This window comes from Olsenella phocaeensis, assembly GCF_048189965.1.
Classification (GTDB): Bacteria; Actinomycetota; Coriobacteriia; order Coriobacteriales; family Atopobiaceae; genus Olsenella_I; species Olsenella_I phocaeensis.
On sequence record NZ_DBEZHV010000012.1, the window covers coordinates 1 to 56,675 of the forward strand.

Below are 56,675 nucleotides of genomic sequence, written 5' to 3' on the forward strand. Positions count from 1 at the left end.
GTGGAATGGCCGTCGCTCAACGGATAAAAGGTACTCCGGGGATAACAGGCTGATCTTCCCCAAGAGTCCACATCGACGGGAAGGTTTGGCACCTCGATGTCGGCTCATCGCATCCTGGGGCTGGAGCAGGTCCCAAGGGTATGGCCGTTCGCCATTTAAAGCGGTACGCGAGCTGGGTTCAGAACGTCGTGAGACAGTTCGGTCCCTATCCTCCGTGGGCGTAGGAGAACTGAGGGAGGCTGCCCCTAGTACGAGAGGACCGGGGTGGACGGACCTCCGGTGAACGGGTTGTCAACCAATGGCACTGCCCGGTAGCTGAGTCCGGTCTGGATAACCGCTGAAAGCATCTAAGCGGGAAGCCAGTCCCGAGATGAGTTCTCCTTTCGGTAAGGCCCCTCGTAGACCACGAGGTTGATAGGCCGCAGCTGCAAGCGCCGCGAGGCGCTCAGGCGAGCGGTACTAATCGGCCGAGCTCTTCTTTTCCCACATGGGCCGGATCGGTGCGGACTTCATGGTGAGGGAGGCGTCTTGGCGCGCTGTGCGGCCCCCAGGGCACGGCTCGGCCGTCCCGGGGATCGAACGCCCGACGCTGGTCGGCGGCCATGGCAGGGGAGGCACACCCGGTCCCATTCCGAACCCGGAAGTTAAGCCCCCGAGCGCCGATGGTACTGCGGGGCAAGCCCGTGGGAGAGCAGGACGCCGCCGACCAGCGACGGGCATTCGACAGGAGGGGGAGGTCCCGGGGGGCCTCCCCCTCCTCGCGTTTCCGGGGCCCCGGCCCGCGCGGGGAGGCAGTGTTTTGCGACTCTGGCACCTTTATCAACCATTTTTTTGGCATATCTGCCGTTCGCCTAATTATGCTAAACGTCGCGTAGGTTTCATGCTTAATAGCTTGAATGTTTAAAATAATTTGAAATTGCATTATGCATCTTAAATAAATCAATCATAAACCTACCGTTTGCCATGCGACACGCACTCTGCCTTTTATTTTTCCTGCTAATAAGCCATATATAGAAGGTGTGCAAAATTCGCTGTACCGTGTTCCTAGGGAGTGAGTTCGTGGTGAATGACAAGATGCTGCCAGCCAGTTCTTCTCAGGATGCGATTTGGGATTCCTTTCTGCGTAAGGACTTACTGCGCTCATGCAGACGACGCAGTGACGACGAGGCTCGTTGCGTCGTGTTTTGTTCTGAGTGCGGAATGGGAAAGACGAGACTTCTCAAGTCAATTCTGTCCATTGAGACCCGCGCGGGCTCTTGCGTCAAATACTCGCTTTTCGTGCCAGAGGACGCCAGTTCGGCGCCGGGGAGAATCGTTCGCATTGCCCGCGAGGTCGTTGCCTCCCGCAGGGCCGGCAAACGAGTGGCCGTGCTCCTTGAGGGCGTGCCTCCCGGAGACGAGTCGGACGTGGGTCGCGAGCTCCGTGCCATACGCAAGATGCTAGGTGCCGGAGCGCTGGTGGCGATGACCATCAGTCCTGATTCGGCGGTCTTGTTCGAGAGCTTGGATGACGCCATCAGGTTCACTGGCCAGGATCTTTGCATCCGCGACTTTAGCGAATTCCCCGACGAGGACCAGGCGTTGCACCTGTCGCATGGCGTGCCCTCCCTTTGTGCCGCCCTTGTGTCTGGAGGTCTGCTGGAGGGGCGATTCTCATCCGTTAGATATCTTGACGCGCTCAAGCGCCTGATCATCTCGCACTTACGATCGAGCCTGTCCGACGAGGATCTTATGCTTCGTCTTGCGATGATCCTCCTTGGTAGAGGCAGCTTTGACGACCTTGGTGAACTGGGGCTGCGACCTGATGGCGAGACCCTCCTTTGGATGCATGAGTGCGCTCCTGCGCTGGGAATCGACTTTGTGGCCGACGGATTCTCTGTTGTTGGAGCGGATGACCAGGAGATTTTCCCTGGGCTTGCTTCCGTGCTAGGGGAGTATGGAGCCATTGCGTCCGAACTCTGTAAGAGCTGTGCGGAATTGCTTGCGCGCAGAGGTGAATACGTGCGCTCCGCCATGCTCGCTCGGCTCTGCGTGGACGAGGATGCCCTTGCCCTGGCGGCGTCGTATGGAGTGGGGTATATCCTGTCGGGCCGCTTGGCCGAATGCGAGGGCCTTCAAAATGCCGGCACTCCCATAGGGCAGGACCTTTGCATGCCCGCAGTGGTGACTCGTCAGGCAATGCTGGAGCTATCGGGCACCACGTCGGAGTATGCGCGGGGAAGACTCGCGATGGGCTACGCGCGTACCGAGCTGGCGCAGGGGTATGGTCCCGCGACAAGGTACGTGAGCTTGCTGGGAAACGTTAGGGACGTGCTCTCTGGCAGGGTGTCACGCCCTCTCTGTGCGAAAAGCGCGGACGATGACGAGTGGTCACGTCTCCTGCGCCTCCATGCGACGGTGCTCGGACTTTGCGCAGGAGGAGAGCTGACCTCTGCATTCGCGCTGCTGCTCGACGAGCCAAGGAGAAGAAGCCCGAAGGATTTGCCGTCCGCCCTGGCGTGCCTCGACTTCTCATTTCTAAGATGTCTCATGGGCGAGGCTGCCACCGCAGAGGAGGAAGGGGAGCTCGTTGGGGCCCGGGAAGTCATCGAGCGCTGCTCGCCTAAGAGGCTGTCGATCTATCGCAAGGCGCTGGAGTCCTCCGCCAGCATCCTCATGGGCAGAAGGGAGTCCATAGAGGGGCTCGAGCTCGCCATCGCCCGGGCTGGAGAGTACGGGGACCTGCTCGTTGAGGCAGCGTTGCTCGTCTCTGGCGCCGTGGGAGACCTGGGGGCCGACTCTTGCTCGAGGGCGCACGTGCGTGCCACGCGCGCAATCGAGCTTGCTGATGCCGCGAATTCGAAATACCTCGCCTCGGCAGCCCGGTTGGTTCTGCTCGCCGCGCGCATAGCGATGGGCGAAAAGCCGCCAGTCCAGCGAAAGATCGTGGACCTGACGCCGCTTGACCAGCTTGGGGTGATGCTGGTGAAGGCGAGTCATGGCGAGCGCGTGCGCGTCGGGAGCATGCGCGGCCTCTCGTCAAAGAGCTTCCCGCGCGAGCTGTTGTGGGCGTTAGGCTTGGTCGCGACGCGCTGTGGCCCTGCTTCCGCGGCCCTGCGCCTGAGCCTTCCCGACAGCTGGAGTCGCGCACTCGAGGCCATTCCAACCCCTCCCGTTTGCATGGACGAGCGATGCGGGGGCGATAATCTAGAAGGGGAGATTGCCCTCGACGCCGCGGGGTTCTATCGACCTCCCGCGCGCAGGGCGAGCGTGAGGCTGCTGGGCGGGCTCAACGTGAGCGTGGACGGGATTGCCGTGCCCATCTCCCGGCTGGGCAGGAGGCATGCGGGTGAGCTCCTCTGTCTCCTCGCCATGGCAAGGGGCCATAGGCTTCGAAAGCACGAGGCCCTCGAGGCGATTTGGGGAGACCGGGATTACGTTCGTGGCATGCAAAAGCTCTACGAGTGCGTGTCTACGCTCAGGTCGATCCTGGGCGGTCGGCACGATGGGATGGACCCTCTCGTCAGCAATAGGACGAACGGGAGCCTGGAGCTCAACGAGGAGCTCGTCTCGGTTGACATAGACGAGTTGAGGGCGGAGCTCGACGGCGTATTCGAACAGGAGGGCAGCGATCGCTTCCTCCTGGCCCACGCGGCGCGGGCGCGCAGGCTCTACGGGGGCGGGGCGGTCATCGGGGCGGTGCCTGACGTCACCGGGGCATACGGGCGGCAGGCCAGAAAGCTGCGGAGGACGTATAGCGACGCCATGGTGAGCGCCGCCTCCGCGGCGCTCAGGGAGGGGAGGCCCTACATGTCCTCCCTCTTTGCCAGGTCGGCAATCCAGGAGGGCGGGCGCAGCGAGGACGCCACGGAGGCCCTTGTCAAGGCGCTGGCGATGATGGGTCGCTTCGAGGAGATTCGGGAGATGTGGGACGAGTACGCCCGCTCTGGCCGCAGGGGAGGGGCAGCGGCCGAAGCCGCATCGACGTTTGACAGGATCTTCCGCGAGGCGCTCGAATCGCGGGGCGACGACGAGATGGAAGGGGACCGCCAGCCTGACAAATGAGAGTTGCGACGCCTTGCGGTTGTACTGTCAGTGCGGTGCCGTTTTGGTGAGAGGACGCAACGGGCACGGGCGTGACGGATGCTATTGATAAAGTTAAAGAGCTGAAGACTCTTCCTTGGAACTAAGGTTCCACGCACGAAAAGGAGCGCCATGCCCAACCTTTTCTCGCGCCTCCTTTCCCGAGGCGCCGACAAGCAGCTCAGGGAATTCGAGAAGATCGCCCGAGAGGTCAATGACAGGGAGGCAGAAGTCTCCGCGTTGTCAGACGAGGAGCTTGCAGGTCAGACCGTGCTCTTCAGGGAGCGTTACGCCAACGGCGAGAGCTTGGACGACCTGCTACCCGAGGCCTTTGCCACGGTGAGAGAGGCCTCCGGGCGAACCCTGGGGCTTCGCCACTTCGATGTCCAGGTCATCGGCGGCATCGCCCTGCATCGCGGGATGATCGCCGAGATGAAGACAGGCGAGGGCAAGACGCTCGTTTCAACATTGGCGGGCTATCTCAACGCAATCTCGGGCGAGGGCGTCCACGTTGTCACGGTCAACGACTACCTTGCCAAGCGCGACAGCGAGTGGATGGGGCAGATCTATCGCTTCCTGGGCATGAAGGTCGGCCTGCTACAGAACGGCATGAAGCTCGACCTGAAGAAGCCTGCCTACGAGGCGGACGTGACTTATGGCACCAACTCGGAGTTTGGCTTCGACTACCTGCGCGACAACATGGTCACCCGCCCCGGCATGCGCGTGCAGCGGGGACACCACTTCGCCATCGTCGACGAGGTCGACTCCATCCTGATTGACGAGGCGCGCACGCCGCTCATCATCTCTGGTGCCGGAACGAAGTCGGCCAGCACCTACAAGGACTTCGCGCGCGCCGTGCGAGGGCTCGTCCAGGACGTCGACTTCGAGATGGACGAGGCGAAGCACACCATCGCGACCACCGAAGGCGGACTCAGGAAGGTCGAGGCCGCCCTGGGCGTGGACGACATCTATGGCGACATGAGCGGCCAGCTGGTAAACCACCTGCAGCAGGCGCTCAAGGCGCAGTACATGTTCCATCGCGACCAGCAGTACGTCGTGGTCGATGGCGAGGTCAAGATCGTCGACGAGTTCACCGGCCGCATCATGGAGGGCAGGCGCTACTCGGAGGGCCTGCACCAGGCGATTGAGGCGAAGGAGGGGGTGCTGATCCGCGAGGAGAACCAGACCCTCGCGACCATCACCCTGCAGAACTACTTCCGTCTCTATGACAAGCTCTCGGGCATGACGGGCACCGCCATGACGGAGGATGCGGAGTTCCGCGAGATCTACAAGCTGCCGGTCCAGGCCATACCGCCCAACAAGCCCGTCATTCGCGTGGATGGCAACGACCTTGTCTACCAGACCATCGACGCCAAGTTCAGGGCGGTTGCCGAGGACGTGGCACAACGCCATGCAAAGGGCCAGCCCTGCCTGGTCGGCACGGTTTCCATCGAGAGCTCCGAGCGTCTATCCCGCATCTTGGACAAGCGCGGCATCAGACACGAGGTGCTCAACGCCAAGTATCACGAGCGCGAGGCGCAGATCGTGGCCCAGGCTGGCCGAGAGGGAGCCGTGACCATCGCCACGAACATGGCCGGACGAGGAACGGACATCCTCCTGGGAGGCAATCCCACCGCACTCGCCGAGGACCTCCTCGCCCAAGAGGGCGTGCCCGATGAGGAGGTCACCGAGGAGCGGCGTGCCGACGCCCTCGAGCGCGCGAGGAAGATCTGCGCCACCGAGCGCGAGCATGTCGTCGCGGCCGGCGGACTCTGCGTCATCGGCACCGAGCGGCACGAGAGCCGGCGCATCGACAACCAGCTGCGAGGACGTTCGGGCCGTCAGGGAGATCCCGGCGAGACCGTGTTCTACCTCTCGCTTGACGATGACCTCATGCGCCTCTTCGGCGGTGACCGCATGGACCACGTCGCGGCTCTGATGGCCAAGTATGACATGCCTGCCGACATGCCCATCGAGTCGAAGATGGTCACCAAGGCGGTCGAGAGCGCGCAGCGCAAGGTCGAGGAGATCAACTTCTCGATGCGTAAGAACGTCCTCGACTACGACGACGTCATGAACAAGCAGCGCCAGGTCATCTATGAGGAGAGGAACAAGATCCTCGACGGCAAGGACCTCGTGGGCCATATCGCCGAGGTACTGCGGGACACCGTGGAGCACAACGTCGACCTGTACTGCTCGGAGGACATCAACGCCAGCGACTGGGACTTCGAGGGGCTTCTCAAGTGGGTTGCGGGGCTTACGGGGAGGAGTGACCTTCCCGAGCTCGACGAGGACATGGAGCGGGCGGACGTCCTCGAGGCCGTGTGCGACTACGTCTCGGGATGCTATGCCCAGAAGTCCGAGCGCCTGTCGGACGCCATCATGCAGGAGCTCTCCGCCCAGGTGATGCTGCGCGTCATCGACACGCGCTGGATGGCCTACCTGCAGGAGATGGACTACCTCAAGACCGGTATCGGCCTGCGTGGCTTTGGCCAGCGAGACCCTCTGGTGGAGTACAAGACCGAGGCCTACGCTGCCTTCACCGAGCTCGTGAACACCATGTACGAGGACTTCCTGCGCACCATCCTGCGCATCGAGCTCGCGCATGCGCCCGAGCCCCGCGAGGACGACGGCCTTCGTGGGGCAAGCTTCTCGGGTCCCGCCGAGGTCGACGGCGACCGCAGCGGCAGCGTCGTCGCCCGTGCCTCCGACGGCAGGCATGGTGCGACTCCGGCGGCTACAAAGCCCGGCACCTACCGCAAGGAGGATGACCCCGACCCTTACGTGGGCGTGGGCCGTAACGACCCCTGCCCCTGCGGCAGCGGCAAGAAGTTCAAGAACTGCCATGGTAGGAACCGCTAGATGGCGGACCTTACGCGTGCCGACATAGAAGGGCTCTCCGCCAGGCTTGACGAGGTGGAAGGCTACCTCCACCTCGATCAGAAGCGGGCCGAGGCCGACGAGCTCCAGAAGAGGAGCGCGGAGCCCGGGTTCTGGGACGACGCGGATGGGGCGGGCGGCACCATGACGCGCCTCACGCGGCTGCGTGACGACATCGACCGCATGGCAGGCGCCCGCGAGCGCCTCGACGACGTGCTCGCCGCCTTCGAGCTGGGCGAGGAGACCGGCGAGGACGAGCTGTTCGAGGAGGCCGCGAGCCTCAGGGACTCCCTCGAGGCCGACCTGTCCGAGCTCGAGCTCTCGAGCTGGTTCACTGACGAGCTCGACCATGGCGACGCCATCGTCACGGTGACACCTGGCCAGGGCGGACTCGAGGCCCAGGACTGGTGCGGGATGCTCTTCCGCATGTACCTCGCGTACTGCGGTCGCAGGGGATGGAAGGTCACGCTCAACGACGTCAGCGACGCGGAGGTCATCGGCCTCGACCGCGCGACCTTCACGGTCTCCGGAACCAATGCCTATGGGATGCTTCGCGCCGAGCAGGGCGTCCATCGCCTCGTGCGCATCTCTCCCACTGACGTCAAGAAGCGCCGTCAGACCACCTTTGCCGGCGTCGAGGTGCTCCCCGTCCTGCCCGAGGACGTCCAGGTTGACATAGACCCCAACGACCTGCGCATTGACGTCTACCACGCTTCTGGGCACGGCGGCCAGGGCGTGAACACGACCGACTCCGCGGTGCGCATCACGCACCTTCCCACCGGTACCGTGGTGACCTGCCAGAACGAGCGCAGCCAGCTCCAGAACAAGGCCTTCGCCATGAACATCCTGCGCAGCCGTCTCTACGAGCTGGAGAAGGCGAAGCGGGATGCGGAGCTGGAGGAGCTGAGGGGCCCCAAGCGAGAGATCGGCTTCGGCAACCAGATCAGGAGCTACGTCCTGTATCCCTATCAGCTGGTCAAGGACCTGCGTACGGGGGTCGAGACGGGCAACGTGGACTCCGTCCTCTCGGACGGGGACCTGGACAAGTTCGTCGTGGGCTACCACCGCTGGTCCGTCGGCGGGGGAGAGGGGCGATGAGCGCGCTGCCGCCCTGGAGGTCCGTCTTCCGGAAGTCCTGGCTGATAGTGCTGGGCTCCCTCGTCTATGCCGTCGGCATCGACTGCTTCGAGGTCCCCAACGGCCTCGCCGCAGGTGGGCTCACGGGCCTCGCCACCATCACCTCGGCCCTCGCCGCCAAGGCCGGCTTCCATCTGCCCGTGGGCATCCAGACCATCGTGATGAACGCGCTGCTCCTTGGATATGTCTACCTCACCACGAAGGACAAGGGCTACGTGGCACAGAGCGTCGCCGGAATGCTGGTCTCGGGCTTCTTCACCGACCTCCTGGCGCCGCTGCTGCCCGTGCTCGCGGAGGGGGAGCTCCTGCTTTCGGCAATCTGGGGCGGAGTTCTCGTGGGCGTCGGCGTGGGGATCGTGTTCCTCTCGGGGGGCAACACGGGTGGAACGGACATCATCGCCCAGCTCATCGCCAGGAGGACGGGCATGCCCCTGGGCACGCTCATAGTGATCGTGGACGGTGCCATCGTGCTCGCGTCGGCCCCCGTATTCTCCATCAGGAACGCGCTCTATGCGGGCGTGGCCATGTACATTGGCGGCAGGTTGGTAGACGTGGTGGTGGACGGCCCCAACATGGCCCGCGTCGCGTACATCATCTCTGACCTGCACGGGAAGATTGCGAACGAGATCCTCTACTCCATGGGTCGCGGCTGCACCGAGCTGCAGGCACGTGGCGTGTGGAGCGGCAACGACCGCCCCGTCCTCATGTGCGTGCTTGGCCGTACCGAGACCATGCGGCTGAAGGAGATCGTCGCCTCCATCGATCCCGAGGCGATCGTCTTCGTCTCCGAGGTGCACGAGGCCTTTGGCGAGGGGTTTGGGAGCCTCAGGGAGTAGCTGGGCCCTTCACCTCTCGGGCGAGGGGTTGCATGAGGTGTTGGTGATCTGTCACGGCGCGTGATGCGTGCTCCCGCATTCGGTATCATGAATAAGATTGCTTCGGATTCGATGAGGCGGGTGTTCCCATGCTGCTCGACCTGCTCAAGGAGAAGTACGTGAGGTTGGGCGTCAAGGCGTCCGACTGGCGAGAGGCGACGCGTCTCTCACTTGCCCCCCTCCTGGAGTCCGGCGCGGTCACGCAGGAGTATGTGGACGACGTAATCACGGGCGCCGAGCAACATGGTCCCTACTTCGTCGTCACGCCACGGGTCGCGCTGCCGCACGCTCGCCCCGAGTGTGGTGCGCTGGAAGACGCCCTGGGGGTAACGGTCCTGGACGAACCGGTCGAGTTTGGCAGTGCCGACAACGACCCGGTCCGCTACCTGTTCCCCCTGAGCGCCACCAGCGCGAGCGGGCATCTGGACGCGCTGGCGTCGCTCGTGGAGCTGTTGTCAGACGAGGACTTCTTCGCCGTGCTCGACGAGGCGTCTTCTCCAAAGGAAGTTGTGGACGCCGTCCGCAACGCGGAAAGGAGCAACTAATGTCTTCTGCCAAGTATCGTGCCCTGGTCTGCTGCCGTGCCGGCATGGGGTCCTCCGCCATGCTCAAGATCAAGTGCGACCAGGTCATTAACGAGGAGGGCTATTCCATCGCGACCGAGGCCGGCAACCTCGATGCCATCCAGGACTTCGACGGGGATCTGGTCATCACCATGAGCGACCTCGCGGAGGAGCTCTTGGCCGACGCCAAGATCGCGCATGTCGCCGGTATTCGCAACATCGTGGACAAGAAGGAGATCAAGGAGCAGCTCGAGGCCTTCCTCGAGGCCGTCGAGGCGTAACTTCACCGTTGGCCAACCTTGTTGTGGACGCAGGGTCCCGGTCGCATTGCTTGCGATCGGGACCCTGCCCTATGTTGAGGGGTCAAGAGGAGTGCGACGAGGAGTGGCGCCTAGTCGTTCTGCACCTCGACGCGCATCATGGTGCCAACGCCGGCATCCAGGAGGGACTCCAACAGCGAAGGATTGGCGGACGCGTCCGTCACAAGAGTGTCGACCTGCGAGGGGCTGCCGTAGCAGAAGCTCGAGTTGGCCCCTAGCTTGCCGCTGTCCGCCACGATGATGTGTCGCTCCGACCTCTCGAGCATGAGGGCGTTGATGCTGGTCTCATGGGAAACCAAGGTCGTCAGGCCCTCCTCGGCGGAGAGGCCCGAACAGCCAAGAATCGCCTTTGCCGCGCTCACCTTCGAGATGCTGTCGAGGGCAAACTCACCCGCCATCGACCATTTGGGGAGGCGAATCTCCCCGCCGGTGAGGATGACGGAGATGGACGAGGACGGCCGTGCCTGCAGGGCTTTGCCATTGTTCGTGACGATGGTGACGTTCTCGGCCCTGATGTGCTCGAGCACTGCCAGCGCGGTGGAGCTGGTGTTCACAAAGACCGTGTCGCCATCCTCCACAAGCTGGGCTGCCGCCCGAGCAATGCTGCGCTTCGCCATGACCATGCGCGAGCTGATGGGGCTTCCCAAGGGGTCTGCGATCTCTGCGATGCCATAGCTACGGTGCACGACACCCTGGCCTTCGAGTTCGTCGAGATCGCGCCTGATGGTGAGAGGCGAGACGCCAAAGCGCACGGCGAGGTCAGCGATGCGGCACCTGCCGGTGACCGTCAGATAGTCGATGATTGCCTTGCGGCGGTGGTCTACCAGGGAGCCACTCCTGCTCATCTTCTCATCTCCTCAGACTGCTTAAAGCGTTCAAATCAATCAAAGTATCCTACAAGCCGAGAAAAAGTGCAGGCTGGACGAGGAAGTCTGCCTGTGATTGGATGCCGTGCAAGGGAAGAGCTTGGTCAATCATCGCGAAATACCAGTTAAACAAGGGTAATTCGAAAGATTTCAAGTTGCCGCTCACACCCAAAAAACAAGCCGCTCGCCATTGCCTTACCCCCGCCCCCAAAGGATGTGTCCCAGCTTCTCAAATAGGTAAATCGCAGCTACATGCTTTGGAGTCCTTATATATGAACGATTAGAACATTTAAACGATAAAAAAGAAAGATAAAATCGTTCAAAACATAAATTCAGGTACGGCAAAATTCAGAAAAGGCATATAATTCTCCTGACAGCAGAGGGGCATGCCATGTCCACCCCTCGTTTGCGCAGCTACGAGTGCTCTGAAGGGGGGTGCAAGAAATGCTACTTCGCCAGCTTTACGAGCTCAAGCGCTACACCCTCGTCGACGGCCCCCTCGAGTGGAGGGACGCCCTTCGTGAGGGCGTGAAGCCCCTGATCGCGGATGGCAGCGTCGAGCCCGAGTACGCGGACTGCCTGATCAAGAACGTCGAGGACCATGGTCCCTACATCGTCCTCCTTCCCGGTCTCGCGATGCCGCACGCCATGGAGGGCGCCGTCGGAACCAACCGCTCCGCCATTGGCTTCATGCGCGTCAAGGAGCCCGTGCACTTCGGCGCGGAGGACGACCCAGACACCACTGCCCAGGCGTTCTTTACGCTCAGCGACGTCGATGCCGAGTCCCACCTGCAGAACATGCAGCATCTCGCCGTGATCATGTCGAACGAAGAGGTGGTCGAGAGGCTCAAGAACATCCAGAGCCCCGAGGAGCTTCTAGAGATCGACGCGCTTGCCGGGGACGAGTAATTCTCCCCACGCCCCAAGGCAACACCGGTTTTTAGTTAGGAGAGGAAATGGACATATTGATGGCAGCGGTCAACTGGTTCGCCAGCACCATTCTGTCTCAGCCTGCCTGGATCATCGGTCTCATCGTCATCGTGGGCTATGCCCTGCTGGGCAAGAAGTGGTATGAGGTCCTCGCGGGCTTCATCAAGGCCTCCGTCGGCTACATGATCCTCCAGGTTGGCTCCGGCGGCCTCGTGTCGGCGTTCCGCCCCGTCACCGTCGGCCTTGGCCAGCGCTTTGGCCTGCAGGCCATGGTCATCGACCCCTACTTCGGCAACAATGCCGTCGACGCGGGCGTCAAGGCCGCTGCCGAGGGCAACGCCTCCGTCAGCTTCCTGATGGGTGCCAACATCTCACAGTACATGCTGCTCCTTCTCTTCGCGTACATCCTCAACATCACCCTCGTGGCCCTGAAGAAGTACACGAAGATGCGTGCCATCTTCACCACTGGCAACGTCCAGGTGCAGCAGGCGGCGACCGCCCTCTGGCTCATCATGTTCTGCTTCCCGCAGCTCATGAGTGGTCCCGCGCTGGTCGTCATGACGATCCTCCTCGGCCTCTACTGGGCCGTCGGCTCCAACATCACCATCGGCCCGACCCAGGAGCTTACCGAGGGCGCCGGCTTCTCCATCGGCCACCAGCAGATGTTCGGCATCTTCCTGGCCTCCAAGGCTGCCGGCTGGATGGCGAAGCGTGACGATGCTCGTCGTGCCAAGAACCCTGGCAAGGAGTCCGTCTTCGACAAGAAGCTCGAGGACATCGAGCTTCCCGGCTGGCTTTCCATGTTCAACGAGAACATGGTCTCGACCGCCATCCTCATGACGCTCTTCTTCGGCATCATCCTGTGCGTCATTGGGCCCGAGTTCCTGATCAAGCTCTCCGACCCCGCACAGACCGACAAGGCCTTCCTGCTCACCGGTAACGCCGCCCTCAAGCCCGGCAAGGACTTCTTCTTCTACGTCCTCTACAACTGCTTCCAGTTCGCGGTGTACCTGACCATCCTGCAGCTGGGCGTCCGCACCTTCGTTGCCGAGCTCACCGCCTCCTTCCAGGGCATCACCCAGAAGCTCATCAAGGGCTCCGTGCCCGGCGTCGATTGCGCCGTCACCTTTGGCTTCGGCTCCACCAACGCCGTGACCCTGGGCTTCATGGCCGGCGCCGTCGGTCAGTTCATCGCCATCGCGGTGCTGATCCTGGCCAAGAGCCCCGTGCTGGTCATCGCAGGCTTCGTGCCCCTGTTCTTCGACAACGCCACCTTGGGCGTCTATGCCAACAACAAGGGTGGCCTGAAGGCCTGCCTGATCATTCCGTTCATCTGCGGCCTCTGCCAGGTCTTCGGCTCCGCCGCCATCGCCTCCTGGGTCCAGATGTACCAGTTCGGCGGCTACCTGGGCATGTTCGACTGGGCGGTCGTGTGGCCTGCGTTCACGGTCATCATGCACTACCTCAGCTGGGCCGGCGTCGCGGTCGTGGCTCTCATCCTCATCGCCATCCCGCAGCTCCAGTACCACTTCGCCCCCAAGGACGAGAACGGCAAGAGCGCGTACTTCCTCGAGGTCGAGGACTACGACAAGTATGTCGAGCTCCGCGACAAGGCCAAGGGCGAGTCCGTCTCTGCATAAGGCTTCACTCCGGTCCGACGGGCCGAACCGCCGGACCGGAACCTTGCCCCGCGTGCCATCAGGCACGTGGGGCAACATCCAAAGAGTGGGACCAACAGAAAGGAACTTTACGATGGGTGCAAAGATTCTCTGCGCATGTGCGAACGGCTCCGGCACTTCCCTGATGATGCAGCTCACCGTCGAGCGCGTTGCCAACAAGCTCGGCATGGACGTGGCCCAGGTCCATCACTGCGCCCTCGCCGAGGGCACCTCGACCGCCAAGAACTTCGATGTCGTCTGCTTCCCCCGCAACTTCGAGAACATGTTCGATGCCGTGAAGGCCTCTGGCAAGGTCGTCTGCATCCCCCTGAAGAACGTCCTCTCTGACAAGGAGGTCGAGGAGAAGTTCGTCGAGAACGGCCTCGACAAGAAGTTCGCCAAGTAGGACGCCTCGCCCAATCCAAACAGCTGGGAGCTGCACAGTATGAACTACGAAAAGAAGATTCTGGCAACCGACATGCCCAAGTGCTACGCCATCGGCATGTTTGACGCCGACGACTTCGAGGGCTTCGTGGTCGCGACCGAGAAGGACGGTCCCATCCGTCGCTTCGACCTGGACGGCAATGCGCACGAGAACGTGTGCGACGGCCCCGGAGGGGTCATGACCGTCATGCAGACCCCCGGGCGCGGTGACCAGCTCATGGCGACCTACCAGTTCTTCTCGCCCAACTTCGGTGCCGATGACGCCAAGATCGTCAGCTACACCAAGCAGGTTGACGGCAGCTGGAAGCGCTCCGTAATCTGCGACCTGCCCTACGTCCACCGCTTTGGCGTGCTCACGGGTGCCGATGGCCAGAAGTGGCTCTTCGCCTGCACCATCAAGAGCGCCTGTCGTAACGGGGTGAAGGACGACTGGCTCGTTCCTGGCGCCGTGTATGTCGCGAAGCTGCCCGAGCGCCTGGAGGACTACGACGAGGAACACCAGCTTGAGCTGACTTGCCTCGCCGACTACCAGCTGCAGAACCACGGCTTCTACTCCGCCCCTGACGGCTCCTTCGCGCTCGTCGGCACTGCCGCCGGCGTGTTTCGCTACGTTCCGCCCGCGAGCGACGGCGAGGACTGGACGGTCAGGTGCCTCGTCGTTCAGCCCACGAGCGACATGACTCCCATCGACCTGGACGGTGATGGCAAGGACGAGATCGTGACGATCTCGAAGTTCCATGGAGATACGCTCTCCGTGTGGCACGAGACCGACGTCGAGGACAAGTACGAGCTCGTGTGGACTGACCCCCAGAAGCGCGGCTTCCTCCACGCCATCTGGTCGGGTGACCTCTGCGGTAGCAAGTGCGCCGTCATCGGCAACCGCAAGGACGAGCGCGACCTCCTCAGGCTCCACTTCGAGGACGGCGAGTACGAGGTCGAAGTCATCGACCACGACCGCGGGCCCGCGAACTGCTGGGTCTTCAGGGACTCCGAGGGCGTGGACCACATCATCTCCACCAACCGCGAGACGGACGAGGCCGCGCTATACACCGTGCGCGCCTAGCGTCACGCCCAACCATGCCACCCGGCCAATCGCCGGGTGGCATACACACAACAAGGAGGTAAGAATGTCCGCAATCGACGACGTCACTCGCGAGGGTTGGATCATGAGCACCTTCCCCGAGTGGGGGACCTGGCTCAACGAGGACATCGAGAACGCAGTTGTTCCCGAGGGCAACGTCAAGATGTGGTGGCTCGGCTGCACCGGCATGTGGGTCAAGACCCCCGGCAACGCCAACATCACCATTGACCTGTGGACGGGCAACGGCAAGCGCACCCACGGCGACGGCAAGATGAAGGTCGGCCACCAGATGGCCAACATGGCCGGCTGCCGTGCCATGCAGCCCAACCTGCGCAACATCCCCTATGTCTTCGACCCCTTCGGCTTCCACCACGTGGACGCCGTCTTGGCCACCCACTACCACCAGGACCACATGTCCAAGGAGTGGGCCGCGCATGTCATCCAGTCCGGCATGACCACCACGGACGAGAACGGCAACGAGATTCCCGTGCCGTTCATCGGGCCCGAGAAGTCCGCTGACTTCTGGCGCAAGTGGGGCGTCCCCGAGGACCGCATCACCGTCGTCAAGCCCGGCGACAAGATCAAGATCAAGGACCTCGAGATCGTCGTCATGGACTCCTTCGATCGCACCTGCATCACCACGACCGACTCCACTGGCCCCGACCGCGAGGACCTCTGGGGCAAGTGCCCGATGGACATGGACGAGAAGGCCGTCAACTACCTGCTCGTGACCCCCGGTGGCAACATCTACCACAGCGGCGACTCCCACTACTCCATCTACTTCGCCAAGCACGGCAAGGACATCATGAAGGAGTACGGTGGCGTCGACGTGGCCTTTGGGTCCTTTGGCTGCAACCCGCTTGGCATGCAGGACAAGATGGAGGCATCCGACATCCTGCGCATGGCCGAGGCCCTGCAGGCGAAGGTCGTCATTCCCATCCACTGGGACGTCTGGACCAACTTCATGGCCGACCAGCGCGAGATCGAGGTCCTGTACCAGATGCGCAAGGAGCGCCTCAACTACAGCTTCCATCCCTACTACTGGCGGGTCGGCGGTGACTACACGTACCCCCTCGACAAGGACAAGAAGGAGTACATGTACGATCGCGGCTTCCACGACTGCTTCGACCACGAGCCCAACGTGCCGTTCCGCTCGGTCCTGTAGGCATGGCAGCGTAGGCGACAAGCCATGACGTTGGGCCCCGGACGTGCGCGAGCCGCGTCCGGGGCCCTCGTCTTAGGAATGGTCCGGCTGACGTCCGCGGCCCATGGCGCGGCTCGGGAAGCTTCGCGGCTGCAGGTCTCCCCGCGCTAGAATTGAGTCATCCACGAGGGCCGTCGTCGCGACGGCCGGAAGCATGGAACACGACGAGAGGGGTCACTATGATGCTCAAGGAACTGCGCGAGAAGGTCTACGAGGCCAACATGGACCTTCCCAAGTTCGACCTGGTCGTCTTCACCTGGGGCAATGCCTCCGAGCTCGACCGCGAGAGCGGCCTGTTCGTGATCAAGCCCTCCGGCGTCGACTACGACGAGCTCACGCCCGACAAGCTCGTGATGTGCGACCTCGACGGCAAGGTGGTGGAGGGCGAGCTCAACCCCTCCTCCGACACGCCCACCCACGCCTACCTCTACAGGGTCTGGGGAGACAAGATCGGCGGCATCGTCCACACCCACTCCAACTGCGCCGTGGCCTGGGCCCAGGCCGGTCGTTCCATCCCCTGCTACGGCACCACGCAGGCCGACTACTTCTATGGCTCCATCCCCTGCATGAGGGGCCTCACCAAGGAAGAGATCGAGGAGGCCTACGAGCTCAACACCGGCAAGGTCATCGCCGAGGGCTTCGAGGCCCTGGACCCCATCGCCCAGCCTGGCTGCCTCGTGCGCAACCATGGACCCTTCAGCTGGGGCAAGGATGCGGCGCAGGCTGTCTACCACGCCAAGGTGATGGAAGAGACGGCGCTCATGGGCCTGCGCACCGAGACCCTCTGCGGCGTGATGGGCAAGCCGGTCAAGGAGGCAGAGGCCCCGCAGTATCTGCTCGACAAGCACTACATGCGCAAGCACGGCCCCAACGCCTACTACGGCCAGGGGAAGTAGGGCGTCGCGCAAGGGCATGTCATCCGGCCGCGGGGCTGGGCCTCCGTCCCGCGGCGCTACGAAGGGAGCCCCATGGGCAAGAGCTACGAGCTGGGACTGTACGAGAAGGCGACCCCCCAGGACCTGAGCTGGGAGGAGCGTCTCCAGGTGACTGCCGAGGCCGGGTTCGACTACATGGAGATCTCGGTCGACGAGTCCGACGCCCGCCAGGCACGCCTGGACTGGACTGCTGCGGAGAGGGGCGCGGTGGTCGAGGCCATGCGCAACACGGGCGTGCCCCTGGGCTCCATGTGCCTCTCGGGCCACCGCAAGTGGCCCCTCGGGGCAAAGGACCCCAAGAAGCGCGAGTACGCCCTGGTCATGATGGACAAGGCGCTCGACCTCGCCTGCGACCTCGGCCTGCGCATCATCCAGCTGGCCGGTTACGACGCCTACTACGAGGAGGACGCTCACGCCGACTCCGAGAGGTACTTCGCCGAGAACCTGGCCAAGGCAACCGAGATGGCGGCCAGCGCGGGCGTCGTGATGGGCTTCGAGACCATGGAGACTCCCTTCATGGACACGGTCGAGAAGGCCATGTGCTACGTCGACCTCGTGGGCAGCCCCTTCCTGGGCGTCTATCCCGACGCGGGCAACCTGACCAATGCCTCGCTGATCTATGGCAAGTCGGTCGCGGATGACATCGCGACTGGCGCCGGGCACATCTTCGCGGCTCACATGAAGGCGACCGAGGCGGGCAAGTATCGTGACATGCTCTTCGGGCAGGGTACGACCGACTACGAGGGCGCCCTCTCCCAGCTCGTCCCCCAGGGGGTTCGTCGCTACGTCTGCGAGATGTGGTACCTCGGCTCCGATGCCTGGAGGGACGACGTGGCCCATGCATCCGAGTTCGTCCGCGAAAAGATCGACGCCGCGATGGCAGAGCTGGGATAGGCTATCCCTTGTAATATGGTGCCATCTGGCCACTTCGCTCAAGTACGGTGGAAGTCGCCCGTTGGCGGGCGCGTCGAAAGGAGCTCTTCATGAAGTTCTTCGTCGATACCGCGGACCTCGATGAGATCAAGGAGGCGGAGTCCTGGGGTTGCCTCTCTGGCGTGACCACCAACCCGAGCCTCTATGCCAAGACCGGCGGAAAGCTCGCCGACTTCGAGGGCCACATGGTCAAGATCTGCCAGATCTGCGAGGGCCTGCCCGTCTCGGCAGAGTCCACCGCCGAGACCACCGAGGACATGATCGCCGAGGGTCGTCGCCTTGCCTCTCTCGCACCCAACATCGTGGTCAAGCTCCCCATCTGCGAGGCAAGCTTGCCCGCCATGCACACCCTGGCCAAGGAGGGGATTCGCGTCAACTGCACCCTGGTCTTCTCCGCTCCCCAGGCGCTGCTCGCGGCTCGTGCCGGCGCCCGCTACATCAGCCCCTTCGTCGGCCGTTTCGACGACATCGGTGACGAGGGCCTCGACCACTTGGAGGAGATGATCGACGCCGTCCACAACTACAGCTACGGCTACTGGGACGAGGAGGACGGCCCAGAGATCATCACCGCGTCCGTGCGCACGCCGCACCACGTGACCCAGGCGGCGCTCCTTGGCGCCGACATCGCCACGGTGCCCTTCGGCGCGCTCAAGAAGTGCGTGCACCACCCGCTCACCGACCGCGGCCTCGAGCTCTTTGCCGCAGACTGGGCCAAGGTCACCGCAGAGGCGTAGGAAAGCACCAGCAGGTCCCGGTCGGCGTCTCTGCCGGCCGGGACTTTTTTAGCCGAGAGGGGCGCACCCCCCTTGGCAAGACAAGACGACAGAAGGAGACGCCATGGGCAATGACGAGCTCAAGACCATAGCCAGGGAGGTCCGCAAGGGGATCCTGACCGGCACGCACGCCGCCAAGTCGGGCCACCCCGGTGGGTCGCTCTCCGCGACCGAGATCTTCACCTACCTCTACTTCGAGGAGATGGACGTCGACCCCGCCGACCCCCGCAAGGCCAGCCGCGACCGCTTCGTCCTCTCCAAGGGCCACTGCGCGCCGGGCCTCTATGCCACGCTCGCGCAGAGGGGCTTCTTCCCCACGGGGGACCTCGAGACCCTGCGCCACATCGGTTCCCACCTGCAGGGCCATCCCAACATGAACGACACCCCCGGCGTCGACATGACCACCGGCTCGCTGGGCCAGGGCGTTTCGGCCGCGGTGGGCATGGCGCTGGCGGCGAAGCACTGGGGCGACTCCTACCGCACCTACTGCCTGCTGGGTGACGGAGAGATCGAGGAGGGCCAGGTCTGGGAGGCCGCGATGTTCGCCGGCAACCACCAGCTCGACAACCTCTGCCTGGTCGTCGACAACAACGGGCTCCAGATCGACGGGACCATCGAGGAGGTCAACTCCGCCCAGCCCATCGCCGACAAGTTCCGCGCCTTCAACTTCCACGTGATCGAGGTCTCCGACGGCAACGACTTCGACCAGCTGCGCGCCGCCTTCGCCGAGGCACGCCAGACCAAGGGCTCTCCCAGCTGCATCGTCGCCCACACCGTGAAGGGCAAGGGCGTCTCGTTCATGGAGAACCAGGTGGGCTGGCACGGCAAGGCCCCCAACGACGAGCAGTACGCGCAGGCCATGGCAGAACTCGAGGAGGCATAGCAGATGGCAGACACCAAGATGATCGCCACGCGCCAGAGCTACGGCGAGGCCCTCGTCGAGCTGGGCGCGGAGCACGACGACTTCGTGGTCCTGGACGCGGACCTCGCGGCCGCCACCCAGACGGGCAAGTTCAAGGCGGCCTACCCCGACCGCTTCTTCGACGTGGGCATCGCCGAGGGCAACCTCATGGGCGTGTCGGCCGGCATCGCCACCACCGGGCGCGTCGCCTTCGCGAGCACCTTCGCGATGTTCGCCGCCGGCCGCGCCTTCGAGCAGGTGCGCAACTCCATCGGCTACCCCCACCTCAACGTCAAGATCGGCGCCACGCACGCCGGCATCTCGGTGGGCGAGGATGGTGCCACGCACCAGTGCAACGAGGACATCGCCCTCATGCGCACCATCCCCGGCATGACCGTGGTCGTCCCCTCCGACGACGTCGAGGCGCGCGCGGTCGTCCGCGCCGCCTACGAGCTGGACGGTCCCGTCTACATGCGCTTCGGGCGCCTCGCCGGCCCCGTCTTCCACGACCCCGCCAGCTACGAGTTCGAGCTGGGGAGGGGCATCGTCGAGCGAGAGGGGACGGACGTCACCATCGTCGCCTGCGGCCTCATGGTCGCCGCCTCGCTCGAGGCGGCCGAGGCGCTCGCGGAGAGGGGCGTCAGCGCCGAGGTCGTGAACATCCACACCATCAAGCCCCTCGACGAGAAGACCGTCATCGCCTCGGCCAGGAAGACCGGCAGGGTCGTCACCGTGGAGGAGCACTCCGTCATCGGCGGCCTGGGCAGCGCCGTCTGCGACGCGCTCAGTGCGAGTTGCCCCACGCCCGTCCGCAAGGTCGGCGTGCGTGACGTCTTCGGCGAGTCCGGACCCGCGTTGGACCTGCTGGCCAAGTATGGCCTGGACGCAAGGGGCATCCAGGCCGAGGTCGAGGAGTTCCTCCACTAGGAGCTGACTGCCATATGGGCATGGCTGTGGCCCCGCGCCCCTAGGGGTCGGGGCCACAGCGTGCTTTATATGTGCGGTGGCTGGCCCCTAAGCTGCGACTTTGGGGCCATTTGCTAAAATGCACCGGAATCTGTCAGTTTTCGCTACGTAGAAAAAGGAGCTCTTGTGGCCAACCACTTTCGCAGCAGCGAGCGACAGGGGGACGAGGAGCTGGAGCAGCAGGCTCCCGCCGACTCGCAGGTCCCTGAGGTGGGTGCGGACGTGACGGGCGAGGAGCCCGCGCAGGACGCCGCCCCCCAGCCGGAGCCGCGCCACGTGGCGCCGGCTCCCGAAGAGGACCAGAACACCATGCCCGAGCAGTCGGTAGCCGAGGCGCCCCGAGCACCCGAGCCTCAGCAGGCAGGGGCTTCCGCCGCCGGCCTGACCGTGCGCGAGGACGAGGCGCAGGCTCCCGCCCAGCCTGGCTTCACCAGCGTGTTCGCCCCCATTGATGGTTCCAACGCCCCCGTGGTCGCGCGTACGGGGACCCCCACCATCTCGCTCAGAAACGTCACACTGATCTACCCCGCCCAGCCCAACAAGCCCGCCCTCGATGACGTCAGCCTGGACATCTATCCTGGCGAGTTCGTCTTCGTCGTGGGTCACTCCGGCTCCGGCAAGTCTACCTTCCTCAAGCTCCTCACGCGCGAGCTTCGCGCCACCAAGGGCAAGGTCATGGTCGCCGGTCAGGAGCTCACGCGCATGCGCAACGGCAAGGTCCCGTACCTCCGCCGCCAGATTGGCACGGTGTACCAGGACTTCAAGCTCCTGCCCGACAAGACCGTGTACGAGAACGTCTCGTTCGCGCTGGAGTGCATCGGCAAGCCCCGGTCCGTCATCAAGGCACAGGTGCCCGAGGTGCTTCGCCTCGTCGGACTGGCCGAGAAGATGGACAACTACCCCGACCAGCTCTCGGGCGGAGAGCAGCAGCGCGTCTCCGTCGCCCGCGCCATGGTCAACAGGCCTCCCCTGCTCGTCTGCGACGAGCCCACGGGCAACCTGGACCCCGCCATCTCGCTGGGCATCATGAAGCTGCTCGACCGCATCAACCGCACCGGAACCACCGTCGTCATGGCGACCCATGACCGCGAGATGGTCGATTCCATGCGCAAGCGCGTCCTGGCCCTTGAGGCCGGCCACGTCGTGCGCGACCAGGAGAGGGGAGGCTACGGCTACTATGGCGCCATCTAACATCGGCTACTCCCTGCGCGAGGCGGTAAGGCACTTCCGTAGGAACTGGTCCACCGTGCTGGGGGCCATCGTCACCATCTTCCTCTCGCTCTTCGTCATCGGGCTGTTCGTGATGGGCTCAGCGCTCATCAACAACCTCGTGGGCAGCGTCGAGGACCAGGTCACCATCCAGGCCTTCCTCAACGACACCGCCGACAAGTCGGCGGTGGACGCTCTGCAGAGGAAGGTCCAGGGCTGGGACAACGTCGAGTCCGTCTCGTACAAGAGCAAGGACCAGGCGCTGGAGGAATACAAGCAGACCATGAGCAATCGCAACGCCAGCGATGCCGTTGCGGCCCTCGACGGCGAGAACCCCGTCCCCGCCTCGTTGGTCATCACCCTCACCAACCCCCAGGAGGTCGAGTCCGTGGCCACCCAGCTCTCGGGCGACGCTGACTTCAAGGGCGTGGCGGACGACGCCAACGACCCTTCGTCCTCCGTGCAGTACGGCCGCGAGACGGTCGAACGCCTCTTCAGCGTGACCTACTACCTGCGCGTCGGCGTGGCGGTCCTGGTCCTGCTGCTGGCGTTCATCGCCTTCGTGTTCATCAACAACACCATTCGTCTGGCCATCGCCGCCCGCAGGCGCGAGATTGCCATCATGCGTCTGGTTGGCGCCTCCAACGGCTTCATCCGCGGGCCCTTCCTGGCAGAGGGCATGCTCGAGGCGCTCATCGGTTCCCTCCTGGCCATCGCCGTCCTGCAGCTGGGGTCCCAGGTCGTGCTCCCCAAGCTCCAGAACAGCCTGCAGTTCCTCTCGTTCAACCTGCCCCTCAACGTGATGCTCACCACCTACGGGGCCTTGCTCGTCGCCGGGCTGGTGCTGGGCCTCTTTGGCTCGGCCATCGCCATGAGGCGCTTCCTCAGGGTCTAGCCGGCAATCGAACCGCGGGCGCTGTCCGCGCATGAGCTCGTCTGGGCGGCGTGGCCTTCGGGTTGCGCCGCCCGTCTCATAGGGAGGTTCCATGTCCGTCAGGCATTCGCATGGTTCCGGGCGGCGGGGGAGAGGCACCGGCGTCCGCAAGCCGAAGGCCCTTCTCACCGGCACGCTCAGGGTGGTGCGCCCCGGGCTCGCCACCGTGCATACCGCAGAGGGGGACTTCGTCGTGGCGAGGGGAGGACTCCGCGAGGGCATGGACGGGGACGAGGTCCGGCTGAGCCTGGCCCGCGGGCACGGGAGCAAAGAGCGCGTGGCGTACGTGCAGGGCGTCGTTGCCCGCGCGCGCAACGAGTTCCTGGGCAGCTACGAGGAGGCCGACCCCCTGGGCGTCGTCCTTCCCCTGGACGGGCGCATCACCCACGACTTCTTCGTCCTCCCGCAGGACCAGAGCGCGCGTCGGCTGGGCGTGGGGCAGGGGGACGTGGTCGAGGCGCGCATACTCGAGTATCCCAGCCGCCATGCCGCCGGGGTCGTGACCATAGCCCGCAGGGTTGGCTCCGCCCAGGAGCTCGACCTGGACATGGAGGCGGTGATCGCCTCGCACGGCCTGGCGACGAGCTTCCCCGAAGTCGCACTGCGCGAGGCCGAGTCGCTCTCCCTGGACGTCGACGGCGCGCTTGCGTCCGACCGCCGCAGGCGGGACCTGCGCTCGCACGTCACCGTGACCATTGACCCGGCGGACGCACGCGACTTCGACGACGCCGTCGGAGCGCGCAGGACGCCCGATGGCTTCGAGCTCGAGGTCCACATCGCCGACGTGTCCCACTACGTGCGGTGGAACAGTTCCATGGACGTGGAGGCGAGGCAGCGGGGCTGCTCCTGCTACCTCGCCGACCGAGTCCTCCCCATGCTTCCGGAGCGCCTCTGCAACGGCCTCTGCTCCCTGCGCCCAGACGAGGACCGGCTCGCCATGAGCGTGTTCGTCTCGCTTGACGAGAGGGGAGAGCCTCGTGCGACAGAGGCCTGCTGCTCCGCCGTCCGCTCCAGGGCACGGTTGAGCTACGACGAGGTCGACGCCCTCCTGGAGGGGAGGATCTCTGCGGGTGACCTTCCTGCTGCACGGGGGGACCAGGGGGCCATAGTCGAATCCCTCGGGGTGCTCGACCAGATCGCCCGCCTAAGGGTCGAGCGGAGGCGCGAGCGCGGTGCCATCGACTTCCAGACGCGCGAGGCGAAGGTGACCCTCGACCAGGAGGGGCATCCCACCGGCGTCCGCGTGCGCGCCCGCACGCGCGCCACGGCCCTGGTGGAGGAGGCCATGCTCCTCGCCAACGAGGCCGTGGCGGACATGCTCTCTTCGGGTGGCATTGCGACGGCATATCGCGTGCACGAGCAACCCACCCACGAGGACCTCGCCGCCGCCCTGCCCATCCTGCGCGAGCTCGGCCTGGTGCATGCCGAGGAGGTCGCCGGACTCCTTGCCGCGGACCCGCACTCCATCCAGGGGGTACTGGACGCGGCGCGTGGCACCACGGCGGAGGTGCTGGCCAACGCGGTGCTCCTTCGCGCGCAGCGCAGGGCCGTGTACCTTCCCCACAATGACGGCCACTACGCCCTGGGCGCCCCCGCGTACTGCCACTTCACCTCCCCCATCAGGCGCTATCCCGACCTTGTGGTACATCGCAGCCTCAAGGCCCTCCTCGCCGGGGCGAGGGCGGGCCGTGACGTCGCACAGATGGAGTGCGAGCTCCCCCAGATCTGCCGGAGCTGCTCCGAGCGGGAACGCGTGGCGGACGCCGCGGAGCGCGACTCCCAGAAGGTCAAGATGGCCCAGCTGTTCTCCGACAAGGTGGGCCAGGACTTCTCGGGCGTCGTGGTGGGCTGCGAACGCTACGGGCTCTTCGTGATGCTGGACCAGAGCTGCGCGGAGGGACTGCTGCCCGTGCGGGAGCTGGGCGACGAGTGGTTCTCGTTCGACCAGGAGCTGCTCACGCTCACGGGCGAGGAGAGCGGGCGCGTCTGGAGGCCCGGCATGCGCGTTGCCGTCACCGTGACGGGGGCGAAGCCCTCGCGAGGGCAGATCGACTTCGCCTTGGCCGGCGGCGGGCCGCGTGCAACGGAGGGGTGCTAACGGGTAGTCTATGACCCTAGACACGGGACGAGGGGGCCTCCCCCAAGAAGGAGCCGACGTGAGCCAGACGAGCATGACCGACGAGCTGCTGCGGGCTGAGGGCCTGCTGGTGCAGGGACAGGCAGGGCAGGCGCAGGAGCTGCTCGCGCGCCTTGCGGAAGATGCGGAGGAGTACGCCGACCGCAACTGCCCCACCACCGACGAGCTGCAGTGGTTCAGCTTCCCCACGCTCTTCGAGCGCCTCGCGTACCGTCGCGTGGAGGACGACCCGCGCGAGCTGCGCGACGTGGGCGAGCCCCTCGACCGCCTGTACGCGGACCTCGCCCTCGCCTGCATCCACGAGGGCGACTACGCTATGGCGACGGAGGCCCTCAAGCACGCGGTTCGCTGGAACCCCATGGGCTGCGAGTACCGCCTCAACCTGGCGGACCTCTTCCGCATAGACGGCAACGTCCAGGAGTTCCTCGCCCTGAGCTACTCTGTCTTCGAGCGCGCGAGTGACGCGCGCCACCTCGCACGGGCCTTCCTCAACTTCGTGGGCTACTTCGTGGCGCAGGACAAGCCCCTCGCTGCCGCGTCCGCCTTGCGCGCCGCACGCAGGCTCGACGTGCGGGACGACTCGCTTGACGCCGCCCTCGACCAGGCTGCCGGCACCGACCACGACCCCGACCTGGTAAGCGACGAGCAGGCCGGGGAGCTCCTTTCCGCCGAGGGTCTGCCCGACGGCGCCAACGCGGAGGTGGCAGTCTGCCTGCTCATGTGCGCCACCGACGCGGCGGACCTCGGCCAGCGCGACACGGCGGCCCAGCTCACCCTCCGCGCCCGCGATCTGGTGGGCGAGGAGGCCGCCATGGAGCTGCTCAGGCTGATCCGCGCCGAGGACGAGGAGGGGGGCGACGGCAATGCCAGCTCCTACTAGGCGCCAGAAGAAGACCATCTCGAAGAACCGCACCGCCTGGCACGACTACTTCATCGACCAGACTTGGGAGGCCGGCGTCGAGCTCACGGGCACCGAGGTCAAGAGCCTGCGCGAGCGCTCGGCCCAGATCACGGACTCCTTCTGCATCATCCGTGGGGGAGAGCTCTTCCTGGTGGGGATGCACATCCACCCCTACTCCAACGGGGGGGTGTGGAACGTGGACCCCGATCGCAGGAGGCGCCTGCTCATGCACCGCAGGCAGATTGACTTCCTGGACGGCAAGCTCCGCACCAAGGGCCAGGCCATCGTGCCCCTGGAGCTCTACTTCGACGAGCACAATCGGGTCAAGCTGCAGCTCGGCCTAGGGCGCGGCAAGAAGCTCTATGACAAGAGGGCCGACCTCGCCAAGAAGCAGACGGACCGCGACATACAGCGCGCCCTCAAGGAGCGCAGCCGCTAGCAAGGGAGTTGGGCATCTGGGGCCATGGTTTGCCATGGCTTCTCGGCAGACGGCGTTGCCGCAGGTACTTTGCGTGGGGTATGATAATTGCGCCCATTCGGGTAACAAACTGGCGCGCCCGCGGGGAACGGGCGGCCAACGGAGAGAGGAAACACCCATGGCTGACGAGAAGACCTACAAGTTCGTGTGCACCGTCTGTGGCTTCGAGGTCGAGGTCGACACCCCCGAGCTTCCCGAGGACTACACCTGCCCCATGTGCGGCGTCGGTGCCGACATGTTCGAGCTCGTCGAGGAGTAGCCTGAACCACATAGCGTGACCTCCTGGGACGGCTGGGCAACCAGCCGTCCCTTTTGACGCGGGATGGAATGTGTCGGGCGGGTGTGGCGTCGAACGGGCTCGCTCACGCGTAGTAGGGTAGGGGGCGGTCGAATCAAGGGAGGCCCAGCCTTGCGCAAGCGCGCGTCGCAGACATCCGAATCAATAGAGCTCGCCCTCATCCTCGCCCTCTCGGGCGGGCTCATGGACGCCTACTCCTACCTTGGGCGCGGCAAGGTCTTCGCCAACGCCCAGACGGGAAACCTGCTGCTCCTGGGGGTGCACCTCTCTGCCGGAGACTTCGCCGCGACCACGCGCTACGCCTGCCCCGTCCTGGGCTTCGCCGTGGGCTGCGTCCTCGCGCACGAGCTCAAGCTCCGCATGCCGCGCGGGCTTCACTGGAGGCAGTACGTCCTCGTCGTTGAGGTGCTCCTGCTCCTTGCGGTCTCGTTCATGCCGGACGAGCTCAACCTGCTCGCCAACAGCCTCACCTCGCTTGCCTGTGGCATGCAGGTCCAGGCGTTCCGAAAGCTCCACGGCAGGCCATTCGCCACCACCATGTGCATAGGGAACCTTCGTAGCGGCACGCAGGCGCTGGTCTCGTACGCGCACGGTCGCGGCCGCGTCCACCTCAGGACGGCGGTGCTCTACTACGGCGTGATCGCCTGCTTCGTCGTGGGTGCAGTGTTGGGGAACTGGCTGTTGGCGCCCCTCGAACTGTCTGCCATCCGCGTGAGCTGCGTGCTTCTCGCCTTGGCCATCACCCTCATGTTCCATGACCGAGAGGGCAGGGCGAGCCAGGAGTCGTAGGCCGCCTTCCTCCTGCCCTTGGCGGCGTTCTGCCTATTGGCACCTTTTGTAGTAGAAGACGGCTATCTGAGTGCGGTTCCTCAGGGCGAGCTTGGCAAGGATCGCGCTGATGTGATTGCGCACCGTCCCCTCCGAGAGAAATAGGCGCGCGGCGATCTGGGAGTTGTCGAGGCCCTCCGAGACGAGTCTGACCACCTCTCGCTCGCGCTGGGAGAGCGGCGCCAGGGCGGACTCGTCGCCTGTCACAACGCTCCCGCTCAACGTCGTCGCCCTCTCCAGGACCTCTCCCTCCAGGACGCTCTGGCCGGCCATCACTGACCTGAGTGCCTCGGCGTCGTGGAGGATGGGGACTACGAGAGGGCATATGGCCTTGGCCAGATGCTCGACCTCATATCCGGCGACGATGGGGGGGCTTGCGTCCCTCAGCCGCTTTGGCAGCGAGGCAGACGCCATTGCGGCGGCGCACGATGGTGCGATAGACGGCTACGTCACGGTTGACGGCGAAGGCGTTCCCCGGCTGCACGTCGACGCGTCCCTGAACGGCAAGCTGAGCCCCGCGGCGATGCGGGTGGCGCTCAACTCCTACCTGCGCACGCGGATGGAGATTGCCGACGTCGCAAGGCAGGCCCCCCAGCTTCTTGCCGGCGGTGATTTGACGACCACCTTCTCTCGAGGCGTTGACACGCAAGAGCTGCAGGTCACCAAGGTCGCCCCCGACCCCGACGCGCGCTACTACTACTCCCTGCTGGCCATGTCCGCCGGAATGGGCATGATGCTGGCCCGTCCTTGCCGTCAAGAGGACGCAGTCGGGCATTTCGGCCCTTGGCGTGCGCAGCGCCATGGCAGGAACGCCGCGCTGGCGCATTCTCCTGGCGACGCTGCTGGCGGCCTGGGTCTGCGAGTTGGCATGCCTTTGCACGACCTACCTCTTCATGTGGCTGGTCGTGGGAGTCGGCTTTGGCGGCGAGGCAGGCTATGCCTTCGTTGCCCTCGCGGTTTCATCCCTGATGAGCTGTGCGCTGGGCGCCGCGCTTGGCACCACCCGTATTGAGACGGGTGCGGTCTCGGGAATCAGCTGCCTGCTTTCGCTCTTCACGGGACTCTATGGACCGACGGCACAGGGTCTGGCTGACGCCGTCGAGCTGGCGTCCCCCGCTCTCTCTCACGCTAACCCGCTGTGGCATATGGCGAACTGCTTCTACGCCCTGTTGTATTACGACACTCTGGGGCCATTCTTCGAGAGCTGTCTCGTCCTGCTCGCCATGGCAACCGCGTTCTTTGCCGTCGCCGTCCTTCGCATGAGGAGGCTCTCCTATGCCCACCTTTAGGTCTCTGCTCAAGATCATCTGGGGTCATAAGGCCTACATAGCCATCTACCTCGTTCTCATGAACCTCATGGGCGTCCTCATAGGGGCGAGCGCCTCCAACGACCAACCGGCGTCCGCGTTCTCGTATGACCCCACGCGCGTTGCGGTCATCGACAGGGATGGCTCCAGGCTCTCTCGGGGTCTCAAGGACGCGGTCCTAGCCCAAGGGGACCACCGAGAGCTGGCCGATGACGTTCGGGCCATCCAGGACGCCGTTGCCAGGGACGCGGTGAGCTACATCCTCGTGATTCCCGAGGGCTGGGGCGAGAAGCTCGTCGCCGCGGCCAGGGCTGGGGCCTCAGCGCCTGGCCTCGAGGCCTACGTCTCCTACAAGTCCGGCGCCGGAGCGCTCATGCAGGCCAGCGTCACGTCCTATGCAAGCGGGCTCTATGGCTATGCCGCCACGACCGGCTTCGACCAGGACGGAATCGTGGCGCACGTGAACGAGGCCATGAAAAGCGAGGTCGAGGCAAGCCTGATTCCCCAGGCTACGACGCCCCTGCCGAAGTCGTTTCAGGCCTACTGCATGTTCGCCACCTATCCCCTGTTCGCGAGCGTCACCGTCTGCATCGCCATCCTGATGACCAGGCTCAACGGGCGGGCCATACGCGAGCGCAGGATGGGTGCGCCGACCACCGCCCGCAGGCGCAACCTGCGGCTCTATGCCGCATGTCTGACGGTCGGCCTCTTCGCGTGGGCGCTTACCTCGCTTCTGGGCGTCGTCCTCTTTGCAAGGCAGAGCCTGTTGGAGTCGCCGGCTCTCGTGACGCTCTCGGTCCTGGGCCTTCTGGTCTATGCGCTTGCCATTCTCCTCGTGGCGCTCGTCGTGGGACGTAGCAGGGGAATGGCCGAGCTGTAGCACGGCGTCCGTCTGCATCTCGTCGTGACGTCGGGTGCCCGAGGCCCAGCCTGGGGTGGGGCACGGGTGGTGGGCTTGCACTTTCACCGAATCCCGCCTCGCCCCTTGTCGCCCTTGGGTAGAATACGGACACCGGACGCGTCGTCCTTCGACGCACATCGCCCGTTCTTGAACTTTGACAGCGCGCATGGTGGCAGCAGCCCCACAACCTCATGGGGGTGACTGGTTTCGACAGGGTAGTTCTGAGGTGGGCAGCAAGCCGTGGTCTCCTCGCCACGTTAAACAGGGGTACCGTCAAATTGAATTGACGACAACTCTTATCAGGGCTCTTACGCCCTCGCTGCTTAATTTACTAGCAGCCGTCTAACCGGGGATCGCTCCCGTCTTCGGGGTGACGTCATTCTAGGGAGATGCTCCTGCGGACGTGGTTGGTATGCCGCAGGCTAAGACCGAACCAACTGGGATGCCGAACGCGTGTCGTTGGGTGCGAGGCGTCCGAGAGCCAACCAACGACTGAGCTTGGAGACACCTGCCAGGGGATTGCTTTGGACCGGAGTTCGATTCTCCGCACCTCCACCATGATGACGTCAGCCCCCTCCCACCTTGTGCGGGAGGGGGCTTGTGTGACATGCGACGCGTGGTGTCAGCCTTTGCGCTATTCCTAAAAAGGCGCTGCCAAAGCGCCGTCCCGAAAGGATGACGCCGACGTGCGAGGCACGTGCCTGTTGCTTCCTGGCCTACTCGGGAACGTAGGACGAGGCCTTCGGAGGCGTCTTCCCCTTGAGGACCACATGGTAATAGGCATAGGTGAGGGGCTCCTCCGCAAGGAGGTTCCGCGCGTCGTCCAGTTCTCCGACGAAGAGCATGTGGGTGCCGACGTCCAGGCTCTGCACCACCTTGCACGAGACCATTGCCGCGACGTGCTCGGTGGGATAGGGGTCGCCGTTGCCGGTCATGTCGCTCTGGATGCCCTCGAACTTGTCGAAGTCGGTTGAGCTGCGGAAGCCAAAGCGGCCGACGAAGGGCATGTCTGCCGTCTGGGTCAGGGGCGCGAGCGCGAAGTGACCGGCCTTCTCGATCACCTGCTCCGTGTGGTTCTGCTTGTTCACCACGACTGCGACCTGCAGGGGCTTGCTCGTGAGCTGGAGTCCGGTGTTGATGACGCAGGCGCCCACGTCACCGTCGTCCGCCCTTGCGGACACGACATACAGACCAGATGAGAACTTGAATAATGCAGTAGCGTCCATCTTGCCCTCTTCCCCGTGCGCGCCTAGTCGTGGCAGGCGCTCCTCTCCCTTTTGCTGCACTATATCATCCATGATGAGAATGGCTCGGACGCCCGATGCCAGCGGCCCGTTGGCGTTGGGTGGCGGCACTGACGGGAGGGGGATTGCATGGCACGAGGCAACGCGCTCGTCCTCGAGGGCGGCGGCTTCAGGGGCATGTTCACGGCTGGCGTCCTGGACGTGCTGCAAGAGAGGGGCGTCTACGACTTCGCAAGCGTCTGGGGAGTCTCGGCGGGTGCCATCAACGCGGCGAGCTACAAGTCGCGCCAGATCGGGCGCACGATGCGCATCATGCTCGCCTTCCGGGACGACCGGCGCTTCATGTCGCTCTGGTCCTTTGCCACGACGGGCAACCTCGCTGGTGGCGAGTTCATGTACGAGGAGATCCAGAACCACCTGGACCCAGGTGACGACGTGGCCTTCAACGCCAATGCCACGCGCATGTTTGCCGTGGCGAGTGACGTGGTGTTTGGCACTCCCGCCTACCTGGAGTGTGCGAGCTTTCCCGAGGACGTGGTCAAGGTGCGCGCCTCGGCTTCGCTTCCGCTGGTCTCCAGCATGGTGCAGATCGACGGGCACCGCTACCTGGATGGCGGCACCACGGACTCCATCCCCTTCGAGGTGGCGTTGGGGCGTGAGGGCGCGGCGAAGGTCGAGGGCTACGAACCGGCCGATCGCGCCTTGGTGGTGATCACGCAGGACCGCGACTACCAGAAGTCCGGCCTCAACGAGCGCATCACGGTGCGGAGCCATCGCTACGACGGCTTCCCCTACTACGAGGAGGCCCTTTCCGTGCGTGCCTCCTCGTACAACGCCAAGCGCGAGAGGCTCTTCGCCCTCGAGGCCAAGGAGTCGAGCCCGGTCCTGGTGATAGCGCCCGCGCAGCCCGTCGAGGTCTCGACCAACGAGCATGACGGGGGGAAGCTGCTGGACCTCTACCTGCAGGGCAGGGAGCAGGCGACCAAGCGCCTGGACGAGGTCCGTGCCTTCCTCGCGGGACGGTCGGGCGCGTCTTGGGGGGACAGGGCATGACCATCAACGAAATCGCCCAGATGGCGAACGTGTCGCGGGCCACCGTGTCGCGCTACCTCAACGACGGGTATGTCAGCGAGGAGAAGCGCAAGCGCATCGCCCGCGTGATCGAGCAGACGGGTTATGTGCCGTCCCAGCAGGCGCGCACCCTGCGCACGGGCAAGACGCAGTTCGTTGGGGTCATCATCCCCAAGATTAGTTCCGAGTCCATCGCGCGGGAGGTTGCGGGCATCACCTCGGTCCTTGTCGCCTCGGGTTACAGCACCGTGCTCGCCAACACGGACGGCGACGGATCGGCAGAGATCTCATACATCAAGTCCTTGGCCGACCAGGGCCGGAGCGACGGCATCATCCTCATCGGGACTGAGATAACGGAAGAGCACGAGCGACTCTTCAGGAGCCTTCCCCTGCCCCTCGTGGTGCTGGGCCAGCATGTCAAAGGCGTCAACTGCGTCTACTTCAACGACTATGACAGCATGTATGACCTCACGCTCTGCTGTACCGTGGGCAGCAGCCATCCTGCCTTCATAGCCGTGCCCGAGAGGGACTACGCGACGGGCTTCCTTCGTCGCAAGGCCTTCGTTGACGCTATCGGGCACCAGGGGTTCGACGTGGACGCGGCACCCATCGAGGAAGGCAGGTTCAACGTGCGGTCGGGCTTCGACTGCGCGGCAAGGATCATGGAGGCCCATCCTCAGACGGACGCCATCGTCTGCGCCACCGACGAGATCGCGGCGGGTGCCCTGCTGTACCTCCACGACAGCGGACGCGTCGTGCCGGGGGACGTGCGCCTCACGGGGCTAGGCGACTCCATGCTCGCCAAGGTGGTGAGCCCCAGCCTCACCACCGCCCACTACTACTATCGCACCAGCGGCGCGGAGGCGGCACGCATGCTCCTCGAGCTGATGGAGCAGAGCGAGGCAGCCCCGCATGAGGTCAAGATGGGCTACAAGCTCGTCCTGGGAGGCTCGACGCACAGTCCTGCATAGTCCTTCGCCTCCGTCGGCGAGGGAGCGGCAGGTTCGCCCGCCTGCAAAGTTCCCCGTTTGTCGACAAAAACCTACCGTTCACATGCGCTCGGCAAAAGGTGTTCCTTTTGTGAAGGCGTCCTCCTAATCTTATTCAAAGGTGTGAGAACGATTTCACACAGACCTAAGACTGCAGGTCGTAGCAGGACAAGGGAGGAAGAATGGCGCTGGATTACAAAGAGGCCGCAAGGGCCACGCTGGAGGCGATCGGAGGCGCGTCAAACGTCGTGTCCGCCGCTCATTGCGCGACCCGACTACGCCTCGTGATTGCCGACAACGGCAAGATCGACAAGGACAAGCTCGAGGACATCCCCGGCGCGAAGGGCAACTTCGAGGCCTCGGGCCAGCTGCAGATCATCTTTGGCACGGGCACGGTCGACAAGGTCTACGACGAGTTCATCGGCCAGGGCAACATCAGCGCGGCGAGCAAGGCCGAGGTCAAGGAGGCTGCCGCCAAGAACCAGAACAAGTTCATGGCGGCCATCAAGGTCCTCTCTGACGTCTTCGTCCCCATCATCCCGGCAATCGTCGCCTCCGGCATGCTCATGGGCATCATGGGGGCCATCCCCTTCCTCTTCCCGAACGTCGACCTCTCCAACAACGTGTACTGGAAGATCGCGGGCCTGATCAACGCCTGCGCGCTTGCGAACCTCCAGATCCTCCTGGGCTTCTCCGCCGCAACTGTCTTCGGCGGCAACCCCTACCTCGGCGCGTCACTGGGTGCCTTGCTCATCAGCGGTGACTTCATCAACGCATACAACGCCTCCACCGCCATCGCCGACGGCACGATGGTCACCTTCAACGTCGTCCCCGGTCTCTATAGCATCGACTGGGTGGGCTACCAGGGGCATGTTATCCCCATCCTCGTGGGAGTCTGGATTCTCTGCTTCTTCGAGAAGCGCCTGCACAAGATCGTCCCCGAGATGTTCGACCTCTTCCTGACGCCGCTCCTGTCCGTCTCGATCGCGGCCTACGTGACGATCCTCTTCATCGGCCCCATCTTCGTCTTCCTCGAGAACGCCATCCTTGGCCTGCTCATGGCCTTGCTCTCCGTTCCCTTCGGCCTTGGCAACGCGGTCATCGGCCTGATCTACAGCCCGTCGGTCGTCACTGGCCTGCACCAGATGTACACCGCCATCGACGTCTCGATGATCGCCCAGCACGGCGTCACCTACTGGCTGCCCCTGGCCTCTGCCGCAAACATCGCGCAGGGCGGTGCCTGCCTGGCCGTTGCCCTCAAGACCAGGTCTGACAAGACCAAGGCCCTCGCGGTGCCCTCCGGCATCTCCTGCCTGCTTGGCATCACCGAGCCCGCAATCTTCGGCGTCAACCTGCCCAAGGTCAAGCCCTTCGTCGCTGGCATGGTCGGCTCTGCCGTCGGCTGCGTGATCTGCTACTTCACCAACCTCTCTGCCACCGGCACCGGCGTGACCGGCATCTTCGGCATCTTGCTCTGCATCGACAATGCCGTTGGCTATGTCATCATGTTCGCTGCCGCCTTTGCGGTCGCCTTCGGTATCACCTGGACCCTCTACTCCGACGAGGCCGACGCCAAGAGGCAGGGCAAGTCCCTGCCCGAGCAGGCCGTCGCCTCCACCCAGGCGGCTGCCAACCAGACCGCTGCGGTCGCCGCGAGCGTCGCCCAGTCCAACCAGGGTGTCACCGCCCCCACCGACGCCGAGGTCATCTTCGCGCCCTGCGCCGGTCAGGCGATCGGCCTCGATCAGGTGGACGACCCCGTCTTCGCCAGCAAGGCGATGGGTGACGGCGCCGCCGTGGTTCCCAGCGACGGCAAGATGTACGCCCCCGTCACGGGCACCGTCACGGTCCTGGCCGAGACCGGCCACGCCATCGGCCTGCTCTCTGACGAGGGTGCCGAGATTCTGATCCACATCGGCATCGACACCGTCAACCTCAAGGGCGCGCCCTTCACGCCTCACACCACCGTGGGTGCGGTAGTCAAGAAGGGTGACCTGCTCATGGAGGTCGACCTCGGTGCCATCAAGGCCGCCAATCTTGATCCGACGACCATGGTCATCGTCACTAACACTGACGAGTACGGGACCGTCAACACCCACACTGGCGGCGCGGTGAAGGCCGGAGCCGCGCTCATCGAACTCGGATAGGGCGCTTGCGCCAGACATGCGCGTGTGGGGGGCGGCTGCCACGAGCGGCTGCCCCCCGTTGGAATGAGGGCCCTTGTGGGCCGACCCATCGTTTGAAAGGGAGCTCGGCATGATTGACGTTACTGCCATGGGTGAGGTGCTCATAGACTTTACGGACGCGGGCATATCTGACGCCGGCCAGAAGCTCTTCGAGCGAAACCCTGGGGGTGCACCGGCAAACGTGCTGGTCGCCCTCCAGCGCCTGGGTCACCAGACTGCCTTTCTGGGCAAGGTCGGTGACGACATGCACGGCAGGTTCCTGCGTGCCACGATGGAGGCCAACAACATCGACGTGCGAGGGTTGCTGACGGATCCGAGCTACTTCACGACCCTGGCCTTCGTGGCGCTCGACGAGCAGGGAGACCGTTCCTTCTCGTTCGCGCGCAAGCCTGGGGCCGACACCCAGATCACCACCGACGAGCTCGACACGAGGCTCATCGCCGAGAGCAGGGTCTTCCACATCGGCTCCCTCTCCCTCACCGACGAACCTGCACGCTCCGCGACCTTCGCTGCGCTGGACGTGGCAAGGTCCGCCGGCTGCGTTATGAGCTATGACCCCAATTACCGCGCCAACCTCTGGCCGGGCGTGGAGGCGGCCATGGAGCAGATGCGCGCCGTGGTGCCTTACATGGACATCATGAAGATGAGTGACAACGAGTGCGAGCTGCTGACCGGTCGCCGCGACCCCGCCGAAGCGGCGAGGGCGCTGGTCTCTGGTGGAGTGAAGGTCTGCTGTGTCACCCTGGGCTCCGAAGGCGCCCTGGTATGCACCAAAGATGGCGTCACGGCAGTTCCGCCGTTCAAGACCGAGGCGGTGGACACCACGGGTGCCGGCGACTCCTTCTGGGGCGGGTTCCTTGCCGCCTTTCTCGAAAGCGGCCTGGCCCCCGCAGAGGTGGCACTTGATGAGGCAGTGGGGATGGCTCGCATGGGCAATGCCGTGGCGTCGCTCTGCGTCCGCAAGCGTGGCGGCATCCCCGCGATGCCCGAGCGTGCCGAAGTGCTTGGGGTCCTGGCGTAGCCAGCCGACGCCTGCCCCTCGCGCGCACCCACGTCAACCCTCCCGAATCGAGGAAGCCCCATGGCCGTCGACATCAACTGGAACCCCAAGCACAACTGGCGACTGCGCTTCCACCTGCAGACGCCCACGGGCGGCCTGACCGACCCCAACGGCCTGTCCCAGCTCAACGGGGTCTACCACTGGTTTCACCAGTACACGCCCAAGTGGCCCGCCGTGGGGCATGGCTGGGGGCACTGGACGAGCGAGGACCTCGTGAGCTGGACCTTCCATGGCGAGGTGATCCGGCCCGATTGCGAGCTTGACCGCAACGGCTCCTACTCGGGGTCCGCGCTGGTCAAGGATGACAGGCTGTGGTGCTACTACACGGGCAACGTGCTCGACCCCGGCGAGCATGACTATGACTTCGAGGGGCGTCGTGCAAACGAGATACTCGTGACCTCCGAGGACGGCAACACGTTCAGCGAGAAGGTCTGCGTCCTCGACAACGAGGGATATCCCGCCTACTGCTCCAACCACGTGCGCGACCCCAAGGTGTGGGAGCAGGACGGGGCCTTCCACATGCTGCTGGGCGCCCGTACGTCGGACAGTCGTGGCACCGTGCTCCTATATCGCTCGGGCGATGGGCTCGCCTGGGAGTTCGAGGGGTCGGCGACGTCGCGCGGCAGAAGGGGCTTCGGCTATATGTGGGAATGCCCCAACGCCGTTCGACTGGACGGTCGCGAGTTCCTCTTCGTGTGTCCCCAAGGGGTCCCCAAGCAGCCGTTCAAGTATCAGAACATCCACAACTGCGGCTACTTCCCGGTGGAGGGGAAGGTCATCGACCTGCTTGGGCGGGACCCGAAGGGAATGGACGGCGAGGGGCCCTATGCCTGCTTCGACGAGGGGGACTTCGTCGAGACCGACTACGGCTTCGACTTCTACTGCCCCCAGGTCTTCGAAGACGAGCGCGGCCGTGTGCTCTGCGTGGGGTGGATCGGCCTGCCAGACGTGGAGTTCCAGTACGAGACGCCGACGCGCGAGTGGATGCACACGCTGACCCTGCCGCGCGAGCTCTCCCTCAATAAGTCCGGCCGGGTGTGCTTCTGGCCCGTCGAGGAGGTGGACTCCCTGCGCGGCACGGAAGTCGAGTTTAGCGAGGGCGCCGCGCCGGGCGCCACGGGCTATGTGGGGTCGCAGACGACCTGCGACATGTTCGACGTCACGGGGGCGAAGTCGGCCCGTTTCCCCAACGGGACGGCGGACGTGCTCATCAAGGACATCAAGGGAGAGGGGCGCGTCATCATTGGCTCCGACCTCGAGCTCCTCCTCCATGGGGACATGCTCGAGCTCGACTTTCAGAGTCCCTCGGGACGCTGGCGCACCAACCGCCGCCTGCCCCTTTCGGCCTTGAGCGCGGGACGCGTGACCGACCTGCGCATCCTGGTGGACACCTCTGTCATAGAGATTTACGTAAACGGGGGAGAGAAGACCATGACCACGCGCTGGTATCCCCTGGAGGTTACCGACTTGCACGTGACGTCTGACCTCCAGGCATGGCACGGCGCCTGGGAGATGGGCGCCTTTGTCTTCAACAACGTGGGCTAGGGGCGTAGCACGCCCGCGTGACGCGTGGCATTGCACGTGGCCACGGGCGCGCGCAGATTAGCCGTAGTTTGCGCGCGCCTGTGCGAAGCTGCAGGTCATCGTGAAGTCACGCGCAGTTTGCGAATGGAGTGCGCGGCTGGCTCTCTCCCTACGGGGTGGGCCAGCCGCGCATTGTCCCAAACCTCCGCTGCGGCGGACAAGTCAGTGGCTACGCCTCGTACCACTCACCCTCGAGGGCGTGCTCGAGCCACTTGGCGACGCCGTCCTCCCACATCGTGTCGACGACGCACGACGCCTGCTCCATGATTGCCTCGGAGGCGTTGCCCACGGCCACGAACACGCCGACGTGCGGCACCATGGGCAGGTCGTTGCCCGAGTCGCCGAAGGCCACGAGCTGCTCCCTGTCCAGCCCCAGCCGCTCCCGCACCCATTCGATGCCCGAGCCCTTCTCGACCCCCTTGAGGGTGATCTCTATCTCGGTGGGGGTGACGACGGCAATCTGCAGGTCTCCTCGCCCTTCCAACTCTGCGGCATCGCGCGCCAGGTCGTCTGCGGTGTCGAAGCAGGCACCCATCTTCTCGACGAAGCTCGTCACCTCGTCGACCGCGAGAATCTCGGGTTCGACGTCGTCGACGGTGAAGCGGTTGGGGATGCTCGAGATCTCTTCGTCGAGGTCCTCGTCGCTCAGGGTGCTGCTGTCGTCCAGTCGATGCACGGCCTGGGTCATGTAGGACACGAGTCGCTTCTCGAAGTAGGCCCCCCTCGAGGTGAGCACGTTGAGGCCGGCGCCGCGGGAGTGCAGCCAATGTGCCATATCGAGCGCCATGTCGCGGGGGATGGCCTTGCTCGCCAGGTGACGGCCTTCTCCGTCGAGGATTTGCCCGCCGTTGACGGTGATGTAGTAGTCGATGCAGGGCAGCCTGATGGCGTCGGGCACGATGGGCAGGTTGCGGCCGGTCGAGATGACGTTGGCGCAGCCCGCCGCATGCACGGCCTCCAGGGCGGCGACCGTGCGCTCGGAGACGCGGGTCAGGTCGAGGATGGTGCCGTCCAGGTCATAGAATGCCGCGCCGATGCCTTGGGGGAAGTGCGTGTTTGCGGGTAGCAAGGGGTGCTCCTTCGTGTTCGGGCTCCGGCTGGGTTGGAGGGCGCCGTGCCCGTCGGTGGCCATGTCCCTACGAGTGTGTTACCTCGAAGGAATGCGACGAGAGGTCCGCGTCGAGCTGCGCCCAGGCTTCGCCTGCGGTGCGGCGGATGCGAAGCCTGCTGCCCTGGGCGTCTGCCTCGAGCTCGCCCTCGACGTCGAACGCGGGATGGCTGTTCCGCAGCTCCATCAACTCGACGAGGTCCCTCACGACAGGGCGCTCGACCTCGCGGTCTATCTCGTCGACGCTGTAGTAGTGGCGGTTGATGTTGCGGCCCTCCTTGGTGGACTCGAGCAGCTCTATGTCGTTGCTGCCAGCGAGCAGGCCGACGTAGTAGACCATGGGCACCCCGCGGGCGAAGAACTGGACGGCGCGGGCGAGCAGGTAGGCGTCATCGTCATTGCCGAGTGCGGAGTAGTAGGTGGTGTTGACCTGGTAGATGTCGAGGTTGTTGTATGCCTCGGTGTTGTAGACCTTCTTGACGTTGGCCCCCTCCGAGAACATCTTGTCCTTGGTGTAGTCGACGGCCTCGTCGGGCAGCAGGTCCTTCACGTCGACGATGCCCAGGCCGTCGTGGGTGTCGAGGGTGGTGAACTGATGCTTGGGGCTCATCATGAGCCAGTTTGCGAGGTAGCTGCCCTCGCCCGAATAGAGGGCATGCAGGGTCAGCACGGGCAGGGCGAAGTCGTAGACCCAGTAGCCCTTGTCCGCGACCTGCATCTGGATGGTGTAGTGCTCGTGAATCTCGGGGAGCACCATGACGTCGTAGGGGTCAAGCACCTCCTGCATGTCGCGCAGGAGCTCGGTCGTATCCGGCTCCACGAAGAAGCAGCTGCTGCCCGCGCGCTTGGCGGCGTAGGCGAAGGCGTCGAGGCGAATGATGGAGGCGTTGTTCTCGGCCATGTGGGTCAGTGTCTCGCGGAAGAAGCGCTGCGCGCGATCGGACCTGATGTTGATGTCGATCTGCTCCTCCCCGAAGGTGCACCACACGTCCTCGCGACTGCCGTCGGCGAACTCCGCCACGACGCTCGGCGCCTTGGGCTTGCGCTTGTAGATGGCGTCCACCTGTTCCTGGGTCGGGGCGCCCCCCGGCCAGAAGTCCTTGTACCTGATGAAGAAGTCGGCGAACTCCGATTCGTCCTTCTTGGCCAGGAAGTCCTGGAAGTAGGGAGATTGGCGCGAGATGTGGTTGATCATGAAGTCGAACATCAGATAGCGCCTCTCGCCTATGCGACGCACGTCATCCCAGCTGCCAAGGGCGGGGTCGACGATGTCATAGCGCATGGGGGCGAAGCCGCGGTCTGCCGAGCTAGGAAAGAAGGGCAGTATGTGCACCCCGCCCACGGCCTTGTCGAAGTGCCTGGCAAGCACCTGGTCGAGGTCCCGGAGGTTCTTCCCCAGGCTGTCGGCGTAGGTGATGAGCATGATCTTGTTCTCGAACCTCATGTGACTCTCCCTGCGGCTGGTGGGTGCTGTGGATGTCGTGCCTCCGTGCGTGGCCTAGAGGCCGAGGATGGTGAAGTCCGCTGACGAGTTGGTGGACATCGAGTTGCCCAGGCCATAGACCATGTTGCTGATGATGTACTCGCCGTCATTGACGTAGACCTCGACGATGTGCCCGTGCACGAGCATCTCGATTTTGTTCTCGTCTGCCACCTCGGGCGTCATGGAGTGCATATGCGTGAAGCCCTCGCGCGGACGGTAGACCTTGCTGCGGTCGACGTGGACGCGGTTCTTGTCCTGCCACACGCGCAGACCGCCGATGTCGATGTGGTCGCCTTCGTGCAAGGTGGTCCCGAAGAGATAGGGACGGTGGTGCGCTGACGCATTGGTGCGGTGGGCGATGGCATGGCGTACGTTGGGATGCAGGCGGAAGTAGGTGTGCCCGTTGACGACCTCGATTATGCGCGGTGCGGTGAACATGCCGATCCACTTGTCGTCGACGGGCTCGGGCATGCGCATCCAGCCCACCATGACGCGACGACCCTCGGCATCGGTCGTGGTCTGCGGCGCATAGAAGTCGTGGCCGTAGTCGGTGAGGCGCCGCTTGCCAGTGAACTCGATGGAGCAGCCCGCTTCGTCGTAGTCGACGACGAAGCAGACGCTTTGGTCGTCGCTGCCGCCCTCGTAGCCCATCAGCGAGGCGAGGAGCACGGTGCTCCCGTCGACCCTGAAGAGGTCGGGGCACTCGCACATCCAGCCGAGCTCGGGGTCGAGGACGGTGCGGTTGACGTACTCCCAGTTGACGAGGTCCTGGCTCCTGTAAAAGAGGACTTCCCCCTGCCTGCGATGGATGTTGCTGCCCAGGACCAGGTACCAGCCATCGGAACCCTGCCATACCTTCGGGTCGCGCGTGTGGGTGGCGTCGCCCAGCTCGGGGTCCTCGATGGGTGGGATGATGACGCGCTTGTCCTCGAAGTTGTTGAAGTTGCGGCCGTCGGGCGACTCGATGGTGAGCTGCGCCGAGGTGAAGTGGCCGGGAATGCACTTGTTGATGTCGTCGGGGTCGAACTCGTCGTAGTGGACGCCCGTGTAGAAGAGGCGGAGCCTGCCCCCGCTTTCGATGGCGCTGCCCGAGAAGCAACCGTTCTGGTCGGCGGGCTTGGAGGGGAACAGCGCGATGTCCTCCTGCTGCCAGTTGACGAGGTCGGGGCTGATGGCGTGTCCCCAGCAGATGGTCCCCCATTGTGTGGCATGGGGGAAGTACTGGTAGAAGAGGTGGTACTCGCCCTTGTAGTAGATGAACCCGTTGGGGTCGTTCATCCAGCCCCGATGCGTGTGGAAGTTGATGCTCTGCATGTGTGCCTCTCCGTGGTGGCTGTCTTGTGGCGTCGGGTCCTGCTCCTAGCGGTCGACGACGTAGTTGACGCTGATGGGCGACATGGGGTACCAGGTGGCGGTGGCCTCGGGGAAGTCGACGCTCACCCTGATGTCCTCGGCCTCGCTGTAGTAGCGGGTGCCGAAGACGGTCTCGCCGCCGTTGACGAAGATCTCGAGGACGGAGGTGTCCATGACGACGCGGACGTCGCGCACGGCATCGACCCTGGCGCGGCGGACCTTCCTGCCCTGGCCCGTCTCGTCGTCGATGAACTCCAACTCTGCCACCCCGTCGTGGAAGCGCAGCTCGAGGGCGTCGTCGAAGCGCAGGGTGCCTTCTCCCTCGATGCCAGAGACCACGAGGTCCGACACCTTGGGGATGCTGGCGCTGCCCTCGAAGGCGACCGCCTTCCCGCGGAGCGCGTCGATTTCCGCCACGGGGTTCTGAAGGATGTGTCCGTCCGGACCCAGCGCGAGCTCGCGCGGGACCGTGAGGCAGCCGCGCCAGGTGCTGGTGGGATTGTCGTAGGGTCGCACGTCGTTCTTGTCATGGGGCAGGCTCATCCAGCCTACGAGGAGCGTGCGGCCCCTCTCGTCTACGAGGGTCTGGCAGGCATAGAAGTCGAAGCCGTGGTCCCACTCGACGAAGGTCGTCTGGTCGATGGCGGCGTGTGGGGCCTTGGCGTCCATGAGCTCGTGGTCCTGGTGGAGAAGGTCCAGAAGGGTCCCCTCGATGGGGAAGTAGCCGTTGCCGTGCACGTTCTGGAGCATGTAGGGGAGGCCGAGCTCGTCCGTGCCCTGGGGGCAGGTGGCAAGGAACTCGTGGGGCGCGCCCTTCTCGTCTGCGAGGACGATGCGGTCGGGGCACTCCCACATGTAGCCGAAGGGCGTGGGGTCGGTGTTGGTGACCGAGCCCTCGAGCTCCCAGGCCTCGCCGTCCTCGGAGCGATAGCACAGAACCGCGCCGCGGCTGTCCTCGCGCGTCCTCGCGCCCAGCAGCATGTGGAAGGCGCCGTCCTGCTTCCAGACCTTGGGGTCGCGCACGTGGTTGGAGCAGTAGGCGGGGTATCCGGAGTTGTCGAGCACGACCTCCTTGGGGCCCAGGTGGATGCCGTTGTAGCTGCGCATGCGCGTCTGGTTGGCAAGGCGGCCGGCGAGCGTGCCGTCACCCTCGGGCAGGCGGACATTGCCCGTGTAGTAGTACCAGACCTCGCCGCCGTGGTCGGCGCCGTCCTCGGGGGTGGCGAGGTAGGCGCCTCCAGAGTAGGAGCCGTCCTTGTCGGAGGGGCAGTCGGGCATGACCTGGCAGCCCAGGAAGACCCAGTTGGTCAGGTCGCGGCTGACGTAGTGGCCCCAGCCGTGGGGGCTGTCGAAGTTGCCGGGGTACTCGGGGGCGTTCTGGCAGCAGATGTGATAGGTGCCGCGGAACTGGCACAGTCCGTTGGGGTCGCTGAGGGAGCCTTTCTGGGGTGCAAGGTGGAGTTTGGGACGCCAGGATTCGTCGCTCATGAAATGCCCCTTCCCTGGGTGTGCCGAGGCGTGCACGGACCCTGCCAGCACGTCTGCATATCTGCTTATAATCTTATCTGAGAACGATTTCATAGTATGCCAGGCGGCGGCGAGCGGCACCCGCGTCGTGCGAGTGGTTTTCCTGCCGTGCAGGGCGAGCTCCTATGATGTGTGTGTCTAGAGAGGGGGAGGAGCCCAGCCGATGGAAGCGCGCTTTGCGGAAGGCCGTGGGCCTCTGGTCCGCCTTGTGGGGCTCGCCCTCCTCACGACGATGCCGTTCTATGCGTTGACGGCGCCGAACCCAGCGTTGTCCGGCAACCAGGCGCTGGTGGCGCTCGGGCTTTGTGCGGGATTCGTCCTCGCTCGCGTTGTTCCGGATGGCCTCGCGCGACGGCTCCGAGCCGCTGGCGTCGTTGCCCTTGCGTCGCTGGCTTCCGTGGAGTGGGCGCTCTGCCTCTCGCTTGCGAGAATGTCACGATACGCATGGCCCTTCGACATGGATTGGTTCGCCTCCTTCCGGCACGCCTGGCTCCTGGCGACTCCCGTGCTTGCGTTCGCCTCCGCGCTCGCTCTCTCCTCATGCCCGTCCGGGGAGGAGACGCGTCTCCCTCGCGGCGCCTCGTGCGGCCTTGACGAGAAGAAGCCAAGCGGCGGAGGGGGTCTCGCCGCGATCGCGGCGGGTTTTCTCGTCAGGGGGCTGTCATATGCCGTCACGGCCGTCGTCGACGGTCGTATGGCGCCCGGCAGGCTCTGGACGACTGGCTTCTCTCCCGTGAACCTTGTCGTGATTCCCGTGGCGTCGCTGATCCTCCTGGGGGTGAGTGCGACCCCTGACGGCAAGCTGGACCCGATGCCCATGCGCGTGGGCGTCGGATCCTTTGCCTGGTGGTCCCTTACGAGGGTGATTCCCCTTGGTCAGGCGGTCTCGTGGCCGTATGCACTGCTCTCCCTCATTGCCGCGGCGTGCTGGCTGCCTCGCGCTCGTTGCCTCTTTGCCCTCTCCGCACATGGGGCCGAGGGACGACGGAGTCATTCGGCAGAGCCTGAGCCCTCGTTCGGAGACGGGCATGTGAGGCCGGACGAGGAGACCAGGGAGGCCCTGCTAGGCCTCGGGCTCGCTCCCCGCGAGCTCGAGGTGGCGGTCGGGGTCGTGTGCGGGGGGAGCTCCAGGGAGGTGGGCGAGCTTCTGGGGGTGAAGCCCGCAACGGTTCGCAGCACCATGGCACGCGTCTACAAAAAGGCCAGTGTGACGGGTAGGAAGGCGCTCCTCGAGCTCATCGGGATGTCAGATCGCCAACCCGCCGCCTATGGCCATTCGGACGGCGAGGAATCGGGGCGATTGGCGGCCGAGGGCTCGACGGGCGCACGGAGGGTGCCTGCGTCGGCTGCCTCACGCCCGCTCGAAGCGGCTGTCGCGACCGCGCTCCTGCTTCCCTGGGGCATCACTCTGCCTGCGTGGGGCGCGGGGCGACCGCTTGTCTATGGGGCCGCGCTCGCGTGCCTCATGACAGGCGGGGCCTCTTTGGCGGGTTGCCATCCTTCGGAAGGCCGTCGCGCCTCCCGTGTCGCCCTTGCCCTCGCTTCGATGCTGTCGCTCGGCATGGCTCGGTTTGCGGTAGGGGTGGGCGGGTATTGGATTCCCCTCGAGCTGACCGGTGCCCTTCTTGGCACCGCCATGCTGATCGAGCTGTTGTTGCAGCAGCAGACGGAGGCGGTGCCGGGTGGCTGGGGGCGCTGGGATAGCCTGGCGGGATGGGCCATGCTGCTGACATCCCTTTGCATGGGCGCCGCATGGGAGGAGACCTGGCGCGTGGGGCCGTGGTTCGCAGCCTCGCTGCAAACTACGGTTTTCCTGCTTCTGGTGACGGCAGGGGGCTTGTATCTGCTGGCAAGCGAGCGTCAGTACTTGCGGATGGCCCTCGCGCTTGCCTTGCTTGCCGTCTCGCTGTTGTCGAATGTCAGAGGTTCCCTGTTCGCACTCGCGGCGGCTTCCTGCGCATTGCTAGGGCGAAGGTTTGCGCGTGCGAAGTCGGCGACACCTGGTCCGTCCCTGCCGCTTGTCGCATTTGGGCTCGGCGTGGTTGCAGCTGACGTCCTGGTCAACCGCGTTGGCTTCCTGATGGTTGGCAACGAGGTGCTCACCCGACCCTTTGGGGGGCGTGGGGCGTTTGGGGGGATCTTCCTGAGCTCGTCCCTCCTCCTTGCGCTGTGTGCCGGGACGACGTTTGCGTGCCTCTGCCGGAGCGTCGAGGTGGCAGAGCGCCTGAGGGGCAGCCTTGACCGATCGGGCCTCACGCGCGAGAGGACCGAGCACCTCCTGCTTGGCCTCGGCTTCGGACAGACCGAGGCGGAGGTTGCGAGCGACATCGCCTATGGGTACTCCTCGCAGAAGATCTGTGAGCGCCGGTTCGTCTCCAGGGGAACGGTCAACACTGCCAGGCGTGCCGTCTACTCCTCGCTCGGCGTACATGGCAGGTCGCAGCTCGTAAATCTGTTGCTGCAGCTTAGCCGCCTGTAAACACCCCGTTTTCCACTTTCATATCGGCTGACTACAGACCCGTCGCGTTTGGCGGGCCATCGTTTGTGGTGGCGCGCCACCACCTTTGGTCGGTCAGACGAAAGGAAGCAAGATGAGGCTCGAACACATGTCCCATCTGAGTCTGTTTGCCATTGCACTTGCCTGTTGCCTAGCTGTCAATCCCACGGTCGCGCATGCAGGGTCCCTTGAGGAAGATTCTGCCACGGGGGATGCCGTCGAGGCGACCGCCGAACTTGAGGGGGCCTTCGAAGCTGGTGCCGTTGCGGGGGATGCCACCGAAGAGGCTGCCGTCCAGGAGGACGCTTCCGCAAAGGGCCCCATCGCGGATGAACAGATAGGGACGGAGGTGGCCCGGCGGGCGACTCCGCCAGGCCACCACTGGGAGGCTACGTGAAGAGGAATGAGCGCATCGCCGCCGCAGTGTTGCTCGCGGCCTGTCTTTTGGCGGCGCTTGCGTACAAGGGCTACGAGTCCCATTTAGACGCCCAAGTTTGCCACGAGATTCAAGAGGAGGAGAAGAGTCGAACGAAGGCGCAGGAGGGGGACGAGGTCACGATTGGGACCAAGGACGATCGCGAGGACTCTCCATTCCGCGGAACGATGCGCGTGCGCGTGGAGGATGCCGTCGTCTTTGACGGACCCGACCAGGCCCGCAAGGAGTTCGACGGTTGGGTGGAGGACGCATTCTACGCGGGAAACTACTTCAGCGAGGGAAGGCAGGGGGAGGACTTCGACTTGGTGTTGTTTCGCATCCACGTCTCGAATGTCGACGCAGAGCCACGGCACGCGACAAAGCTGGGCAACCAGCTGTTCATGATCGAGGGCGTGGCCGGGTTGCGCCCATGCATAGAGCATGCCTATCTGGATGGGCCTGGGACGGCAACCAAGGATGCCGAGCGCGGCTACTTTGGCATCGTCCCTGGCAGCGAGGGAGATTACGTCTTTGGATACGTGGTGAGAAGAGATGATGCGGACAAGGGGTCATTTACTGCGGGGAGTTGGGGCTACGGCGGCTACGAGGTGCCATTGGCTCCCAGGGATCTGAGGGGGCAGTCATGAGGACATTGCTGGCGCTGGAGCTCAACAAGGTTCTGAGGAGCAAATGGTTTGCCACGGCCTTGCTCGTTGCCGTGGCGCTTGCCGTTGCCTCTGCCGTTTGTGGGATCGCGAGCGTGCGTGAATGGGAGAGCCTCAAGGAAGGAGGTGTCCGCGAGTACATCGTCACATCCAAACGGGGGAGCTATGGCAGGAGCCTCCTGTTGCACAGCAACCTGCCGCGCGAGGCGTTCTTTCAGCTTGTGGCCCTCCTGGCGGCCCTTGCTGGCTCATGCTCGCTGAGGTCTGAGCTTGACTGTGGGGTCGCGAACCAGATGCTCGTGCGCGCGTCGAGGAGTCGCTATCTTGCGTCCAAGTGCATCGCGGTATTCTGTTCGGGCGCCTTGGTCGTGGGCGTGCCTCTGGCGCTGAACTTCCTTGTCCTTTCCTGTGCGCTCCCAGGCTATGCGCCCGAGGCGCTCGACAACCTGTACATCGGGCTTTCGGCACAGGAGACCCTCTCTTGGCTCCTGTACTCACGGCCCCTTTTGTACCTTGTGGTCAACCTTGTTGTTGATGCCGCGCTATGCGGAATCTGGTCCGTTCTGGTGCTCGCCGCCTCCTTGGTCATCAAGAACCGCGTCATATTGCTTGCGGGCTCGTATCTGCTCACCCTCGGCTCGCTGCAGCTGGGCAAAGTCATCTTCTACATCGCGAGAGTGGGTGGATTCCGCTTCGACATGATTTCCGTGCTGGAGGGCGTATGCGAGGGACCGTTGCGCAGCGGTGTCGCAATGGCGGCAATGGCGCTGCTCATGCTCGCGGTCTCCCTTGCGACCCTGCGTCTTCGAAGGGACGGTGACGTCCTGTGACCTTCGCAAACCTTGTGAGGTCTGACCTTTCGGAAGGCCTTCGCTCGACGCGAGGGCGGGTGGCCCTGCTGGCCGTGGGGGGCGGCTGCCTATCGTTTCTGCAGCTTCTCTTCACCATGGCAATAGACTATTGGGATCCCCCCTTCACCTTCGGCGAGGCCATTGTGGCGGCCATGGGTGGGATGAGCGTCTTTGACCCTGATCATGAGGTGGCTTTCCGGTTTCCGGCTGGGTGGATGCTAATGCTCATGCTTGTCGCGTACATACCCCTGAGCTATCCGTACAGGGATCTCATGGGGTATGGGAGGGAAGTCCTCGTTGCGTCAGGTAGCAGGTGGTCGTGGTGGCTCTCCAAGTGCCTGTGGGTGACGCTTGTCGCCCTGCTTGGCTGCGCCCTGCTCGTTGTCGCCTGTGCCATCGTCTCCCTGTTGTGGGGAGGAGAGCCTTCCCTTTTGGTCCCCGATGGCTTCCTGGAATGCGCGGGACTTGGCTCGGAGCTTGCTGGCCCCTATGACCTCAGGCCCTTCGTCCTTGTGTTTCCCTTGATGGTCGTTGCCGTCTGCCTGCTCCAGCTAGCGCTGTCCCTCGCGCTGGGCCCGACTCTGGCATTTGCGTCCACCTCGGTCGTCCTCCTGGCGTCGGCGTATCTGTTCCACCCCCTTCTGCCGGGCGAATACCTCATGATCGCACGGCTTGACCTGTCGATTCCAAATGGCATGAGCCTGAGGAGCGGTGCCATCTATGCCCTGGTCATAGCGGCGGCAAGCGTGCTGGTTGGAGGTCTTCACTTTTCGCGGATGGATTGCATAGACAAGGAGCTCTCGATATGAGGGGAAGTCTGGTCGTGACAGATCCTGGCACCGGCGTCGCGTCTGGCGATGCATGCTCCGGCTGTGCCGTAGAGGTCAGTGGGTTGTCCAAGCGGCTGAGGGGCGTGAGCGTCCTAGACGACGTCAGCCTGTGCGCGGACGCTGGCGAAACGATTGGCCTTTCCGGACAGAACGGCTCGGGAAAGACGATGCTCATGCGCGCCATCGCGGGGTTGATCAGGCCGAATGCCGGAAGGGTGACCATCGACGGCAAGGACCTGTGGAAGGACATCCCCTTCCCTCCCAGCGTGGGCCTCCTGCTGGAGGGCCCCGCCTTCCTGGCTGACCGCAGCGGGAGGGACAACCTGAGGCTCCTCGCCTCCATCAAGGGGCTGGCAAACGAGGATGACTGCCTGGCCGCCCTGCGTGACGTCGGGCTTGATCCAGACGACAGGCGTCCGTATCGCAAGTACTCGCTGGGAATGAAGCAACGGCTCGGCATTGCCGGGGCGCTTTTCGAGCGGCCCTCGCTCCTGCTGCTCGACGAGCCCACGAACGCTCTCGACGCGGATGGTGTGGAGATGCTGAAGAGGCTGGTGAGGCGCGAGCAGCGGCGTGGTGCGACGATTGTCCTGGCGTGCCATGCGGCAGACATCCTCCGGGAGCTTTCCCACGAGGTCTACCACATTGCGGAGGGGCGGATCGATGGGCACGAGGAGCTGAGGCAGCCATGAGGCGTGGTCGTGCTTGGAGCGCGTTGACCTTGGCGCTGGTCGCCTGCGCAGTCGCCGTTGCCCTGGCGGCGCGCATCTGGGTGGTGAACGCGAGGGCTCCCGTCATCCCCGAGGAGTGGTTCCAGGCCAACGAGGACGTTCCCCTGGAAGGTGCCTTTGCCGAATACAGGTACGAGAACACGAGGGGGTATTCGATCTGCGTGACGGACGCGCGCCGCATGTCCGTCAGGGAATACCTGGCCGAGTTCAGCAAGGACGACGATGCCGCACGCGTGCAGATGGAGCGGCTCGCCCAAGAGGGGACGGACCTGGATGCCAAGACGCTGCTGGTCGCCGACATAACGATGAAGAACGAGAAGGGGGCGGAGGACGAGAGGGGCTACCTCGACTCCATCGGGTGGTCCGTCAAGTGCCCTGAGACGCCGGCGTATTGGATCAGGGTGCAATCCATGCTGTTCTCCTGCTCCGTCCCCCAGATCAATGGCTCCTACAAGCTCTCGATCAGGCCGAAGACCGAGTACGTGATCCATGTGCCCTTCGCGTCGACGATGTTCGAGGCGACGTTCCCACAGCCGTATGACTACCAGTACCTTCCCACGTTGGAGCCGGGTGAATACGGCTTCGTGGTCACGAAGGGGCCGGTGAGGAAGGTCGTCCACCTGGACGTCGCATAGGACGTCCTGGGCGTGCGCCGGGTGGTGCGCGCCGCCCCTCTCGCCTCCACTTGTGTGCTTATTTTGAGCGCTCGGGGCATTGGAATGCTGCTGTATACTTTTAAGGCTTTTCCACTGAGCCCCGTAACCTCATAGGAAAAAGCGTACCGATACGTAGTACATGGAGGAGTCAAATGAAGTCGACTCATTACGCCAAGCCTGGCGAGGTCGAGCGCAACTGGGTGCTCATCGACGCCGACGGCGCCACGCTGGGACGCCTTGCCACCAAGGCTGCCATGATTCTTCGTGGCAAGAACAAGCCCCAGTACACCCCCAACGCCGACACGGGTGACTTCGTGGTGGTCATCAACGCCGACAAGGTCCAGCTTACCGGCGTCAAGGCCGACCACAAGTCCTACTGGCGCTACTCCGGCTGGCTGGGCGGCCTCAAGACCGAGTCCTTCAGGGAGGCCATGGCCAAGCACCCCGAGCGCGTCGTCGAGCACGCCATCAAGGGCATGCTCCCCAAGACGACCCTTGGTCGCCAGCAGGGCATGAAGCTCAAGGTTTACGCTGGTCCCGAGCACCCGCACACCGCTCAGAACCCCGTCAAGATCGATCTGGAGGCTTAACCGATGGCTGACAACACCGCTGTTTACACCGGCACCGGCCGTCGCAAGGAGGCCGTCGCCCGCGTCCGTCTGGTTCCCGGCACCGGCAAGGTCACCGTCAACGGCCGCGACGCCGCCAACTACTTTGGCCGCCAGCAGCTCGTCGACAACGCGACCGCTCCCTTCCGCGTGACCGACACCGTCGACCGCTTCGACGTCTTTGCCAACTGCGATGGCGGCGGCATCAACGGCCAGTCCGGCGCCCTGCGCCTGGGCATCGCCCGCGCTCTCCTCGAGGCTGGCGAGTATCGCGCCGATCTCAAGAAGGCCGGTTTCCTCACCCGTGACGCCCGCGCCGTCGAGCGCAAGAAGTACGGCCTGAAGAAGGCCCGCAAGCGCCCGCAGTTCTCCAAGCGCTAGCCTCCTCTGGCCTTTCGCGAATCTGGGACCCGCTTCGGCGGGTCCTTTTTTTAAAGGCTTTAGCCTGTGCTGCGCGTACTTTGCGCGGCACAAAGAACCACCCGCTGTGCGGGTGGGGCCCACTTCTGCTACGCAACGGAAAGCCTTCCCCTCTGGCATGGTGGTTGTTCAGGCCATCATGCCCCGAGAGGGGGAGGTGGTCGCCGTGGCCCAGAGGGCCAACGGCCTCGCGCACACGAAGCGGCTCTGCAAGCACCACGTCGTGTTCGCACCCAAGCATAGGAGAAAGGCGACCTACAGCCAGCACGGGGCGGACCTCGGGGAGATACTGAGGACGCTGTGCCAGTGGAAGGGGGTGGAGATAATCGAGGGTCGCCTCATGCCCGACCACGTGCACATGCTGGTCAGCATCCCGCCCAGGATCGGCGTCTCGAGCCTCGTGGGCTACCAGAAGGGGAAGAGCTCGCCGCTCACGTTCGACGGGCACGCGAACCTGAAGCACGAGTTCGGGAACAGGAAGTTCTGGGCCGAGGGCTACTACGTGTCGACCGTCGGACTGAACAAGGCGACGATGGCCAAGTGCATCCGCGAGCAGGAGAGGGCGGACATCGCCCTGGACAGGCCGGGCGTCAAGGAGTGCGGGGGCCCGTTTAGGAGAAGCTAGCGCCACGCCCGTCTGCCGGGCGCGCCATGAGTCAAGGGGCCATGGGGCCTGAGCGAAGCGAAGGCCAGGAACTTGAGTCCCTGGCCGGCACCATCAGGGCTATACCCTTAGAGCAGACCACCCGCTGTGCGGGTGGTCGTGATTTGTGGCGCGGGGGTGCGGCGTGCGCGACGGCGTCCGACGCGCGTGAAGTATTGTCGATGGCGTCCGACACGTGCGAGAGAGCGACGGCAACGTCCAACGCGCGCAACCTCTGCTCGGCAACGCCCAGCGCGCGCGAAAAAGCGCCGACAACGCCCGACGCGTCTGTCTCCCCTCCGCCAACTGCGCAAACACGGAGGCGAGAGACGCGTTGGGCGCTTTCGAGAGAATTTGAGACGCGCCGGGCGCTCTCGCGAGGAGGCCGGACGCATCGGACGCTCTTGTTCCTTTGGACACTTTTCGAGGTGGGTTGGTCCATTTCTGTCCACGGAGACAAGATGCGGCGCGCGTTGGGCGCTTTCGTCGAAGAACGACACGTGTTGAGCGCCTTCGCGTGAGCGGCACGCGCCAGGCGGGACGGTGCGGCCAAACCCGTGGCGATCGCGAGCGATCGCGCGAGCCGCCCCGCCCGCCCCATCGTCCGAATCGCCGCCCGGACAGCCTTTTGGCGGGCGCTCGGTACCCATAGCCGTACAAATTTTCAATCACCATCACAATTTGTAATCACTCGATATACTTAGTAAAACATAACGTGTCCCGCGCAGACGGTGTAGGCACGAACGGCCCAAGAAAACGACGAAGGGGAGGCGAGAGGAGCATGGACAACCCGGCGCACGCCCTGGGCAGGCGCCCGCGTCACGCCAGATACCCCCTGCAGCTCCTCGCGCTCGCGCTCGCCGTGATCGTCGCGGCCCTCGTCTCCCTGGTCCTGGGCCGCTACCACATGAGCGTGGGAGAGGTGCTGGGCATGCTCGCCAGCCGCGTGGTGCCCGTCTCGCCCAGCTGGACCGTCCAGCAGGAGACCCTCTTCTTCAACGTCCGCCTCCCGCGCGTCGTCATGGCGCTCATGGTGGGCTGCTCGCTCTCCGCGTCGGGCGCGACGTTCCAGGGCGTGTTCCAGAACCCGCTCGTCTCGCCGGACTTCCTCGGCGCCTCCCAGGGCGCGGCGTTCGGCGCCTGCCTGGCCATCCTGCTCTCGTGGGGCGCCCTGGCCACCTCGGTCGCCGCCTTCGTGGCGTCGATGGCCTCGGTGGTCGTCGTCCTGCTGGTGAGCTCGCGCGCCAAGGGCAACCGCATCCTGGTCACCGTGCTCGCGGGCGTCATGGTGAGCTCGCTCTTCCAGGCGGGCGTCTCGTACACCAAGCTGGTGGCCGACCCCAACGTGCAGCTCCAGGCCATCACCTTCTGGCTCATGGGCTCGCTGGTGAGCGCGCGCCCGCGCGACGTCGCGCTCGTGGCGCTTCCCATGCTGGTGGGCAACGTGGGGCTGCTGTGCCAGCGCTGGCGCGTCAACGCGCTCACCATGGGGGACGACGAGGCGCTCAGCATGGGCGTGGACGCCCCGCGCGTGCGCGCCGCCTGCGTCGTGTTCGCCACGCTCGTCACGGCGGCGAGCGTCTCGGTCACCGGAATCATCGGGTGGGTGGGGCTGGTCGTCCCCCACCTCGCTCGCGGAATCGTGGGGGTCGACTACCGGCGCCTCTTGCCTGCGAGCATGCTCCTGGGCGGCGTCTTCCTGCTCGTGGTGGACGACGTCGCGCGCCTCGCGACCACGGCCGAGATCCCCATAGGCATCCTGACGGCCTTCGTCGGTGCCCCCTTCTTCATGTGGCTCATCACGAGGAGGAGGCGAGCATGAGCTTCTCCGTCACCGACCTGTCTTTCTCGTACGGGAGGAACAGGGTCCTGAGCGGCCTGAGCTTCGACGTCCCCGACGGCAGCCTGACCAGCGTCCTAGGCCCGAACGGCGTGGGAAAGACGACGCTCTTCCGCTGCCTGCTGGGGCTGCGCCTCGGCTATTCCGGGACCATCCTCGTCAACGGCTCCGACGTGCGATCCCTCTCGGTGCGGGAACGCGCGCGCCAGATGGCGTACATCCCGCAGGCGCACACCAACGTCTTCGACTACGAGGTCGTCGACATGGTGCTCATGGCCTGCGGGACCGACCTGGGAATGCTGAGGACCCCTACGCGCCGCCACGAGGGGCGCGCCATGGCCGCCCTCGAGCGGGTGGGTATCGACGGCCTCGCGCACTCCAGCGTCAGCCGGCTCTCGGGCGGGCAGCTGCAGCTCGTCCTCGTCGCGCGGGCGATCGCGCAGGACGCCCGCGCGCTGGTCCTGGACGAGCCCACGAGCGCGCTCGACTTCGCGAACGCCGACAAAGTGCTCGCCCTGGCCCGCGAGCTCGCCGGGGAGGGGCACTCGGTGGTCGTCTCGACCCATCGGCCCGAGCAGGCGTACCTCTACTCGGACCAGGTCATCGCCATGGGCTCGGGCGGGTCCATCGGATGCGGGACCCCGCAGGAGGTCATCACCACAAGGAACATGAGCGAGCTCTATGGCATCGACGTCTCCGTGAGCTCGCTCTTCGAGGACCGGGCCCGCGCCTGCACGCCGTCGGCCCGGCTCGCCAAGACACGCTGACCGTTCCGAAGCGCATCCCATCGCGGATGGACCGCGAGGCGCTACGGCAAGAAGGGAGTACGAAGTGAGGGGGACGCAGTTGACGAGGAGGGCGCTTCTCGCCCTGTTCTCCGGGGCGCTGGCGCTGAGCCTCACGGGCGGGCTGACCGCCTGCGGCAGCGCGAAGGAGCCCGACGCGGGCAGTGCCGCGCCGCAGGAACAGCAGCAGGCAAGCACGAGGAAGTTCACCGACTCCTGCGGCCGCGAGGTCGAGCTTCCGGCAAACGTCACCAAGATCGCCGCCTCGGGCCCCCTCGCCCAGCAGGTCCTGCTGACCATCGCCCCCGAACAGATGGTGGGGCTCTCCACCAAGGTCGGCGACAAGCAGCTGGCGTACCTGGGCAACGGCCTGAGCGACCTGCCCGTCTACGGGCAGATCTACGGCGGCAAGGGAGACTTCAACAAGGAGGCCGTCGCCGAGGCCAAGCCGGACGTCATCATCGACCTGGGCGAGGCGAAGAAGACCATCAGGGAGGACATGGACAACCTCCAGTCCGAGCTGGGGATCCCCTGCGTGCACATCGAGTCGTCGTTCGACAGCTACGACCAGGCCTACGCCAAGCTGGGCGAGCTCCTGGGCAAGGAGGACCGCGCCGCGGAGCTCTCCAGCTACTGCAAGAAGGCGTACGACGAGGTGAAGGGCGTGGTGTCGGGCCTCTCTGAGTCCGACCGCGCGCAGGTTGCCTATCTGCTGGGCGACTCCGGCCTCAACGCCATCGCCAAGGGCAGCTTCCAGGGCTCCGTCGTGGACTTCGTCGCGAACAACGCCATCGAGGTGGAGAAGGCCGGCGGTTCCGGCAAGGGCGTGGAGGTCAGCCTCGAGCAGATCGCCGCGGCGGATCCCAAGATGATCGTCTTCGGCCCCGGCAGCATCTATGACAGCGTCGCGGACGACCCCGCGTGGGCGGACGTCTCGGCCATCAAGACGGGCAACTACTACCAGGTCCCGGGCACGCCCTACAACTGGCTTTCTGGTCCTCCCTCCGTCAACCAGGTGCTAGGCATGCAGTGGCTCGCGCGCATCTGCTACCCCGACAAGTTCCAGACGGGCGTCGAGGACGTGGCGAAGGACTACTACAAGACCTTCTACGGCCACGAGCTGACCGACGCCGAGCTCCGGGACCTCCTGGCGGGTGCGCTTCCTAAGAACTAGTCCCAACCAGTCCCGCCGAGCAGGCGCCTTGGCACTCGACTGCCTGGCTGCAAGGGCTCCGGTTCGCCCCAGGCGTCCCGGAGCCCTTCCGCTGCCGCCTCGAGGAGCGCCGGTCGCACGACGACGACCGCGTCCTCCCACGCGGCGCAGGGGCCGGCGTCGAGCAGCGCGAGGGCGGACCGCAGCCCCTCCCCGCGCGCGAGTTCGAGCGGGCCGAGCTCGTCGACCACCATGACGCCGGGCCTTGCGGCGAGCTCGCCGCGGCGGGCAAGGAGCGCCTCGAAGTGGTCGTTGACGTGCAGGAGCGCTGAGTCGGAGATGTCCCAGTCAAGGCCCGCCCTGCGCGACTGCGCGCAGCCGCCGTCGCCCGCCGGGCCGGCGGATGCGGGAGACGCAAACGAGAGGAGCGTGCGGTCAGGCAGCAGCAGGTTGTCGATGCCGACCTTCGCGAGGATCCCGTCGACGCTGGCCCAGCGGCCGGGCGCGAGGACGCCATACGTCGGGACGCCGAGCGCGTCCCGCCGCGTGAGGAGGGCCTGCAGCCAGCGCGTCTTGCCGCTTCGTTGCGGCGAGCTCAGCAGGTACAGCACCTTCACCCCCGGTCTCTTGCGCCCGGTGCGTCCGCCGGGCACGCGCGAGCGCACGCGTTGGGCGTCGGGCAGGACGCCGGGCACGCGCGAGCGCACGCCTCCGCCAATCCACCACGCAATTGCGCACGCCTCGGAAATCCAGCACGCGCAAGCGCACACGAGGGCGCCTTGCCATCTGCGCAAACGCGAGCGTGCGTGTGCGCAATAGCGTAGCGGATGCCAGCGGCGTGCGTAGTCGCGTGCTCGATGCACGGGCGACCGGTATGCGTGAGCAACCGACCTGCGCGAGCAGCCGACCCGCGCGCAACTCGCACACGCAGGCGACCCGCACGACCTCCGCCCACACCGTCCTCGACGGAAGGCGCGCGCCCACCGACTCCCTGTGCCCGTCCGCCGTCGCCGGGGAATAAGCGAGACAAGGCGGAATCTGCCGTCGCGCGTGCCGCCTATGGTCCACCCCCCTACGAGAGGAGTAGCTATGGGACGCAGGCCTATCAGGGTTGTTCAGTACGGGTGCGGGAAGATGGCGAAGTACACCCTGCGCTACCTCCACGAGCACGGCGCGCAGGTCGTCGGGGCGATTGACGTCAACCCCGAGGTCGTGGGCATGGACGTGGGAGACTTCGCGGGACTTCCCGTCAAGCTGGGCGTGAGGATCTCTGACGACGCGGATGGCGTCCTGGACCAGTGCGCCCCCGACATCGCCGTGCTCGAGCTGTTCAGCCTCCTCACCGACATCGAGCCCATGGCGGAGAGGTGCGTGCGGCGCGGCATCAGCGTCATCACCACCTGCGAGGAGTGCACCTTCCCCTGGACCACCTCCTCCGCCGCCACCAACCGCATC

Annotated in this window: 52 protein-coding genes, 2 rRNA genes and 1 other RNA gene (1 of these 55 running past the window's edge); 47 read left to right on the forward strand and 8 right to left on the reverse strand. The window is 64.9% G+C overall.

The window, feature by feature from the left end:
- From ACMPH2_RS06100 to ACMPH2_RS06135, 8 genes are all read left to right on the forward strand, one after another.
- Positions 1 to 483, forward strand: a 23S ribosomal RNA gene (locus ACMPH2_RS06100); the annotation flags it as partial.
- 109 nt (positions 484 to 592) lie between these two features.
- Positions 593 to 708 (forward strand): 5S ribosomal RNA (gene rrf / locus ACMPH2_RS06105).
- A 1,821-nt stretch (positions 709 to 2,529) separates the two neighbouring features.
- Positions 2,530 to 4,044: an AfsR/SARP family transcriptional regulator gene (locus ACMPH2_RS06110; RefSeq protein WP_417118912.1), complete on the forward strand. Its 1,515-nt coding sequence runs from the start codon at positions 2,530 to 2,532 to the stop codon at positions 4,042 to 4,044.
- A gap of 150 nt (positions 4,045 to 4,194) precedes the next feature.
- Positions 4,195 to 6,924, forward strand: coding sequence for a preprotein translocase subunit SecA (gene secA, locus ACMPH2_RS06115; protein WP_417118913.1), 2,730 nt, complete (start codon positions 4,195 to 4,197; stop codon positions 6,922 to 6,924).
- The gene (prfB, locus tag ACMPH2_RS06120) at positions 6,925 to 8,040 is read left to right on the forward strand and encodes a peptide chain release factor 2 (protein ID WP_062529288.1); all 1,116 of its coding nucleotides are present in this window, start codon (positions 6,925 to 6,927) and stop codon (positions 8,038 to 8,040) included. It abuts the gene before it with no gap.
- Positions 8,037 to 8,915 carry a YitT family protein gene (locus ACMPH2_RS06125; protein WP_062529290.1) on the forward strand — a complete coding sequence of 293 codons (879 nt, stop codon included), beginning with the start codon at positions 8,037 to 8,039 and terminating at the stop codon, positions 8,913 to 8,915. The genes prfB and ACMPH2_RS06125 overlap by 4 nt, the downstream gene beginning before the upstream one ends.
- 128 nt (positions 8,916 to 9,043) lie before the next feature.
- Positions 9,044 to 9,499: a PTS sugar transporter subunit IIA gene (locus tag ACMPH2_RS06130; protein ID WP_009278167.1), complete on the forward strand. Its 456-nt coding sequence runs from the start codon at positions 9,044 to 9,046 to the stop codon at positions 9,497 to 9,499.
- Positions 9,499 to 9,798, forward strand: coding sequence for a PTS sugar transporter subunit IIB (locus tag ACMPH2_RS06135; protein ID WP_062529292.1), 300 nt, complete (start codon positions 9,499 to 9,501; stop codon positions 9,796 to 9,798). The genes ACMPH2_RS06130 and ACMPH2_RS06135 overlap by 1 nt, the downstream gene beginning before the upstream one ends.
- 110 nt (positions 9,799 to 9,908) lie before the next feature.
- Here the strand turns inward: ACMPH2_RS06135 and ACMPH2_RS06140 are convergent, their stop codons facing one another.
- A complete protein-coding gene (locus ACMPH2_RS06140) occupies positions 9,909 to 10,682 on the reverse strand; it encodes a DeoR/GlpR family DNA-binding transcription regulator (RefSeq protein WP_062529294.1) in 774 nt (257 codons plus the stop codon).
- A 465-nt stretch (positions 10,683 to 11,147) separates the two neighbouring features.
- Here ACMPH2_RS06140 and ACMPH2_RS06145 point away from each other — a divergent pair, with 465 nt between their 5' ends.
- The 17 genes from ACMPH2_RS06145 (at position 11,148) to ACMPH2_RS06225 (ending at position 27,274) form a co-directional block, all read left to right on the forward strand.
- Complete coding sequence (locus ACMPH2_RS06145; protein ID WP_062529296.1) at positions 11,148 to 11,612, forward strand: PTS sugar transporter subunit IIA; 465 nt, start codon at positions 11,148 to 11,150, stop codon at positions 11,610 to 11,612.
- Between the two features lie 47 nt (positions 11,613 to 11,659).
- Entirely contained in the window at positions 11,660 to 13,273 is a 1,614-nt protein-coding gene (locus ACMPH2_RS06150) for a PTS ascorbate transporter subunit IIC (RefSeq protein ID WP_062529298.1), read from the forward strand.
- A 112-nt stretch (positions 13,274 to 13,385) separates the two neighbouring features.
- On the forward strand, positions 13,386 to 13,697 hold the full coding sequence (locus ACMPH2_RS06155; protein ID WP_417118914.1) for a PTS sugar transporter subunit IIB: 312 nt from the start codon (positions 13,386 to 13,388) through the stop codon (positions 13,695 to 13,697).
- Positions 13,698 to 13,736: 39 nt separating this feature from the next.
- Positions 13,737 to 14,798 (forward strand): hypothetical protein, encoded by a 1,062-nt coding sequence (locus ACMPH2_RS06160; RefSeq protein WP_072500205.1) that lies wholly within the window; start codon positions 13,737 to 13,739, stop codon positions 14,796 to 14,798.
- A gap of 64 nt (positions 14,799 to 14,862) precedes the next feature.
- Positions 14,863 to 15,981: an L-ascorbate 6-phosphate lactonase gene (gene ulaG, locus ACMPH2_RS06165; RefSeq protein ID WP_417118915.1), complete on the forward strand. Its 1,119-nt coding sequence runs from the start codon at positions 14,863 to 14,865 to the stop codon at positions 15,979 to 15,981.
- A gap of 218 nt (positions 15,982 to 16,199) precedes the next feature.
- Positions 16,200 to 16,916 carry an L-ribulose-5-phosphate 4-epimerase gene (locus ACMPH2_RS06170; protein ID WP_417118916.1) on the forward strand — a complete coding sequence of 239 codons (717 nt, stop codon included), beginning with the start codon at positions 16,200 to 16,202 and terminating at the stop codon, positions 16,914 to 16,916.
- Positions 16,917 to 16,988: 72 nt separating this feature from the next.
- On the forward strand, positions 16,989 to 17,849 hold the full coding sequence (locus ACMPH2_RS06175; protein ID WP_417118917.1) for an L-ribulose-5-phosphate 3-epimerase: 861 nt from the start codon (positions 16,989 to 16,991) through the stop codon (positions 17,847 to 17,849).
- 89 nt (positions 17,850 to 17,938) lie between these two features.
- Positions 17,939 to 18,622, forward strand: coding sequence for a transaldolase family protein (locus ACMPH2_RS06180; protein WP_009278162.1), 684 nt, complete (start codon positions 17,939 to 17,941; stop codon positions 18,620 to 18,622).
- Positions 18,623 to 18,725: 103 nt separating this feature from the next.
- Positions 18,726 to 19,544 carry a transketolase gene (locus ACMPH2_RS06185; RefSeq protein WP_417118918.1) on the forward strand — a complete coding sequence of 273 codons (819 nt, stop codon included), beginning with the start codon at positions 18,726 to 18,728 and terminating at the stop codon, positions 19,542 to 19,544.
- 3 nt (positions 19,545 to 19,547) lie between these two features.
- Positions 19,548 to 20,489, forward strand: coding sequence for a transketolase family protein (locus ACMPH2_RS06190; protein ID WP_417118919.1), 942 nt, complete (start codon positions 19,548 to 19,550; stop codon positions 20,487 to 20,489).
- Positions 20,490 to 20,654: 165 nt separating this feature from the next.
- A complete protein-coding gene (gene ftsE, locus ACMPH2_RS06195) occupies positions 20,655 to 21,719 on the forward strand; it encodes a cell division ATP-binding protein FtsE (protein WP_062529309.1) in 1,065 nt (354 codons plus the stop codon).
- Positions 21,706 to 22,632, forward strand: a complete 927-nt coding sequence (ftsX, locus tag ACMPH2_RS06200; protein WP_417118920.1) for a permease-like cell division protein FtsX — start codon at positions 21,706 to 21,708, stop codon at positions 22,630 to 22,632. Before ftsE ends, ftsX begins: the two co-directional genes overlap by 14 nt.
- A 91-nt stretch (positions 22,633 to 22,723) precedes the next feature.
- Entirely contained in the window at positions 22,724 to 24,769 is a 2,046-nt protein-coding gene (locus ACMPH2_RS06205; RefSeq protein ID WP_417118921.1) for a ribonuclease R family protein, read from the forward strand.
- Positions 24,770 to 24,827: 58 nt separating this feature from the next.
- Positions 24,828 to 25,688 (forward strand): hypothetical protein, encoded by an 861-nt coding sequence (locus ACMPH2_RS06210; protein ID WP_417118922.1) that lies wholly within the window; start codon positions 24,828 to 24,830, stop codon positions 25,686 to 25,688.
- The gene (gene smpB / locus ACMPH2_RS06215; RefSeq protein WP_009278155.1) at positions 25,672 to 26,148 is read left to right on the forward strand and encodes an SsrA-binding protein SmpB; all 477 of its coding nucleotides are present in this window, start codon (positions 25,672 to 25,674) and stop codon (positions 26,146 to 26,148) included. The genes ACMPH2_RS06210 and smpB overlap by 17 nt, the downstream gene beginning before the upstream one ends.
- A 157-nt stretch (positions 26,149 to 26,305) precedes the next feature.
- Complete coding sequence (locus ACMPH2_RS06220; RefSeq protein ID WP_009278154.1) at positions 26,306 to 26,446, forward strand: rubredoxin-like domain-containing protein; 141 nt, start codon at positions 26,306 to 26,308, stop codon at positions 26,444 to 26,446.
- 150 nt (positions 26,447 to 26,596) lie between these two features.
- Entirely contained in the window at positions 26,597 to 27,274 is a 678-nt protein-coding gene (locus ACMPH2_RS06225) for a YoaK family protein (RefSeq protein ID WP_072500191.1), read from the forward strand.
- Between the two features lie 33 nt (positions 27,275 to 27,307).
- On the opposite strand, the gene ACMPH2_RS06230 is transcribed toward ACMPH2_RS06225, so the two are convergent.
- The gene (locus ACMPH2_RS06230) at positions 27,308 to 27,727 is read right to left on the reverse strand and encodes a helix-turn-helix transcriptional regulator (RefSeq protein ID WP_417118923.1); all 420 of its coding nucleotides are present in this window, start codon (positions 27,725 to 27,727) and stop codon (positions 27,308 to 27,310) included.
- A gap of 386 nt (positions 27,728 to 28,113) precedes the next feature.
- Between ACMPH2_RS06230 and ACMPH2_RS06235 the strand changes: the two genes are divergently transcribed.
- The 3 genes from ACMPH2_RS06235 (at position 28,114) to ssrA (ending at position 30,079) form a co-directional block, all read left to right on the forward strand.
- A complete protein-coding gene (locus tag ACMPH2_RS06235) occupies positions 28,114 to 28,602 on the forward strand; it encodes an ABC transporter permease (protein ID WP_129583189.1) in 489 nt (162 codons plus the stop codon).
- Positions 28,589 to 29,500 (forward strand): ABC transporter permease, encoded by a 912-nt coding sequence (locus tag ACMPH2_RS06240; protein ID WP_417118924.1) that lies wholly within the window; start codon positions 28,589 to 28,591, stop codon positions 29,498 to 29,500. The genes ACMPH2_RS06235 and ACMPH2_RS06240 overlap by 14 nt, the downstream gene beginning before the upstream one ends.
- A 214-nt stretch (positions 29,501 to 29,714) precedes the next feature.
- Positions 29,715 to 30,079: a transfer-messenger RNA gene (ssrA, locus tag ACMPH2_RS06245) on the forward strand.
- A 158-nt stretch (positions 30,080 to 30,237) separates the two neighbouring features.
- On the opposite strand, the gene ACMPH2_RS06250 is transcribed toward ssrA, so the two are convergent.
- Positions 30,238 to 30,747, reverse strand: coding sequence for a flavin reductase family protein (locus ACMPH2_RS06250; protein WP_417118925.1), 510 nt, complete (start codon positions 30,745 to 30,747; stop codon positions 30,238 to 30,240).
- Between the two features lie 147 nt (positions 30,748 to 30,894).
- Between ACMPH2_RS06250 and ACMPH2_RS06255 the strand changes: the two genes are divergently transcribed.
- From ACMPH2_RS06255 to ACMPH2_RS06275, 5 genes are all read left to right on the forward strand, one after another.
- Positions 30,895 to 31,818, forward strand: a complete 924-nt coding sequence (locus ACMPH2_RS06255) for a patatin-like phospholipase family protein (protein WP_417118926.1) — start codon at positions 30,895 to 30,897, stop codon at positions 31,816 to 31,818.
- A complete protein-coding gene (locus ACMPH2_RS06260; protein WP_072500186.1) occupies positions 31,815 to 32,807 on the forward strand; it encodes a LacI family DNA-binding transcriptional regulator in 993 nt (330 codons plus the stop codon). The genes ACMPH2_RS06255 and ACMPH2_RS06260 overlap by 4 nt, the downstream gene beginning before the upstream one ends.
- A gap of 200 nt (positions 32,808 to 33,007) precedes the next feature.
- Complete coding sequence (locus ACMPH2_RS06265) at positions 33,008 to 34,972, forward strand: PTS sucrose transporter subunit IIABC (protein ID WP_417118927.1); 1,965 nt, start codon at positions 33,008 to 33,010, stop codon at positions 34,970 to 34,972.
- Between the two features lie 109 nt (positions 34,973 to 35,081).
- Positions 35,082 to 36,032 (forward strand): carbohydrate kinase family protein, encoded by a 951-nt coding sequence (locus ACMPH2_RS06270; RefSeq protein ID WP_314638926.1) that lies wholly within the window; start codon positions 35,082 to 35,084, stop codon positions 36,030 to 36,032.
- Between the two features lie 60 nt (positions 36,033 to 36,092).
- A complete protein-coding gene (locus ACMPH2_RS06275; protein WP_417118928.1) occupies positions 36,093 to 37,616 on the forward strand; it encodes a glycoside hydrolase family 32 protein in 1,524 nt (507 codons plus the stop codon).
- A 208-nt stretch (positions 37,617 to 37,824) separates the two neighbouring features.
- Here ACMPH2_RS06275 and ACMPH2_RS06280 read toward each other — a convergent pair whose 3' ends face one another.
- The 4 genes from ACMPH2_RS06280 to ACMPH2_RS06295 form a co-directional block, all read right to left on the reverse strand.
- Positions 37,825 to 38,724, reverse strand: a complete 900-nt coding sequence (locus ACMPH2_RS06280) for an HAD-IIB family hydrolase (RefSeq protein WP_314638924.1) — start codon at positions 38,722 to 38,724, stop codon at positions 37,825 to 37,827.
- A 67-nt stretch (positions 38,725 to 38,791) separates the two neighbouring features.
- The gene (gtfA, locus tag ACMPH2_RS06285) at positions 38,792 to 40,207 is read right to left on the reverse strand and encodes a sucrose phosphorylase (protein ID WP_417118929.1); all 1,416 of its coding nucleotides are present in this window, start codon (positions 40,205 to 40,207) and stop codon (positions 38,792 to 38,794) included.
- Positions 40,208 to 40,261: 54 nt separating this feature from the next.
- Positions 40,262 to 41,560: a glycoside hydrolase family 32 protein gene (locus tag ACMPH2_RS06290; protein WP_417118930.1), complete on the reverse strand. Its 1,299-nt coding sequence runs from the start codon at positions 41,558 to 41,560 to the stop codon at positions 40,262 to 40,264.
- Between the two features lie 45 nt (positions 41,561 to 41,605).
- Positions 41,606 to 43,087: a glycoside hydrolase family 32 protein gene (locus tag ACMPH2_RS06295; protein ID WP_314638922.1), complete on the reverse strand. Its 1,482-nt coding sequence runs from the start codon at positions 43,085 to 43,087 to the stop codon at positions 41,606 to 41,608.
- A 1,174-nt stretch (positions 43,088 to 44,261) separates the two neighbouring features.
- Here ACMPH2_RS06295 and ACMPH2_RS06300 point away from each other — a divergent pair.
- From ACMPH2_RS06300 to ACMPH2_RS06360, 13 genes are all read left to right on the forward strand, one after another.
- Positions 44,262 to 45,605: a LuxR C-terminal-related transcriptional regulator gene (locus ACMPH2_RS06300; RefSeq protein ID WP_417118931.1), complete on the forward strand. Its 1,344-nt coding sequence runs from the start codon at positions 44,262 to 44,264 to the stop codon at positions 45,603 to 45,605.
- Between the two features lie 112 nt (positions 45,606 to 45,717).
- Positions 45,718 to 46,020, forward strand: a complete 303-nt coding sequence (locus ACMPH2_RS06305; RefSeq protein ID WP_417118932.1) for a hypothetical protein — start codon at positions 45,718 to 45,720, stop codon at positions 46,018 to 46,020.
- Positions 46,017 to 46,685 carry a hypothetical protein gene (locus tag ACMPH2_RS06310; RefSeq protein ID WP_062529353.1) on the forward strand — a complete coding sequence of 223 codons (669 nt, stop codon included), beginning with the start codon at positions 46,017 to 46,019 and terminating at the stop codon, positions 46,683 to 46,685. The genes ACMPH2_RS06305 and ACMPH2_RS06310 overlap by 4 nt, the downstream gene beginning before the upstream one ends.
- Positions 46,682 to 47,533 (forward strand): hypothetical protein, encoded by an 852-nt coding sequence (locus ACMPH2_RS06315; protein ID WP_417118933.1) that lies wholly within the window; start codon positions 46,682 to 46,684, stop codon positions 47,531 to 47,533. The genes ACMPH2_RS06310 and ACMPH2_RS06315 overlap by 4 nt, the downstream gene beginning before the upstream one ends.
- Positions 47,534 to 47,592: 59 nt before the next feature.
- Positions 47,593 to 48,363, forward strand: coding sequence for a hypothetical protein (locus ACMPH2_RS06320; RefSeq protein ID WP_417118934.1), 771 nt, complete (start codon positions 47,593 to 47,595; stop codon positions 48,361 to 48,363).
- Positions 48,360 to 49,076, forward strand: coding sequence for an ATP-binding cassette domain-containing protein (locus ACMPH2_RS06325; protein WP_417118935.1), 717 nt, complete (start codon positions 48,360 to 48,362; stop codon positions 49,074 to 49,076). Before ACMPH2_RS06320 ends, ACMPH2_RS06325 begins: the two co-directional genes overlap by 4 nt.
- 29 nt (positions 49,077 to 49,105) lie before the next feature.
- A complete protein-coding gene (locus ACMPH2_RS06330; protein WP_072500671.1) occupies positions 49,106 to 49,750 on the forward strand; it encodes a DUF5028 domain-containing protein in 645 nt (214 codons plus the stop codon).
- Positions 49,751 to 49,923: 173 nt separating this feature from the next.
- Positions 49,924 to 50,361 (forward strand): 50S ribosomal protein L13, encoded by a 438-nt coding sequence (gene rplM, locus ACMPH2_RS06335; protein WP_417118936.1) that lies wholly within the window; start codon positions 49,924 to 49,926, stop codon positions 50,359 to 50,361.
- A 3-nt stretch (positions 50,362 to 50,364) separates the two neighbouring features.
- Positions 50,365 to 50,760, forward strand: coding sequence for a 30S ribosomal protein S9 (gene rpsI / locus ACMPH2_RS06340; RefSeq protein ID WP_009278129.1), 396 nt, complete (start codon positions 50,365 to 50,367; stop codon positions 50,758 to 50,760).
- 178 nt (positions 50,761 to 50,938) lie between these two features.
- A complete protein-coding gene (gene tnpA, locus ACMPH2_RS06345) occupies positions 50,939 to 51,424 on the forward strand; it encodes an IS200/IS605 family transposase (protein ID WP_417118951.1) in 486 nt (161 codons plus the stop codon).
- A 799-nt stretch (positions 51,425 to 52,223) separates the two neighbouring features.
- Positions 52,224 to 53,264 (forward strand): FecCD family ABC transporter permease, encoded by a 1,041-nt coding sequence (locus ACMPH2_RS06350; protein WP_417118937.1) that lies wholly within the window; start codon positions 52,224 to 52,226, stop codon positions 53,262 to 53,264.
- Positions 53,261 to 54,049, forward strand: a complete 789-nt coding sequence (locus tag ACMPH2_RS06355) for an ABC transporter ATP-binding protein (protein ID WP_417118938.1) — start codon at positions 53,261 to 53,263, stop codon at positions 54,047 to 54,049. Before ACMPH2_RS06350 ends, ACMPH2_RS06355 begins: the two co-directional genes overlap by 4 nt.
- Before the next feature lie 79 nt (positions 54,050 to 54,128).
- On the forward strand, positions 54,129 to 55,241 hold the full coding sequence (locus ACMPH2_RS06360) for an ABC transporter substrate-binding protein (RefSeq protein ID WP_417118939.1): 1,113 nt from the start codon (positions 54,129 to 54,131) through the stop codon (positions 55,239 to 55,241).
- On the opposite strand, the gene ACMPH2_RS06365 is transcribed toward ACMPH2_RS06360, so the two are convergent.
- A complete protein-coding gene (locus tag ACMPH2_RS06365; protein WP_417118940.1) occupies positions 55,238 to 55,837 on the reverse strand; it encodes a hypothetical protein in 600 nt (199 codons plus the stop codon). The genes ACMPH2_RS06360 and ACMPH2_RS06365 overlap by 4 nt on opposite strands.
- Before the next feature lie 472 nt (positions 55,838 to 56,309).
- Here ACMPH2_RS06365 and ACMPH2_RS06370 point away from each other — a divergent pair, with 472 nt between their 5' ends.
- Positions 56,310 to 56,675, forward strand: partial view of an NAD(P)H-dependent amine dehydrogenase family protein gene (locus ACMPH2_RS06370; RefSeq protein WP_417118941.1) — the beginning only. The gene runs 681 nt beyond the window's last position; only the first 366 of its 1,047 coding nucleotides appear in the window; it begins with the start codon at positions 56,310 to 56,312; the stop codon falls past the right edge of the window.

Bases quoted from the DNA above. Each gene is read 5' to 3' on its own strand.
- ACMPH2_RS06110 (WP_417118912.1), top strand. From the start codon at position 2,530: ATGGGCGAGGCTGCCACCGCAGAGGAGGAAGGGGAGCTCGTTGGGGCC.
- secA (WP_417118913.1), top strand. From the start codon at position 4,195: ATGCCCAACCTTTTCTCGCGCCTCCTTTCCCGAGGCGCCGACAAGCAG.
- prfB (WP_062529288.1), top strand. From the start codon at position 6,925: ATGGCGGACCTTACGCGTGCCGACATAGAAGGGCTCTCCGCCAGGCTT.
- ACMPH2_RS06125 (WP_062529290.1), top strand. From the start codon at position 8,037: ATGAGCGCGCTGCCGCCCTGGAGGTCCGTCTTCCGGAAGTCCTGGCTG.
- ACMPH2_RS06130 (WP_009278167.1), top strand. From the start codon at position 9,044: ATGCTGCTCGACCTGCTCAAGGAGAAGTACGTGAGGTTGGGCGTCAAG.
- ACMPH2_RS06135 (WP_062529292.1), top strand. From the start codon at position 9,499: ATGTCTTCTGCCAAGTATCGTGCCCTGGTCTGCTGCCGTGCCGGCATG.
- ACMPH2_RS06140 (WP_062529294.1), bottom strand. From the start codon at position 10,682: ATGAGCAGGAGTGGCTCCCTGGTAGACCACCGCCGCAAGGCAATCATC.
- ACMPH2_RS06145 (WP_062529296.1), top strand. From the start codon at position 11,148: ATGCTACTTCGCCAGCTTTACGAGCTCAAGCGCTACACCCTCGTCGAC.
- ACMPH2_RS06150 (WP_062529298.1), top strand. From the start codon at position 11,660: ATGGACATATTGATGGCAGCGGTCAACTGGTTCGCCAGCACCATTCTG.
- ACMPH2_RS06155 (WP_417118914.1), top strand. From the start codon at position 13,386: ATGGGTGCAAAGATTCTCTGCGCATGTGCGAACGGCTCCGGCACTTCC.
- ACMPH2_RS06160 (WP_072500205.1), top strand. From the start codon at position 13,737: ATGAACTACGAAAAGAAGATTCTGGCAACCGACATGCCCAAGTGCTAC.
- ulaG (WP_417118915.1), top strand. From the start codon at position 14,863: ATGTCCGCAATCGACGACGTCACTCGCGAGGGTTGGATCATGAGCACC.
- ACMPH2_RS06170 (WP_417118916.1), top strand. From the start codon at position 16,200: ATGATGCTCAAGGAACTGCGCGAGAAGGTCTACGAGGCCAACATGGAC.
- ACMPH2_RS06175 (WP_417118917.1), top strand. From the start codon at position 16,989: ATGGGCAAGAGCTACGAGCTGGGACTGTACGAGAAGGCGACCCCCCAG.
- ACMPH2_RS06180 (WP_009278162.1), top strand. From the start codon at position 17,939: ATGAAGTTCTTCGTCGATACCGCGGACCTCGATGAGATCAAGGAGGCG.
- ACMPH2_RS06185 (WP_417118918.1), top strand. From the start codon at position 18,726: ATGGGCAATGACGAGCTCAAGACCATAGCCAGGGAGGTCCGCAAGGGG.
- ACMPH2_RS06190 (WP_417118919.1), top strand. From the start codon at position 19,548: ATGGCAGACACCAAGATGATCGCCACGCGCCAGAGCTACGGCGAGGCC.
- ftsX (WP_417118920.1), top strand. From the start codon at position 21,706: ATGGCGCCATCTAACATCGGCTACTCCCTGCGCGAGGCGGTAAGGCAC.
- ACMPH2_RS06205 (WP_417118921.1), top strand. From the start codon at position 22,724: ATGTCCGTCAGGCATTCGCATGGTTCCGGGCGGCGGGGGAGAGGCACC.
- smpB (WP_009278155.1), top strand. From the start codon at position 25,672: ATGCCAGCTCCTACTAGGCGCCAGAAGAAGACCATCTCGAAGAACCGC.
- ACMPH2_RS06220 (WP_009278154.1), top strand. From the start codon at position 26,306: ATGGCTGACGAGAAGACCTACAAGTTCGTGTGCACCGTCTGTGGCTTC.
- ACMPH2_RS06230 (WP_417118923.1), bottom strand. From the start codon at position 27,727: ATGGCGTCTGCCTCGCTGCCAAAGCGGCTGAGGGACGCAAGCCCCCCC.
- ACMPH2_RS06235 (WP_129583189.1), top strand. From the start codon at position 28,114: ATGGCAGGAACGCCGCGCTGGCGCATTCTCCTGGCGACGCTGCTGGCG.
- ACMPH2_RS06240 (WP_417118924.1), top strand. From the start codon at position 28,589: ATGCCCACCTTTAGGTCTCTGCTCAAGATCATCTGGGGTCATAAGGCC.
- ACMPH2_RS06250 (WP_417118925.1), bottom strand. From the start codon at position 30,747: ATGGACGCTACTGCATTATTCAAGTTCTCATCTGGTCTGTATGTCGTG.
- ACMPH2_RS06255 (WP_417118926.1), top strand. From the start codon at position 30,895: ATGGCACGAGGCAACGCGCTCGTCCTCGAGGGCGGCGGCTTCAGGGGC.
- ACMPH2_RS06260 (WP_072500186.1), top strand. From the start codon at position 31,815: ATGACCATCAACGAAATCGCCCAGATGGCGAACGTGTCGCGGGCCACC.
- ACMPH2_RS06265 (WP_417118927.1), top strand. From the start codon at position 33,008: ATGGCGCTGGATTACAAAGAGGCCGCAAGGGCCACGCTGGAGGCGATC.
- ACMPH2_RS06270 (WP_314638926.1), top strand. From the start codon at position 35,082: ATGATTGACGTTACTGCCATGGGTGAGGTGCTCATAGACTTTACGGAC.
- ACMPH2_RS06275 (WP_417118928.1), top strand. From the start codon at position 36,093: ATGGCCGTCGACATCAACTGGAACCCCAAGCACAACTGGCGACTGCGC.
- gtfA (WP_417118929.1), bottom strand. From the start codon at position 40,207: ATGAGGTTCGAGAACAAGATCATGCTCATCACCTACGCCGACAGCCTG.
- ACMPH2_RS06290 (WP_417118930.1), bottom strand. From the start codon at position 41,560: ATGCAGAGCATCAACTTCCACACGCATCGGGGCTGGATGAACGACCCC.
- ACMPH2_RS06295 (WP_314638922.1), bottom strand. From the start codon at position 43,087: ATGAGCGACGAATCCTGGCGTCCCAAACTCCACCTTGCACCCCAGAAA.
- ACMPH2_RS06305 (WP_417118932.1), top strand. From the start codon at position 45,718: ATGAGGCTCGAACACATGTCCCATCTGAGTCTGTTTGCCATTGCACTT.
- ACMPH2_RS06315 (WP_417118933.1), top strand. From the start codon at position 46,682: ATGAGGACATTGCTGGCGCTGGAGCTCAACAAGGTTCTGAGGAGCAAA.
- ACMPH2_RS06325 (WP_417118935.1), top strand. From the start codon at position 48,360: ATGAGGGGAAGTCTGGTCGTGACAGATCCTGGCACCGGCGTCGCGTCT.
- rplM (WP_417118936.1), top strand. From the start codon at position 49,924: ATGAAGTCGACTCATTACGCCAAGCCTGGCGAGGTCGAGCGCAACTGG.
- rpsI (WP_009278129.1), top strand. From the start codon at position 50,365: ATGGCTGACAACACCGCTGTTTACACCGGCACCGGCCGTCGCAAGGAG.
- tnpA (WP_417118951.1), top strand. From the start codon at position 50,939: ATGCCCCGAGAGGGGGAGGTGGTCGCCGTGGCCCAGAGGGCCAACGGC.
- ACMPH2_RS06350 (WP_417118937.1), top strand. From the start codon at position 52,224: ATGGACAACCCGGCGCACGCCCTGGGCAGGCGCCCGCGTCACGCCAGA.
- ACMPH2_RS06355 (WP_417118938.1), top strand. From the start codon at position 53,261: ATGAGCTTCTCCGTCACCGACCTGTCTTTCTCGTACGGGAGGAACAGG.